The organism is Alteribacillus persepolensis, assembly GCF_900099605.1.
GTDB classification, from domain to species: Bacteria; Bacillota; Bacilli; order Bacillales; family Marinococcaceae; genus Alteribacillus; species Alteribacillus persepolensis.
Window position 1 is genome coordinate 1 of record NZ_FNDK01000020.1, and the last position, 56,263, is coordinate 56,263.

At 42.6% G+C, this 56,263-nt stretch carries 71 protein-coding genes, 2 rRNA genes and 2 other annotated features (1 of these 75 cut by a window edge); all 73 genes read left to right on the forward strand.

Annotation, left to right across the window (positions count from 1 at the left end; genetic code table 11):
- Positions 1-127, forward strand: a 23S ribosomal RNA gene (locus tag BLT18_RS13465); the annotation flags it as partial.
- A gap of 186 nt (positions 128-313) precedes the next feature.
- Positions 314-430 (forward strand): 5S ribosomal RNA (gene rrf, locus BLT18_RS13470).
- 297 nt (positions 431-727) lie between these two features.
- A complete protein-coding gene (locus BLT18_RS13475; protein ID WP_091275089.1) occupies positions 728-1,435 on the forward strand; it encodes an MgtC/SapB family protein in 708 nt (235 codons plus the stop codon).
- 135 nt (positions 1,436-1,570) lie between these two features.
- Complete coding sequence (locus BLT18_RS13480; protein ID WP_091275090.1) at positions 1,571-2,035, forward strand: CtsR family transcriptional regulator; 465 nt, start codon at positions 1,571-1,573, stop codon at positions 2,033-2,035.
- A 31-nt stretch (positions 2,036-2,066) separates the two neighbouring features.
- Positions 2,067-2,612 carry a UvrB/UvrC motif-containing protein gene (locus BLT18_RS13485; RefSeq protein ID WP_091275092.1) on the forward strand — a complete coding sequence of 182 codons (546 nt, stop codon included), beginning with the start codon at positions 2,067-2,069 and terminating at the stop codon, positions 2,610-2,612.
- Positions 2,612-3,685, forward strand: coding sequence for a protein arginine kinase (locus tag BLT18_RS13490; RefSeq protein ID WP_091275093.1), 1,074 nt, complete (start codon positions 2,612-2,614; stop codon positions 3,683-3,685). The genes BLT18_RS13485 and BLT18_RS13490 overlap by 1 nt, the downstream gene beginning before the upstream one ends.
- Positions 3,686-3,709: 24 nt before the next feature.
- On the forward strand, positions 3,710-6,163 hold the full coding sequence (gene clpC / locus BLT18_RS13495; RefSeq protein ID WP_091275095.1) for an ATP-dependent protease ATP-binding subunit ClpC: 2,454 nt from the start codon (positions 3,710-3,712) through the stop codon (positions 6,161-6,163).
- Between the two features lie 168 nt (positions 6,164-6,331).
- Positions 6,332-7,729 carry a DNA repair protein RadA gene (gene radA / locus BLT18_RS13500; RefSeq protein WP_091275096.1) on the forward strand — a complete coding sequence of 466 codons (1,398 nt, stop codon included), beginning with the start codon at positions 6,332-6,334 and terminating at the stop codon, positions 7,727-7,729.
- A 23-nt stretch (positions 7,730-7,752) separates the two neighbouring features.
- Positions 7,753-8,835 (forward strand): DNA integrity scanning diadenylate cyclase DisA, encoded by a 1,083-nt coding sequence (gene disA / locus BLT18_RS13505; RefSeq protein WP_091275099.1) that lies wholly within the window; start codon positions 7,753-7,755, stop codon positions 8,833-8,835.
- Between the two features lie 195 nt (positions 8,836-9,030).
- Complete coding sequence (locus BLT18_RS13510) at positions 9,031-10,122, forward strand: PIN/TRAM domain-containing protein (RefSeq protein ID WP_091275100.1); 1,092 nt, start codon at positions 9,031-9,033, stop codon at positions 10,120-10,122.
- A gap of 348 nt (positions 10,123-10,470) precedes the next feature.
- Positions 10,471-11,160: a 2-C-methyl-D-erythritol 4-phosphate cytidylyltransferase gene (ispD, locus tag BLT18_RS13515; protein WP_091275102.1), complete on the forward strand. Its 690-nt coding sequence runs from the start codon at positions 10,471-10,473 to the stop codon at positions 11,158-11,160.
- A gap of 1 nt (position 11,161) precedes the next feature.
- Entirely contained in the window at positions 11,162-11,638 is a 477-nt protein-coding gene (ispF, locus tag BLT18_RS13520) for a 2-C-methyl-D-erythritol 2,4-cyclodiphosphate synthase (protein WP_091275103.1), read from the forward strand.
- A gap of 104 nt (positions 11,639-11,742) precedes the next feature.
- Complete coding sequence (gene gltX / locus BLT18_RS13525; protein WP_091275106.1) at positions 11,743-13,203, forward strand: glutamate--tRNA ligase; 1,461 nt, start codon at positions 11,743-11,745, stop codon at positions 13,201-13,203.
- A 23-nt stretch (positions 13,204-13,226) separates the two neighbouring features.
- Positions 13,227-13,438 (forward strand) — a binding site (T-box leader).
- A gap of 378 nt (positions 13,439-13,816) precedes the next feature.
- Complete coding sequence (gene epsC, locus BLT18_RS13535) at positions 13,817-14,482, forward strand: serine O-acetyltransferase EpsC (RefSeq protein ID WP_091275111.1); 666 nt, start codon at positions 13,817-13,819, stop codon at positions 14,480-14,482.
- Entirely contained in the window at positions 14,482-15,879 is a 1,398-nt protein-coding gene (gene cysS, locus BLT18_RS13540) for a cysteine--tRNA ligase (RefSeq protein ID WP_175487516.1), read from the forward strand. Before epsC ends, cysS begins: the two co-directional genes overlap by 1 nt.
- 4 nt (positions 15,880-15,883) lie before the next feature.
- The gene (locus tag BLT18_RS13545) at positions 15,884-16,306 is read left to right on the forward strand and encodes a Mini-ribonuclease 3 (protein ID WP_091275114.1); all 423 of its coding nucleotides are present in this window, start codon (positions 15,884-15,886) and stop codon (positions 16,304-16,306) included.
- Complete coding sequence (gene rlmB / locus BLT18_RS13550) at positions 16,303-17,052, forward strand: 23S rRNA (guanosine(2251)-2'-O)-methyltransferase RlmB (protein WP_091275115.1); 750 nt, start codon at positions 16,303-16,305, stop codon at positions 17,050-17,052. The genes BLT18_RS13545 and rlmB overlap by 4 nt, the downstream gene beginning before the upstream one ends.
- Before the next feature lie 2 nt (positions 17,053-17,054).
- Positions 17,055-17,567 (forward strand): NYN domain-containing protein, encoded by a 513-nt coding sequence (locus tag BLT18_RS13555; RefSeq protein ID WP_091275117.1) that lies wholly within the window; start codon positions 17,055-17,057, stop codon positions 17,565-17,567.
- 77 nt (positions 17,568-17,644) lie between these two features.
- The gene (sigH, locus tag BLT18_RS13560) at positions 17,645-18,295 is read left to right on the forward strand and encodes an RNA polymerase sporulation sigma factor SigH (protein WP_091275119.1); all 651 of its coding nucleotides are present in this window, start codon (positions 17,645-17,647) and stop codon (positions 18,293-18,295) included.
- A 174-nt stretch (positions 18,296-18,469) separates the two neighbouring features.
- Positions 18,470-18,619, forward strand: a complete 150-nt coding sequence (gene rpmG / locus BLT18_RS13565) for a 50S ribosomal protein L33 (protein WP_091275121.1) — start codon at positions 18,470-18,472, stop codon at positions 18,617-18,619.
- A 109-nt stretch (positions 18,620-18,728) separates the two neighbouring features.
- A complete protein-coding gene (gene secE, locus BLT18_RS13570; RefSeq protein WP_091275122.1) occupies positions 18,729-18,926 on the forward strand; it encodes a preprotein translocase subunit SecE in 198 nt (65 codons plus the stop codon).
- Between the two features lie 54 nt (positions 18,927-18,980).
- The gene (gene nusG, locus BLT18_RS13575) at positions 18,981-19,514 is read left to right on the forward strand and encodes a transcription termination/antitermination protein NusG (protein WP_091275124.1); all 534 of its coding nucleotides are present in this window, start codon (positions 18,981-18,983) and stop codon (positions 19,512-19,514) included.
- A gap of 153 nt (positions 19,515-19,667) precedes the next feature.
- Positions 19,668-20,093, forward strand: a complete 426-nt coding sequence (gene rplK / locus BLT18_RS13580) for a 50S ribosomal protein L11 (RefSeq protein ID WP_091275126.1) — start codon at positions 19,668-19,670, stop codon at positions 20,091-20,093.
- Between the two features lie 69 nt (positions 20,094-20,162).
- Complete coding sequence (gene rplA, locus BLT18_RS13585) at positions 20,163-20,906, forward strand: 50S ribosomal protein L1 (protein WP_091275128.1); 744 nt, start codon at positions 20,163-20,165, stop codon at positions 20,904-20,906.
- 53 nt (positions 20,907-20,959) lie between these two features.
- Positions 20,960-21,113 (forward strand) — a sequence feature (ribosomal protein L10 leader region).
- An 82-nt stretch (positions 21,114-21,195) separates the two neighbouring features.
- Positions 21,196-21,696, forward strand: coding sequence for a 50S ribosomal protein L10 (gene rplJ, locus BLT18_RS13590; protein ID WP_091275130.1), 501 nt, complete (start codon positions 21,196-21,198; stop codon positions 21,694-21,696).
- A 68-nt stretch (positions 21,697-21,764) separates the two neighbouring features.
- Positions 21,765-22,127, forward strand: a complete 363-nt coding sequence (gene rplL, locus BLT18_RS13595) for a 50S ribosomal protein L7/L12 (protein WP_091275132.1) — start codon at positions 21,765-21,767, stop codon at positions 22,125-22,127.
- A 100-nt stretch (positions 22,128-22,227) separates the two neighbouring features.
- Entirely contained in the window at positions 22,228-22,827 is a 600-nt protein-coding gene (locus BLT18_RS13600) for a class I SAM-dependent methyltransferase (protein WP_091275134.1), read from the forward strand.
- 333 nt (positions 22,828-23,160) lie between these two features.
- Positions 23,161-26,700, forward strand: coding sequence for a DNA-directed RNA polymerase subunit beta (gene rpoB / locus BLT18_RS13605; RefSeq protein ID WP_091275137.1), 3,540 nt, complete (start codon positions 23,161-23,163; stop codon positions 26,698-26,700).
- Positions 26,701-26,835: 135 nt separating this feature from the next.
- Positions 26,836-30,456 carry a DNA-directed RNA polymerase subunit beta' gene (rpoC, locus tag BLT18_RS13610; protein ID WP_091275140.1) on the forward strand — a complete coding sequence of 1,207 codons (3,621 nt, stop codon included), beginning with the start codon at positions 26,836-26,838 and terminating at the stop codon, positions 30,454-30,456.
- A gap of 77 nt (positions 30,457-30,533) precedes the next feature.
- Positions 30,534-30,785, forward strand: coding sequence for a 50S ribosomal protein L7ae-like protein (locus BLT18_RS13615; protein WP_091275142.1), 252 nt, complete (start codon positions 30,534-30,536; stop codon positions 30,783-30,785).
- A 112-nt stretch (positions 30,786-30,897) separates the two neighbouring features.
- A complete protein-coding gene (gene rpsL, locus BLT18_RS13620) occupies positions 30,898-31,311 on the forward strand; it encodes a 30S ribosomal protein S12 (protein WP_091275144.1) in 414 nt (137 codons plus the stop codon).
- A gap of 35 nt (positions 31,312-31,346) precedes the next feature.
- Positions 31,347-31,817, forward strand: a complete 471-nt coding sequence (rpsG, locus tag BLT18_RS13625; RefSeq protein ID WP_091275146.1) for a 30S ribosomal protein S7 — start codon at positions 31,347-31,349, stop codon at positions 31,815-31,817.
- Between the two features lie 63 nt (positions 31,818-31,880).
- On the forward strand, positions 31,881-33,959 hold the full coding sequence (fusA, locus tag BLT18_RS13630) for an elongation factor G (RefSeq protein ID WP_091275148.1): 2,079 nt from the start codon (positions 31,881-31,883) through the stop codon (positions 33,957-33,959).
- 124 nt (positions 33,960-34,083) lie between these two features.
- Positions 34,084-35,274, forward strand: a complete 1,191-nt coding sequence (tuf, locus tag BLT18_RS13635; protein WP_091275151.1) for an elongation factor Tu — start codon at positions 34,084-34,086, stop codon at positions 35,272-35,274.
- Positions 35,275-35,593: 319 nt separating this feature from the next.
- Positions 35,594-35,902: a 30S ribosomal protein S10 gene (rpsJ, locus tag BLT18_RS13640; protein WP_091275152.1), complete on the forward strand. Its 309-nt coding sequence runs from the start codon at positions 35,594-35,596 to the stop codon at positions 35,900-35,902.
- Between the two features lie 45 nt (positions 35,903-35,947).
- Complete coding sequence (gene rplC, locus BLT18_RS13645) at positions 35,948-36,580, forward strand: 50S ribosomal protein L3 (protein WP_091275155.1); 633 nt, start codon at positions 35,948-35,950, stop codon at positions 36,578-36,580.
- A 24-nt stretch (positions 36,581-36,604) separates the two neighbouring features.
- The gene (gene rplD, locus BLT18_RS13650) at positions 36,605-37,228 is read left to right on the forward strand and encodes a 50S ribosomal protein L4 (protein ID WP_091275156.1); all 624 of its coding nucleotides are present in this window, start codon (positions 36,605-36,607) and stop codon (positions 37,226-37,228) included.
- Entirely contained in the window at positions 37,225-37,515 is a 291-nt protein-coding gene (gene rplW / locus BLT18_RS13655; protein WP_091275159.1) for a 50S ribosomal protein L23, read from the forward strand. The genes rplD and rplW overlap by 4 nt, the downstream gene beginning before the upstream one ends.
- A gap of 32 nt (positions 37,516-37,547) precedes the next feature.
- Positions 37,548-38,378, forward strand: a complete 831-nt coding sequence (gene rplB / locus BLT18_RS13660; RefSeq protein ID WP_091275160.1) for a 50S ribosomal protein L2 — start codon at positions 37,548-37,550, stop codon at positions 38,376-38,378.
- A gap of 57 nt (positions 38,379-38,435) precedes the next feature.
- Positions 38,436-38,714 carry a 30S ribosomal protein S19 gene (gene rpsS / locus BLT18_RS13665; RefSeq protein ID WP_091275163.1) on the forward strand — a complete coding sequence of 93 codons (279 nt, stop codon included), beginning with the start codon at positions 38,436-38,438 and terminating at the stop codon, positions 38,712-38,714.
- 20 nt (positions 38,715-38,734) lie between these two features.
- Positions 38,735-39,076 (forward strand): 50S ribosomal protein L22, encoded by a 342-nt coding sequence (gene rplV / locus BLT18_RS13670; RefSeq protein WP_091275165.1) that lies wholly within the window; start codon positions 38,735-38,737, stop codon positions 39,074-39,076.
- Positions 39,077-39,079: 3 nt separating this feature from the next.
- The gene (gene rpsC / locus BLT18_RS13675) at positions 39,080-39,739 is read left to right on the forward strand and encodes a 30S ribosomal protein S3 (protein ID WP_091275168.1); all 660 of its coding nucleotides are present in this window, start codon (positions 39,080-39,082) and stop codon (positions 39,737-39,739) included.
- Between the two features lie 2 nt (positions 39,740-39,741).
- The gene (gene rplP, locus BLT18_RS13680) at positions 39,742-40,176 is read left to right on the forward strand and encodes a 50S ribosomal protein L16 (protein ID WP_091275171.1); all 435 of its coding nucleotides are present in this window, start codon (positions 39,742-39,744) and stop codon (positions 40,174-40,176) included.
- Positions 40,166-40,369, forward strand: coding sequence for a 50S ribosomal protein L29 (rpmC, locus tag BLT18_RS13685; RefSeq protein WP_091275173.1), 204 nt, complete (start codon positions 40,166-40,168; stop codon positions 40,367-40,369). The genes rplP and rpmC overlap by 11 nt, the downstream gene beginning before the upstream one ends.
- Positions 40,370-40,393: 24 nt before the next feature.
- Positions 40,394-40,657 (forward strand): 30S ribosomal protein S17, encoded by a 264-nt coding sequence (gene rpsQ, locus BLT18_RS13690; RefSeq protein WP_091275176.1) that lies wholly within the window; start codon positions 40,394-40,396, stop codon positions 40,655-40,657.
- A gap of 36 nt (positions 40,658-40,693) precedes the next feature.
- Complete coding sequence (gene rplN / locus BLT18_RS13695) at positions 40,694-41,062, forward strand: 50S ribosomal protein L14 (protein WP_091275179.1); 369 nt, start codon at positions 40,694-40,696, stop codon at positions 41,060-41,062.
- Between the two features lie 47 nt (positions 41,063-41,109).
- Entirely contained in the window at positions 41,110-41,436 is a 327-nt protein-coding gene (gene rplX / locus BLT18_RS13700; RefSeq protein WP_091275181.1) for a 50S ribosomal protein L24, read from the forward strand.
- A gap of 31 nt (positions 41,437-41,467) precedes the next feature.
- The gene (rplE, locus tag BLT18_RS13705; protein WP_091275183.1) at positions 41,468-42,007 is read left to right on the forward strand and encodes a 50S ribosomal protein L5; all 540 of its coding nucleotides are present in this window, start codon (positions 41,468-41,470) and stop codon (positions 42,005-42,007) included.
- A gap of 26 nt (positions 42,008-42,033) precedes the next feature.
- Positions 42,034-42,219 (forward strand): 30S ribosomal protein S14, encoded by a 186-nt coding sequence (gene rpsN, locus BLT18_RS13710; protein ID WP_091275188.1) that lies wholly within the window; start codon positions 42,034-42,036, stop codon positions 42,217-42,219.
- 29 nt (positions 42,220-42,248) lie between these two features.
- Positions 42,249-42,647: a 30S ribosomal protein S8 gene (gene rpsH / locus BLT18_RS13715; protein ID WP_091275190.1), complete on the forward strand. Its 399-nt coding sequence runs from the start codon at positions 42,249-42,251 to the stop codon at positions 42,645-42,647.
- A gap of 31 nt (positions 42,648-42,678) precedes the next feature.
- Positions 42,679-43,215: a 50S ribosomal protein L6 gene (gene rplF / locus BLT18_RS13720; protein ID WP_091275192.1), complete on the forward strand. Its 537-nt coding sequence runs from the start codon at positions 42,679-42,681 to the stop codon at positions 43,213-43,215.
- Positions 43,216-43,250: 35 nt separating this feature from the next.
- Positions 43,251-43,613 (forward strand): 50S ribosomal protein L18, encoded by a 363-nt coding sequence (gene rplR, locus BLT18_RS13725; RefSeq protein ID WP_091275194.1) that lies wholly within the window; start codon positions 43,251-43,253, stop codon positions 43,611-43,613.
- A gap of 21 nt (positions 43,614-43,634) precedes the next feature.
- Positions 43,635-44,135: a 30S ribosomal protein S5 gene (rpsE, locus tag BLT18_RS13730; protein ID WP_091275197.1), complete on the forward strand. Its 501-nt coding sequence runs from the start codon at positions 43,635-43,637 to the stop codon at positions 44,133-44,135.
- Positions 44,136-44,148: 13 nt separating this feature from the next.
- Complete coding sequence (gene rpmD / locus BLT18_RS13735) at positions 44,149-44,337, forward strand: 50S ribosomal protein L30 (protein ID WP_091275199.1); 189 nt, start codon at positions 44,149-44,151, stop codon at positions 44,335-44,337.
- A 31-nt stretch (positions 44,338-44,368) separates the two neighbouring features.
- Complete coding sequence (rplO, locus tag BLT18_RS13740; protein WP_091275202.1) at positions 44,369-44,809, forward strand: 50S ribosomal protein L15; 441 nt, start codon at positions 44,369-44,371, stop codon at positions 44,807-44,809.
- Positions 44,809-46,098 (forward strand): preprotein translocase subunit SecY, encoded by a 1,290-nt coding sequence (gene secY / locus BLT18_RS13745; protein ID WP_091275203.1) that lies wholly within the window; start codon positions 44,809-44,811, stop codon positions 46,096-46,098. Before rplO ends, secY begins: the two co-directional genes overlap by 1 nt.
- A gap of 71 nt (positions 46,099-46,169) precedes the next feature.
- Complete coding sequence (locus tag BLT18_RS13750) at positions 46,170-46,823, forward strand: adenylate kinase (protein ID WP_091275206.1); 654 nt, start codon at positions 46,170-46,172, stop codon at positions 46,821-46,823.
- Positions 46,820-47,566 (forward strand): type I methionyl aminopeptidase, encoded by a 747-nt coding sequence (map, locus tag BLT18_RS13755; protein WP_091275208.1) that lies wholly within the window; start codon positions 46,820-46,822, stop codon positions 47,564-47,566. The genes BLT18_RS13750 and map overlap by 4 nt, the downstream gene beginning before the upstream one ends.
- 19 nt (positions 47,567-47,585) lie before the next feature.
- Positions 47,586-47,894 (forward strand): KOW domain-containing RNA-binding protein, encoded by a 309-nt coding sequence (locus BLT18_RS13760; RefSeq protein WP_091275210.1) that lies wholly within the window; start codon positions 47,586-47,588, stop codon positions 47,892-47,894.
- A 4-nt stretch (positions 47,895-47,898) separates the two neighbouring features.
- The gene (infA, locus tag BLT18_RS13765; RefSeq protein WP_026702375.1) at positions 47,899-48,117 is read left to right on the forward strand and encodes a translation initiation factor IF-1; all 219 of its coding nucleotides are present in this window, start codon (positions 47,899-47,901) and stop codon (positions 48,115-48,117) included.
- Positions 48,118-48,198: 81 nt separating this feature from the next.
- On the forward strand, positions 48,199-48,312 hold the full coding sequence (gene rpmJ, locus BLT18_RS13770) for a 50S ribosomal protein L36 (protein WP_026702374.1): 114 nt from the start codon (positions 48,199-48,201) through the stop codon (positions 48,310-48,312).
- Positions 48,313-48,334: 22 nt separating this feature from the next.
- The gene (rpsM, locus tag BLT18_RS13775) at positions 48,335-48,700 is read left to right on the forward strand and encodes a 30S ribosomal protein S13 (protein WP_091275211.1); all 366 of its coding nucleotides are present in this window, start codon (positions 48,335-48,337) and stop codon (positions 48,698-48,700) included.
- A gap of 23 nt (positions 48,701-48,723) precedes the next feature.
- Positions 48,724-49,116, forward strand: a complete 393-nt coding sequence (rpsK, locus tag BLT18_RS13780; RefSeq protein WP_091275214.1) for a 30S ribosomal protein S11 — start codon at positions 48,724-48,726, stop codon at positions 49,114-49,116.
- Positions 49,117-49,303: 187 nt separating this feature from the next.
- Complete coding sequence (locus BLT18_RS13785; protein WP_091275215.1) at positions 49,304-50,248, forward strand: DNA-directed RNA polymerase subunit alpha; 945 nt, start codon at positions 49,304-49,306, stop codon at positions 50,246-50,248.
- Positions 50,249-50,297: 49 nt separating this feature from the next.
- Positions 50,298-50,663, forward strand: coding sequence for a 50S ribosomal protein L17 (rplQ, locus tag BLT18_RS13790; protein WP_091275218.1), 366 nt, complete (start codon positions 50,298-50,300; stop codon positions 50,661-50,663).
- Between the two features lie 385 nt (positions 50,664-51,048).
- Positions 51,049-51,873 (forward strand): energy-coupling factor transporter ATPase, encoded by an 825-nt coding sequence (locus tag BLT18_RS13795; protein WP_091275220.1) that lies wholly within the window; start codon positions 51,049-51,051, stop codon positions 51,871-51,873.
- Entirely contained in the window at positions 51,857-52,729 is an 873-nt protein-coding gene (locus tag BLT18_RS13800) for an energy-coupling factor transporter ATPase (RefSeq protein ID WP_091275223.1), read from the forward strand. The genes BLT18_RS13795 and BLT18_RS13800 overlap by 17 nt, the downstream gene beginning before the upstream one ends.
- Positions 52,722-53,519: an energy-coupling factor transporter transmembrane component T family protein gene (locus BLT18_RS13805; protein ID WP_091275225.1), complete on the forward strand. Its 798-nt coding sequence runs from the start codon at positions 52,722-52,724 to the stop codon at positions 53,517-53,519. Before BLT18_RS13800 ends, BLT18_RS13805 begins: the two co-directional genes overlap by 8 nt.
- 10 nt (positions 53,520-53,529) lie before the next feature.
- Positions 53,530-54,300, forward strand: a complete 771-nt coding sequence (gene truA, locus BLT18_RS13810) for a tRNA pseudouridine(38-40) synthase TruA (RefSeq protein WP_217635748.1) — start codon at positions 53,530-53,532, stop codon at positions 54,298-54,300.
- A gap of 138 nt (positions 54,301-54,438) precedes the next feature.
- Positions 54,439-54,876, forward strand: a complete 438-nt coding sequence (gene rplM / locus BLT18_RS13815; RefSeq protein WP_091275229.1) for a 50S ribosomal protein L13 — start codon at positions 54,439-54,441, stop codon at positions 54,874-54,876.
- A gap of 21 nt (positions 54,877-54,897) precedes the next feature.
- Positions 54,898-55,290: a 30S ribosomal protein S9 gene (gene rpsI, locus BLT18_RS13820; protein ID WP_091275231.1), complete on the forward strand. Its 393-nt coding sequence runs from the start codon at positions 54,898-54,900 to the stop codon at positions 55,288-55,290.
- 384 nt (positions 55,291-55,674) lie between these two features.
- Positions 55,675-56,109 (forward strand): DUF2521 family protein, encoded by a 435-nt coding sequence (locus tag BLT18_RS13825; protein WP_091275235.1) that lies wholly within the window; start codon positions 55,675-55,677, stop codon positions 56,107-56,109.
- Positions 56,110-56,176: 67 nt separating this feature from the next.
- On the forward strand, positions 56,177-56,263 hold the beginning of the coding sequence (cwlD, locus tag BLT18_RS13830) for an N-acetylmuramoyl-L-alanine amidase CwlD (RefSeq protein WP_091275237.1). It continues 630 nt past the right edge of the window; only the first 87 of its 717 coding nucleotides appear in the window; the start codon lies at positions 56,177-56,179; the stop codon falls past the right edge of the window.

Genomic DNA, 56,263 nt, shown 5'->3' on the forward strand with positions numbered 1-56,263 from the left:
CAAGATGAGATTTCCCATAGCGCCAAGCTAGTAAGACCCCTTGCAGATGACAAGGTTGATAGGTCTGAGGTGGAAGCGTGGTGACACGTGGAGCTGACAGATACTAATCGGTCGAGGGCTTATCCAACACAAAGGAAAGCGCCTCGAAGAGGCTCTTCGCATTCGTTATGCAGTTTTGAGGGAGCAATTCCCTATGATACAAAGAACTTCTGCGGTAGGTGGAAGTCCATACATCCTGTGTATGTGAGCAAGGAAGTTCGATTACCATCCGTCACGTCCTGTGACGAACATCGAACGACTCACATCTTGTGAGTCTGGTGGCGATAGCAAAGAGGTTCCACCCGTTCCCATGCCGAACACGGAAGTTAAGCTCTTTTGCGCCGATGATAATGAGGGGGAAACCCTTTGTGAAAGTAGGACGCTGCCAGGCAACCGATAAGCTGTCAGAGAGTCATCTGGCAGCTTTTTTGTATATGAAAAAAAGAAATCGCTCGAGCTTTTCTCGTATATCGACTTTTATGCTGAAATGTTCTGTGTTTCCAATGTTTTTATTGGTGTTTTCATTCATTAAAAGGAGAACTTTTATTCGTCTCGAACGTTTTATTACATGTGCAAAGGTGTTCATTACACACTCTAATATATCTGCTTGGTTGTGACTTGGGCAGGGTATACCATTGAAAACATAACAATATATATTCAGTACTGATAAAGCATTGGAGGGACATTTATGGAAATGTGGTTGAATCATGAAGCTTATACCATTATTATTCGGATACTTGCTGCGGCATTTCTGGCAGGCTTGATTGGTATAGAGCGCGAATATAAAAGGCATCCAGCAGGATTTCGTACACACCTGTTAGTAGGGACTGGAGCTTGTCTTGTTATGGTAATGGCTTTGTTCGGTTTCCAAGAATACATGCATGCAAATGAAGAAATTGTTCGGTATGACCCATCCCGTTTAGCATCCTATGTTGTGAGCGGAGTCGGCTTTTTAGGTGCTGGTACTATTATTGTTCAAGGTGTCTCTATTAAAGGACTGACGACTGCAGCTTCCATATGGGTAGTAGCCGCAATTGGTTTAGCTGCTGGGGCAGGTATGTTTTTTGCTGCAGTATTTACGACAATTGTTGTATTGTTGAGTTTATTTTTCTTGAATAATGTTGATCGATTTTTTCGTTCTACCGCAAGGCCTGAAAAAATGGAAATTATTGTTGAGCAGGAAAAAGCAGTGTTGTCGAAAATTATTGAGGCGTTAGAGGATAATGATATATCGGTCAAAAAAGTGGTAGGAAGCCGGGATGAAGGAAAAGAAAATACGTTTGCGTACCATCTGCATGTTCAGTCTCCAAATGCTTTAAAGCGGGCGCAGCTCCATGAAAAAATACTATTAATGGATGGTGTGAAAGAAATAAAGATGCAAATGGAGGCTGAATGATTTTAATAAAAATGGCTATAATGATTAGTGCCGTCTGCTTGAAATTTGCAGGCGGTTGTATTATATTTATAGTCAAAGATAGTCAAGGTCAAATGGGTTGTAAACACAAAAGACAGCAGGAAGGAGGATGTTGTCTTGCGTAATATTTCAGATGTAATAGAAGAATACTTAAAAAATATTTTAACACAAAGTGAGAAAAATTTAGTGGAAATAAAACGCAGTGAGTTGGCTAAACAGTTTGAATGTGTTCCTTCCCAAATTAATTATGTAATTAGTACACGATTTACGACGGAAAAAGGGTATATGGTAGAAAGTAAAAGAGGAGGCGGAGGATATATCCGTATTTCCAGGGTGCAAATTGGCGATCACGCTGAATTAATTGATCAGTTAATGCCATTAATAAAAGAAGGAATTGATCAAGTTACAGCAGAAAGTATTATTATGCGTTTATTTGAAGAAAAAGTAATCTCTAAGAGAGAAGCTAATATTATGCTCGCATCCGTTAATCGTTCTGTTTTATCCTTGCCTCGCGCTTGGGATAGAGATATCATACGCGCTAACATACTAAAAGCAATGCTGCACAGCTTGCGCTATCAATGAGTATAGTAGCTGCGAAGGGAGGCAATTACAAATGCTGTGTGAAGAGTGCCAGCAGCGGCAAGCAGCGCTGCATTTCACCAAGATTATTAATGGTAAGAAAGAAGAGATGCACTTGTGTGAAGAATGTGCCCGTGATAAAGGAGAACATATACCTGGTTCAAACAGCTACTCCATTCACGATCTACTGTCTGGTTTGTTAAATTTTGAACAGCCTATGGGCAACAGTGATTCTTATCCTTCGAGAGCATCTGTCCCAAAACAGCTTGTCTGCGAGTCTTGTGGGTTATCTTATGAACGATTTGCAAAAACGGGACGCTTTGGGTGTTCTAATTGTTATAAAGCATTTGATCCTAAATTAGATCCTATTTTCAAGAGAGTACACAGTGGAAATGTGCGTCATGCTGGTAAGGTGCCTAAACGAGCAGGAGGACGCTTGCAAATAAAAAATCAAATTGAGAAATTACGAAAAGAGTTACAGCATCATATTGAAAAAGAAGAGTTTGAAGAGGCTGCGAAAGTGCGTGATAAAATTCGTGACTTAAACAAGGACATCCAAGACGGAAAGGGGGATGTTTAATGTCTCTACAAAGATTTATTTCAGAGGCAATCAGTCCATGGATGAAAAGTGGTCCGGGGCCAGAAGGAGATATTGTGTTAAGCACTAGAATCCGGCTGGCGCGGAATTTAGAACATTACCCTTTCCCTATTGTGGCATCGGATGAATCGGCTAATACGATGTTACATTACACATCAAAAGAATTGACGAAAGACAGCTATCCACAAATGGGATCGCTCGAGCTCTTAAAAATGAATGAGTTGTCTCCAAATCAAAAAAGAGTGTTAGTAGAAAAGCATTTAATCAGCCCTCACTTAGCGGAAAAATCTCTGCACGGTGCAGTGTTGTTGAGTGATGATGAATCTGTTAGCATCATGCTCAATGAAGAAGATCATATTCGCCTGCAATGTTTATTCCGGGGATTTCAATTAAACGAAAGTCTCGTGTTGTCAAATGGGTTAGATGATTGGATAGAAGAAAAAGTTACGTATGCTTTTGATGAAAAAAGAGGTTTTTTAACTAGCTGCCCTACGAATGTGGGAACGGGCATGCGAGCTTCCGTTATGATGCATTTGCCTGCACTTGTGATGACACAGCAGCTCAACCGTATTCTCCCAGCAATTAATCAATTAGGACTTGTTGTTAGAGGAATTTACGGGGAAGGCAGCGAAGCTTTAGGTAACCTTTTTCAAATATCTAACCAAATGACACTCGGCAAGTCTGAGGAAGATATTGTAGAGGACCTTCGCGGGGTAGTCATGCAGCTTATTCAGCAGGAACGTTACGCCAGAGATGAAATCATGCGCACATCAAAAATTCAGCTAGAAGACAAAGTATTTCGGTCGTTTGGACTTTTAACAAACAGCCGTATTATGGAATCAAAAGAAGCTGCAGAACGTTTATCCGATGTGCGCTTGGGGATTGATCTTGATTTAATACAAGGAATCTCGGGTAATATTCTTAATGAGTTAATGATTTTGACCCAACCAGGGTTTTTACAGCAATATGCTGGAAAAGGCCTTACGCCGGATGAGCGTGATGTAAGACGTGCTGCCTTAATTCGTGAGAGAATGAAGTTAGAGAGAGAAGGTTAAGTAAATACTTGGAGGTGCGGCTATATGATGTTTGGCAGATTTACAGAACGAGCGCAAAAGGTATTAGCTTTAGCTCAAGAAGAAGCAATTCGACTTGGGCATAATAATATAGGCACAGAACACATTTTGCTCGGTTTAATTCGAGAAGGTGAAGGTATTGCCGCGAAAGCTTTGCAAGCGCTCAATCTTGGTTCTGAACAAATTCAAAAAGAAGTAGAGTCATTAATTGGAACTGGTCAGGAAGGTTCTAAAACCATTCATTACACTCCACGGGCGAAAAAGGTTATTGAGCTCTCGATGGATGAAGCTAGAAAGCTTGGCCATTCTTATGTTGGTACAGAGCATATTTTGTTAGGGTTGATTCGAGAAGGTGAAGGTGTAGCGGCAAGAGTATTAAATAATCTTGGTGTTAGTCTTAATAAAGCAAGACAGCAGGTTTTGCAGCTGCTTGGCAGCAATGAAGCTTCCAACTCTAGTCATCAGCAGTCTTCTGGTGCTGGAGCAGCCAATGCTAATACTCCAACACTTGACAGCTTAGCAAGAGATTTAACAGCTGTTGCAAAAGAAGAAGCATTAGACCCAGTTATTGGGCGCAGCAAAGAAATTGAACGTGTCATTCAAGTGCTGAGCCGTCGTACAAAAAACAACCCTGTGCTCATTGGTGAACCAGGTGTAGGGAAGACAGCAGTTGCTGAAGGGTTGGCTCAGTCTATTATTTCTAATGAAGTGCCGGAAATACTTAGAAATAAACGCGTGATGACATTAGACATGGGGACAGTGGTTGCTGGTACGAAATACCGTGGTGAATTTGAAGATCGATTGAAGAAAGTAATGGAAGAAATTCGCCAAGCTGGAAATGTTATATTGTTTATTGATGAGCTGCATACGCTAATTGGTGCAGGCGGCGCGGAAGGTGCTATTGACGCGTCAAATATTTTAAAACCATCGCTTGCGCGTGGTGAATTACAATGTATTGGTGCGACAACATTGGATGAATACCGTAAATATATTGAAAAAGATGCAGCGTTAGAACGTCGTTTCCAGCCAATTCAAGTTGATGAACCAACGACAGAAGAATCTATTCAGATTCTTAGAGGGCTTCGCGACCGTTATGAAGCACATCATCGCGTAACAATTACTGATGAAGCAATTGCAGAAGCTGTAAAGTTATCCGATCGATATATTTCTGATCGTTTTCTTCCTGATAAAGCCATTGACTTAATTGACGAGGCTGGTTCGAAAGTTCGTTTGCGTTCTTACACCGCTCCACCTAATTTAAAAGAACTGGAACAAAAGTTAGAAGAGACGCGAAAAGAAAAGGATGCATCGGTGCAAAGCCAGGAATTTGAAAAAGCAGCATCCTTACGAGATAGTGAGCAGCGGCTTCGTGAAGAACTAGAAAAAATGAAAGATGAATGGAAAGAAAAGCAAGGGCAAGAAAATACAGAGGTTACTCCGGAAGATATCGCGCAAGTTGTTGCCAGCTGGACGGGAATCCCTGTTTCTAAATTGGCAGAAGAGGAAACCGATCGCCTGTTGAAAATGGAAGAGATTTTACACAACCGTGTCATTGGCCAAGAAGAAGCAGTTAATGCTATTTCAAAATCGATTCGACGCGCCCGGGCTGGATTGAAAGACCCGAAACGTCCAATTGGCTCTTTTATTTTCTTAGGCCCTACAGGTGTCGGGAAAACTGAATTGGCTCGAGCTGTAGCAGAAACATTGTTTGGAGATGAAGATTCGGTTATAAGAATTGACATGTCTGAATACATGGAAAAACATGCAACCAGCCGCCTTGTTGGTTCACCACCCGGATACGTCGGATTTGAAGATGGCGGTCAATTAACAGAAAAAGTGCGGCGTCATCCGTATTCTGTGATTTTGCTGGACGAAGTAGAAAAAGCCCATCCAGAAGTGTTTAATATCTTGTTACAAGTGCTTGAAGATGGCTTTTTGACAGATTCTAAAGGACGCCGCGTTGACTTTCGCAACACTGCCATTATTATGACTTCAAACGTAGGTGCAAGCCTCTTGCGCCGTAATAAAAACGTTGGGTTTACGACGCAGTCTGAAGGCGAGAAGTTCCAAGATATGCGTGACAAGGTGATGGGAGAGCTGAAAAACACATTCCGTCCTGAATTTTTAAACCGTTTGGATGAAATTATTGTCTTCCACAGCCTTGAAAAAGAGCACATTAAGAAAATCGTTGTGCTTATGGCCGAACAACTGCAAAAACGGTTGGAAGAACAAGAAGTTAATTTTGAATTAACTGGTCGAGCACAAGAAAAAATTGCAGATGAAGGATTTGATCCTGAATATGGAGCCCGGCCGCTGCGTCGTGCCCTGCAAAAACAAGTAGAAGACCGTTTGTCGGAAGAACTTCTGCGTGGCAACATCCAAAAAGGTGATACGGCTATTATTGACGTGAAAGACGGCGAATTTGTTGTAGAAACGAAAGCGGGAGCTGAAACAACGTAAAAAGATCAGGGACTGTCCAGACATATTTGGGCAGTCCTTTTTACGCAAATGAAGCTTTGCACGTAAGCAGATGGAGACCATCACTGCGTGCTGCTGTCAGCGATTTCTATAACATTTTCGTGGTAAAATACAAGGGTATATACATAAGGTAAAAGTGAGGGTATATAGATGGCAAAACAAAAATCAAAGTTTGTGTGTCAAGAGTGCGGATATGAATCACGAAAGTGGATGGGGCGTTGTCCGGGGTGTAACCAATGGAATACGATGGTGGAAGAATTAGAGGTTCCTGCGGGCAAGGGGAGTGGACAAAGATCGTTGAACACCCCGCCTGGAAAGAACCGTCAACGTCCACAGCCAATTACGAACGTAACAGGAGAAAAAGAGCCGAGAATTGACACGTCTATTAAAGAGTTGAATCGGGTATTAGGAGGAGGCATTGTTCCAGGATCTTTAGTGCTTGTTGGGGGTGACCCTGGTATTGGGAAATCAACACTGCTTTTGCAAATGACCGCAATACTTGCCAAGAATAATCATGAAGTGTTGTATATATCTGGAGAAGAGTCCATTAAACAGACGAAATTGCGTGCGGACCGATTAGGAGCAAATTCTGATCACTTGTATGTTTTTGCTGAAACAGATATGGCATTAATTGAAAATGCCATTGATACGATTCAGCCAACATTAGTCGTCATCGATTCTATTCAAACAGTTCATCATGCAGATGTAACGTCTGCTCCAGGAAGCGTCGCCCAAGTCCGGGAGTCAACGTCTATGTTTATGCAAATTGCCAAATCACGCGGTATTGCCGTGTTTATTGTCGGCCATGTAACCAAGCAAGGTTCTATTGCAGGCCCAAAAATGTTAGAGCATATGGTTGATTCGGTATTGTATTTTGAAGGAGAGAGGCATCACACATACCGCATGCTGCGAGCGGTCAAAAACCGCTTTGGGTCTACAAATGAGTTAGGTATTTTTGAAATGAAAGAGATGGGATTAAAAGAGGTAAAAAATCCTTCTGAGATTTTCTTAGAAGATAGAACAGAAGAAAGTTCGGGTTCGATTGTAGTTGCTTCTCTAGAGGGGACTCGTCCTGTATTGGTGGAACTGCAAGCATTAATCGCTCCATCCAGTTTTGCCAATCCAAAGCGAACGTCCACAGGGGTTGATCACAACAGAATTGCATTATTAATGGCAGTATTGGAAAAGCGGCTGGGATTACTGCTTCAGAATCAGGATGCATATATTAACGTTGCTGGTGGTGTAAAGCTCGATGAGCCTGCCATTGATTTAGGCATTGCTGTTTGTATTGCTTCTAGTTTTCGCAACCGCACGACAAACCCTCGAGATGTGGTCATTGGAGAAGTTGGGTTAACCGGGGAGATTAGACGGGTAGCTAGAATTGAAGACCGGGTACACGAAGCAGCAAAATTAGGATTTACGCGTGCTGTTGTTCCTGCTAAAAACATAGATGGCTGGACAGCACCTGAAACAATAGATGTCATTGGCGTGAACACGTTGGAGGAAGCACTTGATTATACGTTGGAGGGGAAAGACTTACCTCTGTAATCGGCGCATAGAGGAGGGACGCCATGTCAGAAAAGGAAAGGAACACACGGGACTCATTTATGCGGGAAGTCCTTCATTTTGTTGCTCCTGGTACAGCACTTAGAGAAGGGATTGATAATGTGCTGCGAGCGAATACCGGGGGGTTGATTGTCCTGGGCTATTCCGAAAGGATGAAAGATATTGTCGATGGTGGTTTTTTTATCAATTGCTCCTTCACTCCATCCAACCTTTATGAGCTTGCGAAAATGGATGGAGCGATTATATTAACTGAAGAAGGGGACCGTATTTTGTATGCAAATACACAATTGGTTCCTGATAACACCATTGTTTCCAGTGAAACAGGAATCAGGCATCGCACGGCTGAACGAGTTGCCAAACAAACTGGAAATTTAGTGATTTCGATTTCCCAGCGCCGGCGAATTATTACGTTATATCGAGGTTCTTATCGTTACTCATTAAAAGATATGGAGATGATTTTGACAAAAGCAAATCAAGCGGTGCAAACGTTAGAAAAGTATAAAGCTGTCCTCGATCAAAGCTTGACGAATATCGGTGCGCTGGAATTTGAAGAACTCGTCACCTTTCATGATGTCGCACAAGTAATACACCGTATTGAGCTGGTCAATCGTATTAGAGATGAAATTTTGAATTATGTCCTGGAATTAGGGAGCGAGGGCCGGCTTATCTCCATGCAGCTAAATGAGCTAGTCGGGCAGTTAGATAAAGAAACGCGTTATCTCATCAAGGATTATATAGCAGATGTGAGCACAAATCCTGCTATTATAATAAAAAAACTAAGTAACATGACTAATGAGGAATTAATGGATGATGCACACATTATGAAAGTGCTCGGTTATTCTGCGCGTACCAATAATAATGAACAGCCTGTCTCCCCTCGCGGCTATCGAATTCTTCACAAAATTCAGCGTCTGCCCGCTCTCATCATCGATAATCTCGTGCGCCACTATAAGAGCTTAGAAGGAATAATGAAAGCAACCATCGAAGATTTAGATGAGGTGCCAGGTGTAGGTCGAACGCGAGCAAAAAAAGTGAAGGAAGGACTTCATCGAATCCAGGAACAGTTATTTATTGATCGACATATATAAATGACAGCTGCACTCTTTTATCCTTCGTTGACGTTAAAATTATTTTACGATACAATGAAAAATTATCAAAAAATATGACACCGCTATGAAAGTTTGCTACATTGTTAATATCCCCAGTAATTTTTCACACTTTCAAGATTCATAGGTTTTAAAAAGAACGAAATGTCTATAATAGTGAAAGGAGGTGCATGTTAGGTGTTAAAAACGATTGTACAGTTATTTTTTATACTTGCCGGAGCAACACTTGGATTTGTCTTTATACCGGAATTTATATCATTGTTGGATTACAGCACGATACCTGATTGGCTCAGTAACCCATATATCGGAGGTCTCATCGGAGCTATTATCTTGTTTATTTCTACGTTTTGGCTGGCAGGTTATATTGTGAACGGTATGAAAATGTTAGAGGAAATGATTGTGAAAGCACCAGTGACAGACGTTCTTTTTGGTACACTTGGATTAGTATTTGGATTGATTGTAGCATTTCTTGTCGGCATCCCTTTAAATTCTATCTCTCTCCCTGTTATTAGTTCTGTTCTTCCGATTTTTATTACATTTTTCCTTGGCTACTTTGGTTTTCAGGTTGGATTCAAAAAAAGAGACGAACTAATGAACCTGTTTCCAGCAAGCCGCGCTGCTGTGAAGAAAAAAGAAGAGGTAATACCTTCGAAAAAACAGTCAAAAGTTAAAATACTTGATACCAGTGTTATTATAGACGGGCGTATTGCTGATGTCTGCCAGACAGGTTTCATTGAGGGAACGTTAGTAATTCCAGAATTTGTGTTAGAAGAGCTTCAGCACATTGCTGATTCTTCTGATGTGTTAAAACGCAATAGGGGCCGGCGAGGATTGGATATATTAAATCGAATTCAAAAGGAATTATCTATTGAAGTAGAAATTTACGATGGGGATTTTGAAGATATTCAAGAAGTGGATAGTAAGTTAGTCAAACTGGCGAAAGTCCGTCAAGGGATTGTCGTGACAAATGATTTCAACTTGAATAAAGTATGTGACTTGCAAGGGGTAGACGTGTTAAATATAAATGATTTAGCGAACGCAGTGAAGCCAGTTGTTCTGCCTGGAGAAGAGATGAACGTTCAAGTCATAAAAGATGGTAAGGAGCAAAATCAAGGCGTTGCCTATCTTGATGATGGAACAATGATTGTTGTAGAAGGCGGAAGAGATCATATAGGCGAGTCTATTGAAGTCATTGTAACCAGTGTGCTGCAAACCAGTGCAGGACGGATGATATTTGCCAAACCTAAGTTAATGGAAAAAGCGCTTTAATTATATATTTATACATGCAAAGCCTCTGTCCGGTATTATGCCAAGCGCAGAGGCGTTTCTTTTGCATCATATGGGCGAAAAAAGCTTTTGTTATCGTGTTGGTGGCTGACTGCTTCAAGCTCGTTGGCTGTGGGAGACGCTGACAGTTTATTGGTGCTTGTAGGATTTTTAGCCGTTTTTCCTGGAGGTGCCTCATCGAATTGCCATCAACGAAGAAGAAGACAGAAAAAGGCACATGAACAGCCCCGGCATTTGAGTTGAAACGAAAAAAAAGAAAGAATTGCTCAAGCAGTAAAACCGTTGTAAGATGAAAGGTGTTAAAAACGAGAAGAATGTGGGAGAGGTCGCATGAAATACGCTGTTGTAATCCCTGCAGCCGGACAAGGAAAGCGAATGCAGGCTGGGTTTAACAAACAATTTCTAATGCTGGAAAAAAAGCCTGTTATTATTCATACTGTTTCTGTTTTTGCTCATGACCCTTGGTGTGAACGAATTGTGGTTGTGGCTAATGAAAATGAAATAGAAGACATGAAGCAGTTAATACAGGATTGGAAGATACCAAACGATATTGACGTAGTACCGGGCGGAAGCGAAAGGCAAGACAGTGTCATGGAAGGGTTAAGGCATATAAGTGCAGCAGAGATTGTGCTTATTCACGATGGGGCTCGTCCTTTTATCCGTCCGCTTCATATTCATAAGTTAGTAGAAAAAGCACAGCATCAAGGTGCTGCCGTGCTTGGGGTGAAAATAAAAGATACAATGAAAAGAGTGAAAGATCACCTTGTACTTGAAACCATTGATCGTTCTTATGTGTGGTCTGTGCAGACACCACAAGCATTTCAGTTTCCAGTTATTTATGATGCTTATAAAAAAGCCCAGGAAGAAGGATTTAGAGGTACAGATGATACGAGTCTTGTGGAGCGTACAGGCTTTCCGGTACACATCATAGAAGGTGACTACAATAACATTAAACTAACCACACCAGAAGATATAACGATTGCTCAAGCTATTTTAAAAAAACAAACAGAGGAGGACTAAGATGAGGATAGGACACGGTTTTGACGTTCACCAATTGACAGTTGATCGTCCTCTTATTATTGGCGGTGTACATATTCCACATGAACAAGGACTAAAAGGGCACTCTGATGCTGATGTGCTGCTGCATGCTGTTTCCGATGCACTGCTTGGAGCTGTTGGAGAAGGAGATATTGGCAAGCATTTCCCAGATAATGATCCGGCTTTTAAAGATGCAGATTCTTCAAAGCTTCTAAAACATGTCTTTCAGATAGTAAAAGACAAAGGATACTGTCTCGGTAATGCGGATTGTACTATTTTAGCGGAAAAGCCGAAAATGGCCCCTTATATTGAAGATATGCGTGTTGTCATTGCTGATTTAGCCGAAGCTGACAAGGAACTGGTAAACGTGAAAGCCACCACCACAGAAAAGCTCGGTTTTACAGGAAGACAAGAAGGTATCGCAGCTCATGCGGTTGTGCTTTTGCAACCAAGGTCATAATTTTATTCTTTTGGAAATGGTGGTAAAATAGGACAGGTGTATGACGATGGATAAAACAGTTTGAACTGATTACTATACTATATTGAAATAGGAAGGTGTAGAAGATGACAAAGGAAGTACGAGTACGGTTTGCTCCTAGTCCAACTGGACATCTCCATATTGGAGGTGCCCGTTCGGCTTTGTTTAATTATTTATTTGCACGAAACCAAGGCGGCAAGTTTATTATTAGAATTGAAGACACCGACCAAGCACGTAATGTGGAAGATGCTACGGAAAAATTAATGGACAGCATGAAATGGCTTGGTATTGACTGGGATGAAAGTGTAGATATTGGCGGGCCCTATGCGCCGTATCGAAGCATGGAAAGGTTAGACATTTACCAAAAATACATCCAGCAATTGCTCGATGAGGGAAAAGCTTACTACGATTATATGACCGAGGAAGAGTTAGAAAAGGAACGTGAAGAACAGTTAGCCAGAGGAGAAGCTCCGAAATACAGCGGTCGCGATCGTGACTTAACAGAGGAAGAACGGAAAGCTTATGAAGCAAAAGGGATTAAACCATCGATTCGGTTCCGCGTGCCGGAAAATCAACAAGTGAAGATACAGGATGCCGTTCGTGGCGAGGTGACATTTGATACGAATGATATTGGGGACTTTGTTATCGCACGTAAAGACGGGATTCCTACGTACAACTTTGCGGTTGTCATCGATGACCATACCATGCAGATTTCTCATGTTATCCGGGGTGAAGAGCACTTATCGAATGCACCTCGTCAGGCGCTTGTATATGAAGCACTGGGATTTGAAAAACCAACGTTTGCCCATGCCTCATTAATTCTAAATCCTGACCGGCAGAAGATGAGCAAACGAGATGAATCAATCATTCAATTTGTTGAACAATATAAAGAACTTGGGTACTTACCGGAGGCTATTGTAAATTTCCTTGCGCTTCTTGGCTGGTCACCTGTTGGAGAAGAAGAAATCTTTCCGCTAGCAGAGTTGGAAAACCAGTTCAGCTTAGAACGCGTATCCAAAGCCCCTGCGGTATTTGATACAGATAAACTCGCTTGGATGAACAATCAATACGTAAAAGAAGCAGATGTAGATCGTTTAACGAAACTAGCGCTTCCGCATTTACAAAAACACGATAAGCTTCCGGTTGATATGTCTGATGAGCAATACGAGTGGGCCAAAAAACTTGTTGCGCTGTATCAAGAACAAATGCACTATGCAGCTGAAATCACTGACTTGACGGAGTTGTTCTTCAAAGAAGAAATATCGTATAATGAAGAAGCTAAGGAAGTACTGAGTGGAGAACAGGTTCCACAAGTATTAGAGCAGTTTTCTAAAGAGTTAAATGAATTAGAGGAGTTTACGCCGGAACAGGTGAAAGCAGCGACAAAAGCAACTCAAAAAGCAACTGGACAAAAAGGCAAGAAGTTATTCATGCCAATCCGCGTTGCTGTGACTGGCCAAACTCATGGCCCTGAGCTCCCTCATGCGATATCACTGCTGGGCAAAGATGTTGTTCAAACAAGACTGAATCAGGCAACTCAGCAGTAAGGTAACAGCAAAACATGATAATGGATATCACGATGATGGGAAAAAGTAAGAATGCTGATTCCTGCACAGAGAGAATCACGGCTGCTGAGAGTGATTTCTGGAATTCATTCTGAACATGCATCCCAGAGTCTTCTGTTGAATAAAGTAGGCAGAAGCGGTTTGCAGCCGTTACCTGTAGAAGAGAAAGGTAATTAACCTTTAAACAGAGTGGGACCGCGCGTCAAGCGTCTCTGTGCTAATAGAGCATAGAGGCGCTTTTTTATTTAGGAGCAAACACTTTTGGCATGTTTCATACGCTGTTTGACACAGGGGATAGGAAAGAGATGTTTTGCAGAAGTTGTCGGCTTTCTTTTGCAAATACTGTGTATGAGTACTGAGAACATTGCTCTGCAGTCACGGATGCTCCTTTTATATGAAATACAGAAACAGCGCGCCCGTTTTAGAGAGATTCTTTTAGCTTAGCCTGTTTTTCTTGTTTCATCATAACTGTACTTTGCTAATAAAACAGGAAAAGCGTTCTAAGAAATATTCGTATCGTATGGGTCAGACTGGCCCGGTCAAGTACTAACTGCAACAAACGTACTGGCGGTTTTGAGGGGAGGAGAGAAGCTGTATGTTCAAGACGTTTAAAAATGATATTGATGTTGTTTTTGACCAGGACCCGGCCGCTAGAAGCAGGCTGGAAGTGGTATTAACTTACTCGGGTGTTCACGCAATTTGGGCGCACCGTGTTGCACACTGGCTTTGGAAGAAAAAAATGTATTTTCTGGGAAGGCTTCTTTCGCAGGTTAGCCGTTTTTTTACTGGGATTGAAATTCATCCGGGAGCGGTTATTGGAGAACGTCTGTTTATTGACCATGGCATGGGTGTGGTTATTGGGGAAACATGTGAAATAGGAGACAATGTCACGATTTATCAAGGAGTAACATTAGGCGGTACAGGGAAAGAAAAAGGAAAGCGCCATCCTACCATTGAAGATAACGTACTAATAGCGACAGGAGCAAAAATCCTTGGTTCTATGACAATTGGAAAACATTCACGTATAGGGGCAGGATCAGTGGTGTTAAACGAAGTTCCGCCGAATTCAACTGTTGTTGGTATACCGGCAAAAGTGGTCGTTCAAGACGGGGTGAAAGTGAAAAAAGATGAACTGGCCCACCACATTCTCCCGGACCCAGTTGCTGATAAATTTAATGAATTAGAAACAGAAATAGCAGAGCTCAAAAAAGAACTAGAAGCATATAAAAATAACAAAACGAATGGAAGGACCGATGCATAATGGCCATACAGTTGTATAATACATTGGCTCGCAAAAAAGAAACGTTTGTGCCGTTAAAAGAGGGAAAAGTAAAAATGTATGTATGCGGCCCTACCGTGTATAACTATATACACATCGGTAACGCCCGTCCTGCTATTGTGTTTGATATGGTCAGGAAATACTTGGAATACAGAGGGTATGATGTGGAATTTGTATCCAACTTCACTGATGTGGATGATAAAATTATTAAAGCTGCACAGGAAATGCAAGAGGAAGTTCCTGTGTTAGCAGAGCGTTTCATTGAGGCGTATTTTGAAGACACTGGTGCATTGGGTGTGAAAAAAGCAGATTATCACCCAAGAGTGACAGAAACGATGCCAGAAATTATAGCCTTTATTGAGGCGTTAATTCGTAAAGGATATGCTTATGAAGCGGATGGAGACGTCTATTTTGAAACAAAAGCATTTAAAGAGTATGGAAAGCTGTCGTCTCAATCTGTTCATGATCTGCAATTAGGAGCTCGTATTGAGATTGGGGAAAAAAAGAATGATCCACTGGATTTTGTGTTATGGAAACAAGCAAAAGAAGGGGAAATTTCTTGGGATAGTCCGTGGGGGCAAGGTCGCCCTGGCTGGCACATTGAATGTTCTGCAATGGTGAAAAAGTACCTGGGAGATACTATTGATATCCATGCAGGCGGGCAAGATTTGGCATTTCCTCATCACGAAAATGAAATTGCTCAATCAGAAGCCTTAAACGAAGCTTCGATGGCAAAATATTGGCTTCACAACGGGTATATTCAAATCAATAATGAGAAAATGTCAAAATCACTCGGAAATTTTGTTTTGGTTCATGACATTATTCAACAACATCAGCCGGAAGTGGTACGCTTTTTCATGCTGCAATCTCATTATCGCAGTCCGCTTAATTTCAGTGAAGAGTTATTAGCAAGTGCCAAAAATAGTCTAGAGCGCATTCACACAACGACCAATAATTTGAAGCACCGTTTGCAGGAAAGTGCAGATTTTGGTGAGGTTAATGATTGGGTAGAAAAAATTCAGCAGTATAAAGAAGCGTTTATAGAAGAAATGGATGATGATTTTAACAGCGCCAATGGCATTAGTGTACTTTTTGATTTAGTCAAAAAAGCAAATCATTACTTAGAAGAAAAACATTCTTCCAAACAAGTGTTAGAGGCTTTTCTGGGTACGATACGTGAGATTGGTGATGTGCTTGATATTCCAGTGGAATCCGGAGAAGAAATATTAGATGAAGAAATCGAACGTTTGATTGAGGAAAGAAAACAAGCGAGAAAAGAAAGAAATTTTGCGAGAGCAGATGAGATACGGGATTCGTTAAAAGAACAGGGCATTATTTTAGAAGACACCCCGCAGGGAACAAGATGGAAGCGAGAGTAGAAAGATGCTAGGGAAATTTCAAGACAGTAAAGTAGATGCGAAACAATTAAATGCCCTGGCTTTAGCTTATATGGGAGATACGGTATATGACCTGTATATACGCCATTATTTAATTTCTTCGGGCCGTGTCAGGCCTCATCTTCTGCATCGTACGTCATCATCTTTTGTCTCTGCCGCAGCACAGGCTGCAGCGATGTTTGAGATGTTTGACCAAAGTGTATTATCGGCGGAAGAAGAAGCAGTAGCCAGAAGAGGACGGAATGCTAAATCGGGAACAATACCAAAAAATACGGACCAGCATACGTATCGCTATAGTACAGCGTTTGAAGCAGTACTGGGATATTTATACTTTTTAGGCCGGGAAGACAGAATAGAGCAATTAGTGGCCTTTGCAGTGGAAACCATTGAAAGGAGAGAAACAAAATGAAAGAGGAGTGGATTTCGGGGAAAAACCCGGTGTTAGAAGCCATACGCTCTAATCGGTCTATTCACAAAGTGTGGATAGCAGAAGGCGCCCTTAAAGGACAAACGCAGCAAATTTATCAGGCTGCCAAACAACACAATGTCATCGTACAAAAAGCTCCTCGAAAGAAGTTAGACGACCTTGCTGGTACGAATAATCATCAAGGAGTAGTAGCCTCGGTTGCAGCGTATCAATATGCTGAGCTTGATGATATTTTTGAGAGAGCACAAGCACGTAAAGAAGAACCTTTTATTCTTTTATTAGATGAAATTGCAGACCCGCATAACTTAGGGTCGATTTTACGTACAGCAGATGCAGTTGGTGCCCACGGTGCTGTTATCCCAAAAAGGAGGTCTGTTGGGTTAACACAAGCCGTTGCAAAGTCATCTACTGGTGCTATCGAGCACGTACCGGTTGCACGAGTCACAAATATGGCACGAACCATGGATGAATTAAAAAAACGCGGCGTTTGGCTTGCTGGAACAGATGCTTCTGGAAAAGAAGATTTTAGACAATGGGATGGCAGTATGCCGCTTGGCTTAGTGATAGGAAGCGAAGGTAAGGGAATGAGCCGCTTAGTAAAAGAAAAATGTGACTTTTTGTTACAGATACCAATGGTGGGGCATGTAACATCGTTAAATGCATCTGTTGCAGCCAGTCTCTTGATGTATGAAGTATACCGGAAACGTTATCCGTTGGGAAGCGAGTAATAATGAAAGATATATTGTTAGTAGATGGTTACAATATTATTGGAGACTGGCCGGAGTTGAAACCATTGCGTGAAAAGAACCTCGAAGAAGCGCGTGACCGGTTAATAGAGAAAATGGCAGAATATCAAGCATTCAAGGGCTGGGAAGTTAAAGTTATTTTTGATGCTCACATGGTGTCGGGTGTGGGACGAAAATACAACAACCATCTTGTTGATATTATATATACACGCGAAAACGAAACGGCAGATGAAAGAATAGAAAAGCTCGTTGGTGAGTTGAAAAATATTGAAACAAGGGTGCATGTTGCTACTTCTGATTACGCCGAACAATCACTGACATTTGGAAGTGGTGCGCTTAGAAAATCGGCACGCGAACTAAGAGTAGAAATGGAGGTAGTCGAAAAAAATATTTCAAAGGAAGTAAAAAAACGAACCAGTCATGAGCGCGTGTCAAATTTTCCACTTACAGAGGAAATTGCTGAAATTTTTGACAAATGGCGTCGAAGCGACCGTTGAGCTGTTGACGCTGGATTTAAAGGTGCTATATAATATGTCTATATTCATACAATCAGTCGAGGGGCGGAGGGATTGTATTGGGTTTAGACCTCAAAGAAACAGAACAACAGTACTTTGATAAAACAGACGATGAGTTATTAGTGGAAAAAGTTCGATTAGGGGACAGTGCTGCATTAGAGTTTCTTATTAATAAGTACAAGAACTTTGTCCGAGCAAAGGCCAGGTCTTATTTTCTTATTGGCGGAGACCATGAGGATATTGTACAAGAGGGCATGATTGGCCTGTACAAAGCAATTAGAGATTTCAACGGAGACAAGCTGTCGTCGTTTAGAGCTTTTGCCGAACTGTGTATTACAAGACAAATTATTACAGCCATAAAAACAGCAACCAGGCAGAAACATATGCCGTTAAATTCATATGTTTCCCTGGACAAACCTCTGTATGATGAAGAGTCTGAGAGAACGCTGTTGGATGTGCTGTGCGGATCAAAAGTAAGCAACCCAGAAGAACTTATTATTAATCAAGAAGAGTTTGATGATATAGAATTGAAAATTGGCGAAATACTCAGTGATCTTGAGCAAAAAGTATTAAGATTATACTTGGATGGAAGGTCTTATCAAGAGATATCCAAAGAACTGAACCGCCACGTAAAGTCCATTGATAATGCACTTCAGCGTGTAAAAAGAAAATTGGAAAAGTGTGTGGAAGTAAAGGGCGTCGGTTCGTAATAAAGAAGACCTTTTATTTTGCCACCTATAAGAAAGCGTTTTCAAGCATCCTGTTTTTGGGATGCTTTTCTGTTTGAAAACCCTGTGCCTTAAGGGGTAAATTGACACTAATGTACCAATGTGTTAAGGTGATTAAGCGTATGCAACAACAACCTGTCTTCCAGGAGGTGCTCAATGCGGAGTAAAGTAGCACTAGCTTGTACGGTTTGTTTAGCGAGAAATTATACGACAGAGAAGAATAAACAAAAGCAGACAGACCGCATTGAGGTAAAGAAGTTTTGTAAATACTGTAATGCACATACCCTTCATCGTGAAACAAAGTAAGGGGTTATTTTTTATGATTATAAATAGAAAGCAGTATGTATAGGGGAGAATCGTTTTTCTGCTGAGAGGTACATAATGCAGAAACGACGAACGGTTTGGAGGTGGCTGTATGGCTGACGGCGGTGCTAAAAATCCAGTGAAGTTTCTCCGCGACGTTGGAAGAGAAATGAAGCGTGTCACGTGGCCGAGTCGCAGGGAGTTAACAAAATACACCATTGTTGTTGTTTTAACAATCTTGTTCTTTGTTATATTCTTTGCTGTTGTAGATTTGGGCTTATCGGAATTGGTGCGCGTGCTGCTTGACTAAATGACAATGAAGAACCAAAAAGGAGGAGGGAAGGACGTAACCGTCCGGACAATAATGGAAAAGAACTGGTATGTTGTACACACATATTCCGGATATGAAAATAAGGTGAAAACCAATTTGGAAAAGCGTGTAGAATCAATGGAAATGACGGATAAAATTTTTCGCGTCCTAGTTCCGGTAGAAGAAGAGACTGAGGTAAAAAACGGGAAAAGTAAGGCAGTGACCCGTAAGGTTTTCCCAGGTTACGTCATTGTAGAGATGGTAATGACCGATGATTCCTGGTATGTGGTTCGTAACACCCCCGGAGTTACTGGTTTTGTTGGTTCCGCAGGTGCTGGTTCTAAACCCACTCCGCTTTTGCCTGATGAAGTAGATAACATTTTGCGCCAAATGGGTGAAACAGAACCGAAAGCTGATATAGATTTGGTGCTGAAAGAATCTGTTAAAGTAAAAGAAGGTCCTTTTGCTGACTTTACAGGCACAGTAGAAGACATAAATGCGGAAAAGCAGAAAGTGAAAGTCCATGTTAATATGTTTGGTCGTGAAACGCCTGTGGAGCTGGAATTTCATCAAGTAGAAAAGATATAAAATCTGCTCTTGCAGTTATGCTTCACAAGTGATAAGATTTTAATGTTTGATACTAATAAAATATTGAGGTTGTGACAAACCACATGACCTCGTTTTTGAGTGGGAGGACATATTGTCCGACAAACCACATCACGGACTAAGGAGGTGTGTCGCGTGGCTAAAAAAGTCGAGAAGGTAGTAAAGCTTCAAATCCCTGCCGGCAAAGCTAATCCGGCTCCGCCAGTAGGACCTGCATTGGGTCAAGCAGGCGTAAACATCATGGGATTTTGTAAAGAATTTAACGCTCGTACTTCAGATCAAGCAGGGATGATTATTCCTGTAGAGATTTCTGTATATGAAGACCGTTCGTTTACTTTTATTACGAAGACACCGCCAGCAGCTGTGCTTCTAAAGAAAGCAGCTGGTATCGATAGTGGTTCTGGTGAACCAAACCGTAATAAAGTAGCTACGGTGAAACGTGATCAAGTACGTGAGATTGCTGAAACAAAAATGCCAGACCTTAATGCGGCTGATGTTGATGCGGCAATGCGTATGGTTGAAGGTACAGCCCGCAGCATGGGAATTACTGTTGAAGACTAATGAACGCCTTGCCTAAGGTTGCGACTGCCGTCCCTTTTTGGACGGATATTGTGTTCGCAACCTTTAATAGTGGGAGGTTTAACCGCTAAAACCACAAACGAGGAGGAAATAAAATTGGCTAAAAGAGGTAAAAAATACGAAGACGCTGTCGCGTTAATTGACCGTGAACAGCAATATAATGCCGAAGAGGCCATTGAACTTGTGAAGAAAACTTCTATCGCAAAGTTTGATGAAACAGTAGAAGCAGCTGTGCGCCTTGGTGTAGACCCTCGTAAAAACGACCAGCAAATCCGCGGGGCTGTTGTGCTTCCGCACGGTACTGGTAAAACACAGCGTGTTCTTGTTTTTGCAAAAGGGGAAAAAGCACAAGAAGCAGAAGCTGCAGGAGCAGATTACGTTGGAGAAGAAGATCTTGTCAACAAAGTACAGCAGGGTTGGTTTGACTTTGACGTAGTTGTGGCCACGCCGGATATGATGGCTCAAGTAGGTAAGCTCGGTAAACTCCTAGGGCCAAAAGGCCTTATGCCAAACCCTAAAACAGGCACAGTTACAATGGATGTAACAAAAGCTGTTGAAGAGATTAAAGCGGGTAAAGTAGAGTACCGAGTGGATAAGTCAGGAAACATTCATGCGCCGATTGGTAAAGTTTCTTTTGATACAGACAAGCTGGTAGAAAACTTTAACACATTGATTGATACATTGGTTAAAGCAAAGCCGGCGGCTGCAAAAGGAACATATATGAAGAATGCTTCTGTTGCTTCTACAATGGGTCCAGGGGTGAAAGTTAGCACCTCAACGTTGAATTTGAAATAATGATTTGACGTGAGCTTTTAAAACCGTTATACTAAATGACGGTTCATAGCTTTTAAATAAATAAATGTTTACCGCAGACAGCAGGTGCGCTTGCCGCTTAATTTCCTGCCGAGGTAGTTTTCGCCGCACTTTCGAGATGGGATAAGTGTGGATATATAGAGAACAAAACCTTCATGTCTGTGGACATGAAGGTTTTTTGTGGTTTTTATGGGCGTCGATGATGTCAAAAGATCATAAAAACACCCCTCTGTTTGCGGAACGTCAATAAAGAGAGCAGGAGGTGTGACAGTTGAGCAAAGTTATCGAGCAGAAACAAAGCGTTGTGCAAGAAATTGCAGAAAAACTAGAAAACAGTGTGTCTACTGTTATCGTAGACTACCGTGGTCTAGATGTATCAGAAGCAACAGAATTGCGTAAGCAGCTTCGTGAAGCAGGTGTTGACTTTAAAGTTTACAAAAACACAATGGTTCGCCGTGCGACGGAAAAGACCAACTTGACAGAACTTGATGAGTTTCTTGTAGGGCCTACAGCCGTTGCGACAAGCACAGATGATGTTGTTACTCCAGCAAAAGTAATTAACGAGTTTGCGAAAGAGCACGAACAACTTGAGATTAAGACTGGTGTGATCGAAGGACGCGTTGCTTCTCTTGAAGAAATTAAGGAGCTTGCCAGCCTGCCTTCTCACGATGGCTTGGTTTCCATGCTTCTCAACGTTCTTCAAGCGCCTATCCGCAACTTTGCGTTGGCTTCTAAAGCAGTTGCTGACCAAAAAGAAGAAGAAGGCGCGTAAAGAATGGTGCGCGAATGTAAATGCGAGATTCTGTGATATATAATAAATATTTTTAAGGAGGATCAACAATGAGCAAAGAACAAATCATTGATGCGATCAAAGAAATGTCCGTTCTTGAATTGAACGATCTTGTAAAAGCTATTGAAGAAGAATTTGGTGTTACAGCAGCTGCACCTGTAGCTGTAGCTGGCGGCGGCGCTGCTGAAGCTGAAGAAGAACAAACAGAATTTGATGTTGTTCTTGAAGAAGCTGGCGGCTCTAAGATTAACGTTATCAAAGTTGTCCGTGAAATCACTGGACTCGGCTTGAAAGAAGCGAAAGCTCTTGTAGACGGAGCTCCTGAAACGCTTAAAGAAGGCGCTGAAAAAGAAGAAGCGGAAGAAATCAAGAGCAAGCTTGAAGAAGCTGGCGCTAAAATCGAACTTAAGTAAAGGTAGCATACAGAGCTTTCTCTACGATGTAGAGGAAGCTCTTTTTTACACATTTATATAGTGTGTAACGTGAGCATCAATGTACAAAGGAAGTGAATAGATGGGCAGTCATTACTTTGATCAATCGCCGCACAAGGCAAGTGAAGAAAAGACAATTGAAGCAGTACTTCGCGGAAATAAGTGGATGTTTACTAGTGATCACGCGGTCTTTTCAAAAAAAGAAATCGATTTTGGGAGCAAAACGTTAATAGAGGCTTTTCGTTGGCCGGAAGTCGATGGTGACGTATTAGACGTAGGCTGCGGCTATGGGCCAATTGGCATTACGCTGGCCTCAGAAACGAGTCGGAATGTGTGGTTAGTGGATGTTAACACGCGTGCCCTAGCGCTGGCTGAAAAAAATGTCTCCCGTTATCATTTGAATAATGTGCACGTTCAAGAAAGCGACTTGTTTGAACGTATACAACGAGACGATTTTGCAGCGATTGTAACAAACCCGCCAATTAGAGCTGGAAAAGACGTCGTCTTTGACTTATATGAGAAAGCTCACCAATATTTACGAAGCCGCGGGGAGTTGTGGGTGGTTATCCAAAAAAAGCAAGGAGCGCCCTCAACGAAAGAGAAGCTGCTGTCTCTTTTTAGCGATGTGGAAACAGTAAAGAAAAACAAAGGGTACCATGTTTTTTGCGCAAAAAAAAGTTGACCACATATATGTTTTGTGGTATTGTTATTTAATGCGTATAAGTATCCGATATGGTACAAATACATTCTTTCGTCCGCTCTATATTTTCCATTAAAAATGTATAAAAAGGCAGGAACAGGGAAAAATAGTATAATCAGCCTGACAGTTGGAAAATAGTGGTTCTTTTTTTGAAGAGACCATTTTTTTCTTTGTTCGAAAAAAGGTCAGGCACTAAAAATGGAGTAAACATACAGATATTGATCTCGTATGTTTCTATATTTTGGTAGCCGCCTTGGGTATACTGCCTGTCGAAAAGATAGGTGGACATTATGTGATATTTAAGGGGTGACTCAGTTGACAGGTCAACTTATTCAGTTTGGACGCCACCGCCACAGAAGAAGCTATGCAAGAATTAATGAAGTCTTGGATCTTCCAAACCTTATTGAAATTCAAACAGCTTCCTATCAATGGTTTCTTGATGAGGGTATTCGTGAAATGTTTCAGGATATCTCCCCCATTGAGGATTTCACGGGTAATTTGGTTTTAGAGTTTATCGATTACAGCCTTGGTGAACCCAAGTATTCGATTGACGAATCCAAGGAAAGAGATGTTACCTATTCTGCGCCATTACGTGTCAAAGTGCGTTTGATGAACAAAGAAACTGGTGAAGTGAAAGAGCAGGAGGTTTTCATGGGAGACTTTCCGCTCATGACTGACACTGGTACGTTTATTATTAACGGTGCAGAGCGTGTTATTGTATCTCAGCTTGTACGTTCACCGAGCGTTTATTTTAACGAAAAAACGGACAAGAACGGTAAGAGAGGGTACACTGCTACAGTGATACCAAACCGAGGTGCATGGCTAGAACTCGAAACCGATGCAAAAGATATTGTATATGTGCGTATTGACCGTACCAGAAAACTGCCTGTTACGGTGCTGTTGCGTGCACTTGGATTCGGGTCTGATCAAGAGATCATTGACTTGCTTGGTGAAGATGAGTATTTACGCAACACGTTGGAAAAAGACAACACCGATGGTACAGAAAAAGCGTTATTAGAAATATATGAGCGTCTCCGCCCAGGTGAACCTCCGACTGTAGAAAGTGCAAAAAGCTTGCTGGAAACAAGGTTTTTCGACCCGAAACGTTATGACCTTGCAAATGTTGGGCGCTACAAAGTGAACAAAAAGCTCCATATCAAAAACCGTTTGTTTAACCAACGCCTGGCTGAAACGCTTGCTGACCCAGAAACTGGTGAAGTTTTGGCGGAAGAAGGTGCGGTATTAGACCGCAGAACCCTTGATCGTCTGCTGCCTTATTTAGAAAATAACCTTGGATTTAAACGATACACTGTTTCTGGAGGCGTAGTAGATGATAAAGATCTTGACGTTCAATCCATTAAAATCTACCCGCCAAACGAGCAAGAAGAAGAGCAAGTCATCAACGTTATTAGCAATGGAAACATTGAGCGTAACGTGAAAAATATTACACCAGAAGATATTATTTCTTCTATCAACTACTTCTTTAATCTTTTACATGGAGTCGGGCTAACCGATGATATTGACCATTTAGGAAACCGCCGCTTACGTTCTGTTGGGGAGTTGCTGCAGAACCAATTTAGAATCGGTCTGTCTCGAATGGAGCGGGTGGTTCGTGAGCGTATGTCTATACAAGACCCAAGTGCGATTACACCGCAAGCCCTTATCAATATCCGTCCGGTTATCGCCTCCATTAAAGAGTTTTTTGGAAGCTCACAGCTTTCCCAGTTTATGGACCAAACAAACCCGCTTGCTGAGTTGACACATAAACGGCGTTTGTCTGCTTTAGGGCCCGGCGGCTTAACTAGAGAAAGAGCCGGCTTTGAAGTTCGTGACGTGCACTATTCCCACTATGGCAGAATGTGTCCAATTGAAACGCCGGAAGGACCTAACATTGGCTTGATTAACTCGTTATCTAGCTATGCAAAAGTAAATGAGTTTGGGTTTATTGAAACAGCTTACCGCCGAGTAGACCATGAAACGGGACAAGTCACCAAAGAATGTGACTACTTAACAGCAGATGAAGAAGACAACTATGTTGTAGCCCAAGCGAACGCAAAGCTCAATGAAGACGGTGCATTTGCTGATGACAATATTATTGCTCGTTTTCGAGGGGAAAACACGATTGTTCCAAAAGAGAAAATAGACTATATGGACGTTTCCCCAAAACAAGTTGTGTCTGCGGCAACGGCTTGTATTCCTTTCTTAGAAAATGATGACTCCAACCGCGCATTGATGGGTGCAAACATGCAGCGTCAAGCTGTGCCTTTGCTTGAACCAGAAGCGCCTTTGGTTGGTACAGGAATGGAATATGTATCTGCTAAAGACTCAGGGGCAGCGATTGTAGCAAAAACGAAGGGCATCGTGGAGCGTGTAACAGCTCGCGAAATTTGGCTTCGCCGTTTAGAAGACATTGACGGCAAAGAAGTAGAAACAGACATTGATAAATATAAAATGTCCAAATATATTCGCTCAAACCAAGGAACTAGTTACAACCAGCGCCCAATTGTAAGTGAAGGGGACCGCATAGAAAAAGGGGAAGTTCTTGGTGACGGCCCGTCCATGGATAAAGGTGAAATGGCGTTAGGAAGAAACGTTCTTGTTGGCTTTATGACATGGGATGGATACAACTATGAAGATGCTATTATCTTGAGTGAACGCCTTGTGAAAGATGACGTATATACTTCTGTTCATATTGAAGAATATGAATCGGAGGCTCGGGATACGAAATTAGGACCGGAAGAAATTACGCGCGATATACCAAATGTCAGTGAGGAAGCGCTCAAGAATTTAGATGACCGCGGTATTATTCGTGTCGGGGCCGAAGTAAAAGATGGCGATATTCTTGTTGGTAAAGTGACTCCGAAAGGGATGACAGAACTGACCGCTGAAGAACGTCTGCTCCATGCGATTTTTGGTGAGAAAGCGAGAGAAGTTCGTGATACATCTTTACGAGTTCCACACGGCGCGGACGGCATTGTGTTAGATGTGAAGATTTTCAACCGTGAAGACGGCGACGAACTGCCTCCTGGTGTAAATCAGCTTGTTCGTGTTTATCTCGTTCAAAAGCGAAAAATTCATGAAGGGGATAAAATGGCTGGCCGTCACGGGAATAAAGGTGTTATTTCAAGGATTTTACCAGAAGAAGATATGCCTTACCTTCCTGATGGAACGCCAATTGAAATTATGTTAAACCCACTTGGTGTGCCATCACGTATGAACATCGGTCAGGTATTAGAATTGCACTTAGGTATGGCTGCCCGTGAATTGAACCTTCATATGGCAACACCGGTATTTGACGGAGCCAGAGAAGAAGATGTATGGGAGACGTTAGAAGAGGCAGGAATCGCGCGTGACGGTAAGACCGTGCTGTATGACGGCAGAACCGGAGAACCATTTGACAGCCGTGTTTCTGTCGGAGTGATGTACATGATCAAACTTGCGCATATGGTTGACGATAAGCTGCACGCACGCTCTACAGGTCCATACTCATTGGTCACACAGCAGCCGCTTGGTGGTAAAGCACAGTTTGGTGGTCAGCGCTTTGGCGAGATGGAAGTATGGGCATTAGAAGCATATGGTGCGGCATATACCCTGCAAGAAATTTTGACTGTTAAGTCAGACGATGTAGTCGGCCGTGTGAAAACGTATGAATCAATTGTTAAAGGTGAAAACGTACCAGAACCAGGTGTGCCTGAATCCTTTAAAGTATTGATTAAAGAACTGCAGAGTCTTGGCATGGACGTCAAAATGCTCTCTAGCACAGAAGAAGAGATTGAAATGAAAGAACTAGATGATGAAGAAGATCAGTCTGGTGATAAATTGAACTTAAAAATGGAGTCTAGTGAAAACGCCTGATAAGCACAGCTGCTTTTCATTGAAAGATTGGAAGAGGCACTTTGTCTGAAAAAGCCTCTTCCTACAGCTGTTCTTTTTATGATTGTGTCGTGTTGTGCTTTTAGCTACCCAAAGTTCGAAAGGGAGGTTGACCCCTTGATTGACGTTAATAATTTTGAATACATGAAAATCGGTTTGGCATCGCCCGATAAAATTCGTTCATGGTCCCGCGGCGAAGTGAAAAAACCAGAGACGATTAACTATCGTACGTTAAAGCCAGAAAAAGACGGTCTGTTCTGCGAAAGAATATTTGGTCCGACGAAAGACTGGGAGTGTCATTGCGGGAAATATAAACGAGTTCGCTATAAAGGTGTCGTATGTGACCGGTGTGGAGTAGAAGTGACTCGTGCGAAAGTTCGTCGTGAACGTATGGGTCATATTGAGCTGGCTGCTCCGGTTTCGCATATTTGGTATTTTAAAGGAATTCCAAGTCGTATGGGTCTTGTGCTAGATATGTCCCCTCGCTCGCTAGAAGAAGTTATTTACTTTGCTTCTTATGTAGTAACAGACACAGGGGATACTCCACTAGAGTACAAACAGCTGCTTTCAGAGAAAGAATATCGTTCGTATTATGATAAATACGGGCGCGGGTTTGCAGCGCATATGGGTGCAGAAGCTATTCGCAAGCTTTTGGAAGACATTGACCTTGATAAAGAAGTGAAGCACTTAAAAGACGAGCTGGAAACGGCACAGGGCCAGAGAAGAACTCGTGCTATTAAGAGATTAGAGGTGCTTGAGTCTTTCCGTAATTCAGGGAACCACCCTTCATGGATGATCTTGGATGTTCTTCCGGTCATTCCACCTGAATTGCGCCCTATGGTTCAGCTTGATGGCGGACGTTTTGCAACTTCTGATTTAAATGACCTGTATCGCAGAGTTATTAACCGTAACAACCGTTTGAAGCGCCTGCTCGATCTCGGTGCTCCAAACATTATCGTGCAAAATGAAAAGCGTATGCTTCAAGAAGCTGTTGACGCTTTAATTGATAACGGCCGCCGCGGACGTCCGGTTACCGGACCAGGGAACCGCCCGCTTAAATCTCTTTCTCACATGTTGAAAGGAAAGCAGGGAAGATTCCGTCAGAATCTATTAGGTAAGCGTGTTGACTACTCTGGGCGTTCCGTTATCGTTGTCGGCCCAAGCCTAAAAATGTATCAATGCGGTTTGCCAAAAGAAATGGCACTAGAGCTGTTTAAACCTTTTGTAATGAAAGAGCTGGTAAGCAGAGGTCTTGCTCACAACATTAAAAGTGCCAAAAGAAAGGTAGAGCGCGTTCATCCAGAAGTTTGGGACGTACTAGAAGAAGTGATTAAAGAGCATCCTGTTCTGCTCAACCGCGCTCCAACATTACACCGCCTCGGTATTCAGGCGTTTGAGCCAACACTTGTAGAAGGGCGCGCAGTAAAACTGCACCCACTTGTGTGTACGGCATATAATGCAGACTTTGACGGGGACCAGATGGCTGTCCACGTTCCGTTATCTGCAGAAGCGCAAGCAGAAGCCCGTATTTTAATGCTTGCAGCACAGAACATTTTGAACCCGAAAGACGGCAAACCAGTTGTTACTCCGTCCCAAGATATGGTGTTGGGTAACTACTATTTAACACTTGAAAGAGCTGGTGCTGTTGGAGAAGGTTCTGTGTTTAAAGATCCAAATGAAGCATTGACTGCTTATCAGAATGGATATGTTCATTTACACAGCCGGGTAGCAATCCCAGTTGCTTCTCTAGATAAAACAAACTTTACAGAAGAGCAGAATGACAGATTGCTGCTTACCACTGTTGGAAAGATTATTTTCAACGAGATACTGCCAACATCTTTCCCATATGTAAACGAACCAACAGCCACCAACTTAGAAGAGCAGATTCCTGAGAAGTATATTGTCCCAATGAATGTGGACATCAAAAAAGAATTTGAAAATCGTGAAACGGTGCCACCATTTAAAAAAGGCTTCTTAGGCGACATCATTGCAGAAGTATTTAAGAACTTCCAAATTATCGAGACATCTAAGATGCTTGACCGCATGAAGGATTTAGGTTTTTATTATTCAACAAAAGCAGGGATTACTGTTGGTATCTCTGATATTGTTGTACTCGGTGATAAACAAGTAATTCTTGATGAAGCAGAGGAAAAAGTTGACCGGGTTATGAAACAGTTCCGCCGTGGTCTTATTACGGAGGAAGAGCGTTATGATAAAGTTATCTCCATATGGAGCGAGGCTAAAGATACCATCCAAGACAAATTGATGGGCACATTGGATAAAACAAACCCTATCTTTATGATGAGTGACTCTGGTGCTCGTGGTAATGCGTCGAACTTTACACAGTTGGCAGGTATGCGCGGTCTTATGGCCAACCCATCTGGACGAATTATTGAGTTGCCGATTAAGTCCAGCTTCCGGGAAGGCTTAACGGTACTGGAATACTTTATTTCTACGCACGGTGCCCGTAAAGGTCTTGCTGATACAGCATTGAAGACAGCTGACTCTGGTTATCTGACTAGACGTCTTGTAGATGTGGCCCAGGACGTTATTGTACGTGAGGATGACTGCGGCACAGATCGCGGACTCGATGTTCAAGCACTTCGTGAAGGAACGGAATTAATTGAAAGCTTGCAAGATCGTTTGGTAGGACGTGTGCTCTTTAAAACTGTCCGGCATCCGGAAACGAGTGAAGTGCTTGCGAAAAAAGGTGAATTGATTGACGAAGACAAAGCAAAGGTAATTGAAGAAGCCGGCGTAGAACAAGCTACTATTCGGTCTGTCTTCACATGTGACACCCGTCACGGTGTATGCAAGAAGTGTTATGGTAAAAACCTTGCCACAGGTTCTGACGTGGAAGTTGGAGAGGCTGTTGGAATTATTGCCGCTCAATCAATTGGTGAGCCAGGCACACAGCTTACGATGCGCACATTCCACACAGGCGGTGTTGCAGGAGACGATATTACACAAGGTCTTCCGAGAATCCAAGAGTTATTTGAAGCTCGTAATCCAAAAGGCCAAGCAGTTATATCTGAACTGTCAGGTGAAGTCGTTGACATTAAAGAACACAATGACAAAAAAGAAGTCACCGTACAAGGGGCATTGGAAACACGCAGTTATACGACACAATACGGTGCCCGGATGAAGGTGGAAGTTGGTGAACAGGTTGCAGCAGGACAGGCGTTGACAGAAGGCTCTGTTGATCCAAAAGAACTTCTGAAAGTTACCGGCCTGCAAGCTGTTCAAGAATACTTGCTAAAAGAAGTACAAAAAGTATATAGTATGCAAGGGGTTGAAATTGGCGATAAGCACGTAGAGGTTATGGTTCGCCAAATGCTTCGCAAAATACGTGTTGCAGATTCCGGTGATACAGAGGTGCTGCCGGGAAGCCTTGTAGAAATCCATCATTTCGACTCCGCAAATGAAAAAGTGTTAGAAAAAGGCGGACATCCTGCGGTTGGTCAGCCGGTTATTTTAGGTATTACAAAAGCATCTCTTGAGACGGATTCCTTCCTCTCAGCTGCTTCATTCCAAGAAACAACTAGAGTACTCACGGATGCAGCTATTAAAGGGAAACGTGATGAGCTGGTCGGCTTGAAAGAAAACGTAATTATCGGTAAGCTAGTACCAGCAGGAACCGGAATGCAGCGCTATCGTTCGCTGGAAGTAGACCTGCCTGATGAAGAAACATCTCAAGAAACAGCAGAGACGGGAGAAGCAGCTATTACACAAGAGTGAAATAGTGTTGACATCTCTAGGATACGGTGATATGCTATCAAGGTGTGCCTAACTCCCTGTGCTTTGGAGGATATAGAATGTCTTATGAAAAAGTATCACAGGCAGATGAGGTTTTAATAGGAACGAAGCAAACGTTGAAAGCTCTGGAGTCGAACTCCGTTCAAGAAGTTATTGTTGCTGATGATGCAGAGAACAGGGTGATACAAAGAGTCCTTCTCGCAGCGGAAGCAAAGGGAGTACCGATTCATAAAGTTGATTCCATGCGAAAGCTTGGAAAAGTATGTGGAATTGATGTTGGAGCAGCTGCGGTTGCGTTAAAAAAGCAATGATGTTTTTGCTGATAGGGTTTTTGGCCCTATTGGCAAAAACTTTACTTTTGCTTTGTAGTGAACCACCTGGAACGGTGGTCATAAAAAACAGCTTAAGAAAGGAGGAAAAACGATGCCAACTATTAACCAATTAGTTCGCAAAGGTCGTAAAGCGAAAGTGCAAGGTTCTGACTCTCCTGCTTTGAACAAAGGGTACAACAGTTACCGCAAAATCCCAACTGACCAAAATTCCCCGCAAAAGCGCGGAGTATGTACTCGTGTTGGAACCATGACGCCGAAAAAGCCAAACTCGGCATTGCGTAAATATGCACGTGTTCGTTTGACTAACCAGATTGAAGTTACTGCTTATATTCCTGGTATTGGTCACAACTTGCAGGAACACAGTGTGGTTCTTATTCGCGGCGGCCGTGTAAAGGACCTTCCGGGTGTACGTTACCATATTGTACGTGGGGCGCTTGACACTGCTGGTGTTCAAGACCGTAAACAAAGCCGTTCCAAATACGGTACGAAACGCGGCAAGAAATAATACAACACAGATTAAATCGAAAGGAGGGGTGACCCATGCCTCGTAAAGGACCAGTACCTCGCAGAGATGTATTGCCTGATCCGATTTACAATTCCAAGCTGGTTACACGCCTAATTAACCGCATCATGTTGGACGGTAAAAAAGGTAAAGCGCAGCACATCTTATACAACGCATTTGACATTGTACGGGAAAGATCCGGGCAAGAACCAATGGAAGTTTTTGATCAAGCGATGAAAAACGTTATGCCAGTACTTGAGGTTAAAGCTCGCCGTGTTGGTGGTGCAAACTATCAAGTACCAATCGAAGTAAAACCTGATCGTCGTACGACGCTTGGATTGCGCTGGGTAGTAAGTTATGCTCGCCTTCGCGGTGAGAAAACAATGGAGGAACGCCTGGCAAATGAAATCCTTGATGCTGCTAACAACACTGGATCAGCTGTGAAAAAGCGTGAGGATACGCATCGTATGGCAGAAGCCAACAAAGCATTTGCTCATTATCGCTGGTAAACCAATTTGTAAAACAATACAACTACTCTTAAAGATGGAAGAAGAAAGGAGAAAATGAAGTCCATGGCACGAGAATTCTCCTTAGAAAAGACTCGTAATATCGGTATCATGGCTCACATTGATGCTGGTAAAACAACTGCTACGGAGCGTATCCTATTTTATACAGGGCGTATCCATAAGATTGGTGAAACACACGAAGGTGCTTCCCAAATGGACTGGATGAGCCAAGAACAGGAACGCGGAATCACAATCACATCTGCTGCAACAACAGCACAATGGAAAAACCATCGTATCAATATTATTGACACCCCTGGGCACGTCGATTTTACCGTTGAGGTAGAACGTTCTTTGCGTGTATTAGATGGGGCAGTAGCAGTTCTTGATGCTCAATCAGGGGTTGAGCCGCAGACAGAAACAGTGTGGCGCCAAGCTACCACATATCACGTACCGCGTATTGTTTTTGTTAACAAAATGGACAAAGTAGGGGCAGATTTCATTTATTCCCTAGGTACTTTAAGTGAACGCTTGGGAGCAAACGCTCAAGCGGTACAACTTCCAATTGGTGCTGAAGATAACTTTGAAGGTATTATCGATTTGATCAATATGGAAGCATATTACTATGTAGATGATTTGGGTACTCGTACAGAAGCACGTGAAATTCCAGATGAGTACAAAGCTCAAGCTGATGAATATCGCGAAAAGCTTGTTGAAGCTGTTGCTGAGTTAGACGAAGACTTAATGATGAAGTACCTTGAGGGTGAAGAAATTACAACCGATGAATTAAAAGCAGCGATTCGTAAAGGTACGCTGAATGTTGAATTTTATCCAGTACTTTGCGGCTCTGCATTTAAGAACAAAGGTGTTCAATTAATGATTGACGCTGTTCTTGATTATCTTCCTTCTCCGCTGGATGTACCGCCAATTAAAGGTGTACTTCCAGAAAGTGAGGAAGAAGTAGAACGCAAAGCGGACGACAACGGTCCTTTCTCTGCACTTGCTTTTAAAGTTGCGACAGATCCATACGTAGGTAAGCTTACATTCTTCCGTGTGTATTCTGGTAAACTTGATTCTGGTTCTTATGTTCGCAACTCTACAAAAGAGAAGCGCGAACGTGTTGGCCGGATTTTGCAGATGCATGCGAACTCTCGTGAAGAGATTTCAACTGTATATTCTGGTGATATCGCAGCAGGTGTTGGTTTAAAAGACACCGCCACAGGCGATACTCTATGTGATGACAAAGCAAGAGTCATTCTTGAATCCATGGAATTCCCAGAACCAGTTATTTCTCTATCTGTTGAGCCAAAATCAAAAGCAGACCATGATAAAATGGGTATTGCTTTAGCGAAATTGGCAGAAGAAGACCCTACTTTCCAGACAGAAACAGATGAAGAAACTGGCCAAACCCTTATTAAGGGTATGGGTGAGCTTCACTTGGATATCATCGTTGACCGTCTGAAGCGTGAATTTAAAGTGGAAGCCCAAGTGGGTGCTCCGCAAGTTTCCTATCGTGAAACAATCCGCAAAGCTGGTAAGTGCGAAGGTAAGTTTGTGCGTCAGTCCGGCGGCCGCGGTCAGTATGGTCACGTGTGGGTTGAATTCGAGCCGAATGAAGAAGGTGCAGGCTTCGAATTTGAAAACAAAATTGTCGGCGGGGTTGTACCTCGTGAATACGTACCTTCTGTACAACAAGGTATCGAAGAAGCACTTCAGAACGGTTTGCTGGCAGGATATCCAATGATTGATGTAAAGGCTAGACTGTTCGATGGTTCTTATCACGATGTAGACTCTAACGAAATGGCGTTTAAAGTAGCAGCTTCTATGGCTTTGAAAAAAGCAAAAGACCTTTGTGAGCCTGTTCTTCTAGAGCCGCTCATGAAAGTAGAAGTTGTTGTGCCTGAGGAGTACATGGGTGATGTAATGGGTGACATTACTTCCCGCCGCGGACGCGTGGATGGAATGGAAGCTCGCGGGAATTCTCAAGCTATTAAGGCATATGTTCCGTTAGCTGAGATGTTTGGTTACGCGACAAACCTTCGTTCTAACACACAAGGACGCGGTAACTACACAATGTTCTTTGACCACTATGAAGAAGTGCCAAAGAGCGTATCTGAAGAAATTATTAAGAAAAACAGTGGAGAGTAATTTTCTTCTGTAAAATGATTGTTTGTAAAAATATTTTATTGTAAGCTAAGGAAGGTGAACCTGCTTCTTGGTACACCTTTCTGGCTTCTATATAATTTACCTGTATTAAGGGAGGAAATGAATAATGGCTAAAGAAAAGTTTGATCGTTCCAAAACGCATGCCAACATTGGTACTATCGGCCACGTTGACCATGGTAAAACTACATTGACTGCTGCTATCACCACAGTTCTTCATAAACAATCCGGTACAGGTGAAGCAATGGCATATGATTCCATTGACGGTGCACCGGAAGAGCGTGAACGTGGTATTACAATCTCTACTGCACACGTAGAGTATGAAACTGATACTCGTCACTATGCACACGTTGACTGCCCAGGACACGCTGACTATGTAAAGAACATGATCACTGGTGCAGCACAAATGGACGGAGCGATTCTTGTTGTATCCGCAGCTGACGGCCCAATGCCACAAACTCGTGAGCACATCTTGCTTTCCCGTCAAGTTGGTGTACCGTCCATCGTTGTATTCTTGAACAAAACTGATATGGTTGACGACGAAGAGCTTCTAGAGCTTGTAGAAATGGAAGTTCGCGACCTTCTTTCTGAATATGACTTCCCTGGTGACGAAGTACCTATCGTTAAAGGGTCTGCTTTGAAAGCAATCGAAGGAGACGAGGAGCATGAACAAGCAATTCTCGATCTCATGCAAGAAGTAGATAATTACATCCCAACACCAGACCGTGACAAAGACAAGCCATTCATGATGCCAGTTGAGGACGTGTTCTCCATCACTGGACGCGGTACAGTTGCAACTGGTCGTGTAGAACGCGGAATGCTCAACGTTGGTGATGAAGTAGAAATCATCGGTATCGATGAAGACGCTAAGAAAACAACTGTTACTGGTGTAGAAATGTTCCGTAAGCTTCTTGACTATGCAGAAGCAGGGGACAACATTGGTGCGCTTCTACGTGGTGTTGACCGCGAAGACATCAAGCGTGGCCAAGTTCTTGCTAAGCCAGGAAGCATTACTCCACATACAAAGTTTAAAGCGGAAGTATACGTTCTTTCTAAAGATGAAGGTGGACGTCACACTCCATTCTTCTCTAACTATCGTCCACAATTCTACTTCCGTACAACAGACGTTACTGGCGTAATTCAACTTCCAGACGGTGTAGAAATGGTTATGCCTGGAGACAACGTTGAAATGACAGTTGAATTGATTGCACCAATCGCTATCGAAGACGGTACGAAGTTTTCTATCCGTGAAGGCGGACGTACTGTTGGTGCTGGTGTTGTTTCTACAATCCAAGAATAATCGTATCTTTACAAAAGCATACCGATTATTTACAATGAAGTCCTGTCCAAGTGACAGGGCTTTTTCATTATATGAGGCTCTTGAATAAGAAATGTTTGGTAATCACCAGGAATTTTAAAAACTTCTTGCATTTGCAGGAGATAATCATTATAATAGATAAAGTGTGACCACGGATTGTGCTTTGTAGCAGGATATACGTGGCGACACAGGCGATGATGTGAAAGGTTGCCGATACACCAGGACCCTTTGCCATGGCATGGTGATCGGAAAATTTTCACGGAGTATGTCTGTAAAAATCGGGCGAAAAGGAGGGCTCATAATGGCAAAAGAAAAGATTCGCATTCGTTTAAAAGCTTATGACCACCGTGTACTTGATCAATCTGCAGAAAAGATTGTAGACACAGCAAAACGCTCTGGTGCGGGTGTGTCAGGACCCATTCCGCTTCCAACGGAAAAGTCTGTATACACAGTACTGCGTGCGACTCATAAGTACAAAGATGCTCGTGAGCAGTTCGAAATGCGCACACATAAACGTTTGATTGATATCGTTAGTCCAACCCCACAAACGGTTGATGCTCTTATGCGTTTAGATCTGCCATCTGGCGTTGACATTGAAATTAAACTATAAATGACTATAAAAATACACGTTAAATTATATTAGGAGGTGTGACTGATGACCAAAGGAATCTTGGGCAGAAAAATTGGCATGACCCAGTTGTTCAACGAAAACGGTGAACTTCTTCCGGTCACAGTCATTGAAGCCGAGCCAAATGTAGTGCTTCAAACAAAGACATCTGAATCAGATGGTTATGAAGCAATTCAACTTGGTTTCATTGACAAAAAAGAAAAAAGTGCTAACAAGCCTGAAAAAGGACATGCGGAAAAAGCAAATGCCGCTCCCAAGCGCTACGTCCGTGAAATCTGCGACATTGACAGCGGAGATTACGAAGTTGGTCAGGAAGTCAAAGTAGATACTTTTTCTGATGGAGATATCGTGGATGTCACAGGGACATCAAAGGGGAAAGGTTTCCAAGGTGCCATTAAGCGCCATAACCAAGCCCGCGGACCGATGACACACGGTTCTCGTTACCATCGTCGTCCTGGTACAATGGGACCGATTGACCCAAACCACGTTCTGAAAGGAAAGAAACTTCCAGGACGTATGGGCGGAAAAACGGTAACTGTTCAAAACCTTGAAATCGTAAAAGTGGATACTGAGCGTAATTTGTTGCTCGTTAAAGGTAATGTTCCCGGAGCAAAGAAAAGTTATGTAACGGTTAGATCAGCTGTGAAAGCAGCGCAATAATGATTGAAGAAAGGAGGCTCCATCATGCCTAAAGTAGCATTGTTAAACCAAACTGGTTCAAAGGTCGGCGACATTGAATTGGCCGATTCTGTGTTTGGTATTGAACCAAATGAAAATGTTCTTCATGATGCCGTGGTTATGCAGCAAGCATCAGTGCGTCAAGGCACACACAAAGTGAAGAACCGCTCTGAACGTAGAGGAGGCGGCCGCAAACCATGGCGCCAGAAAGGTACTGGACGTGCACGTCAAGGTTCTATTCGTTCTCCACAATGGGTAGGGGGAGGAATTGTATTCGGACCTACTCCTCGCCAATACAGCTATAAATTGCCAAAGAAAGTGCGTCGTTTGGCAGTGAAATCTGCATTTTCTACAAAGGTGAAAGAAGATGCGATTGTTGTTTTGGATAACCTTGAATTGGATGCACCGAAGACAAAAGAGATGGTAAGCATCTTGTCTAACCTGTCCGTAGATGAAAAAGCACTTGTCGTTACTGCTGATTACAACGAACAAGTAGCTCTTTCAGCACGTAATATTCCTGGAGTGACCTTCGCAACTGTTGATGGCGTGAATGTTTTAGAGCTGTTAAAACATGACAAGTTAGTGATCACGCAAGAGGCAGTGAAGAAGGTAGAGGAGGTGCTCGCATAATGGAAGCACGCGATGTAATTAAGCGCCCCGTCATCACTGAACGTTCTGCTGACTTGATGGAAGAGAAAAAATATACGTTTGAAGTGGACGTTAAAGCGAATAAAACACAAATTAAAAAGGCTGTGGAAGAAATTTTTGATGTGACAGTTGATAAAGTCAACACACTCAACCAAAAAGGTAAATTCCGCCGTTTTGGCCGTTACACTGGGTATAAGCCAAATCGTAAAAAAGCTGTTGTTACGTTAACAGAAGACAGTCAAGAAATTGAGTTTTTTGAAGGCGTGTAAACCAAACCAACGAGTGAAGGAGGGAAACGACTATGCCTATTAAAAAGTATAAAGCAACATCAAATGGGCGCCGTCACATGTCTGTGAACTTGCAAACAGAAGTGACGACTGACCAACCTGAGAAGACATTGCTTGAACCGCTTCATAAAAAAGCGGGTCGTAACAATCAAGGGCGTATCACCGTGCGTCACCAAGGCGGCGGACACAAACGTCACTACCGTGTTATTGACTTTAAACGTGATAAAGACGGTGTACCAGGTCGAGTAGCAACAATTGAATACGACCCAAACCGTTCTGCTAACATCGCACTTGTTCATTATAACGATGGTGAAAAACGTTACATTTTGGCGCCTAAAGGGCTGAAAGTCGGTCAAGAAATTGAATCAGGAGAAGGCGCTGATATTAAAACTGGTAATGCATTACCATTAGCCAACATTCCTGTAGGTACAGTTATTCATAATATTGAGCTTAAACCAGGACGCGGAGCTCAGTTAGTTCGTTCTGCTGGTGCAGAAGCACAAGTATTAGGGAAAGAAGGTAAATACGTACTTGTACGTTTGCGTTCCGGTGAAACACGTTTGATCCTTGCTACGTGCCGCGCTACAGTAGGTCAAGTAGGCAACATCGAACATGAACTAGTGAACGTTGGTAAAGCTGGTCGTTCACGCTGGCTTGGCAAGCGTCCAGTAGTACGTGGTTCTGCCATGAACCCAAGCGATCACCCGCATGGTGGTGGTGAAGGCCGTGCTCCAATTGGAAGAAAATCACCGGTATCACCTTGGGGTATGCCTACTGTTGGTTATAAAACTCGTAAGAAAAACAAAGACAGCGATAAGTATATCGTTCGCCGTCGTAAAAAATAACGGGATTGAACTGCGGTTCTTACGAATCGCAGAGCAATCGCGAAAGGAGGTTTCCTCATGGGTCGCAGCTTAAAAAAAGGACCTTTTGTCGATGACCACTTGATGAAAAAAGTGGAAAGCCTAAATGAAAAAAATGATAAACAAGTTATTAAAACATGGTCACGTCGTTCAACGATTTTCCCTCAATTTGTAGGGCATACAATTGCTGTATACGATGGACGCAAACATGTACCTGTATACGTTTCTGAAGACATGGTTGGCCACAAGCTTGGTGAATTTGCTCCAACAAGAACGTTTAAAGGCCATAAAAATGACGACAAGAAAACCAAACGGTAAACAGAGGGGAGGTTCTCTACATGCAAGCTAAAGCAGTTGCTAAACAAATCCGCATTGCCCCTCGTAAAGCACGGTTAGTCATTGATCTTATACGGGGCAAAGAAGTTGGCGAAGCAATTGGCATTTTGAAAAACACACAAAAAGCTGCTTCACCAATCATTGAAAAAGTAATCAATTCCGCTGTTGCAAATGCGGAGCACAATTATGAGATGGAGCCTGAGGATCTCTATATCAGCGAAGCTTATGTTGATGAAGGGATTACCTTGAAGCGTTTCCGTCCTCGTGCAATGGGTCGAGCAACACGTATTAACAAGCGCACAAGCCACATTACTGTCGTGGTAAAAGAAAAGAAGGAGGGATAATGCGTGGGTCAAAAAGTTAATCCAGTAGGACTTAGAATCGGTGTCATCCGTGATTGGGATTCTAAGTGGTATGCTGAAAAGAATTATGCAGATTTGCTACATGAAGATGTGAAAATCCGTGAATATCTTGAAAACCGACTGAAAGATGCTTCTGTGTCTACTGTAGAGATTGAACGTGCGGCTAAACGCGTAAATATCACTATTCACACAGCGAAACCTGGAATGGTTATCGGTAAAGGCGGTTCTGAAGTTGAAGCTTTACGCAAAGCCCTTAATGACCTAACAGGAAAAAGAGTTCACATCAACATTGCGGAAGTAAAGCAAGCAGATTTGGATGCAAGGTTGGTTGCTGAAAATATTGCTCGTCAACTTGAAAACCGCATTTCATTCCGTCGTGCTATGAAACAGTCTATTCAACGGACAATGAGAGCAGGAGCTCGTGGAATTAGAACGGAAGTATCTGGACGTTTGGGCGGAGCTGATATCGCTCGAAATGAAAGCTACAGCGAAGGAACTGTTCCACTCCACACTTTGCGTGCTGACATTGATTACGGCACTGCAGAAGCAGACACTACTTACGGTAAGCTTGGTGTGAAGATTTGGATTTATCGTGGAGAAGTCCTTCCGACGAAAGGTGCAAACAACGAGGAAGGAGGAAAATAATTATGTTAATGCCAAAACGCGTGAAATATCGTCGTGAACATCGTGGCAAAATGAAAGGCCGTGCAAAAGGCGGAACCAACGTATCTTTTGGTGAATACGGTCTGCAGGCATTGGAACCAACGTGGATTACCAATCGTCAAATTGAATCCGCACGTATTGCGATGACTCGTTATATGAAACGTGGCGGTAAAGTATGGATTAAAATCTTTCCTGATAAACCTTACACGGCAAAGCCACTTGAAGTTCGGATGGGTTCCGGTAAAGGTGCTCCTGAAGGCTGGGTAGCTGTTGTGAAGCCAGGGAAAATCATGTTTGAAGTTGCAGGTGTTTCTGAAGAAGTAGCTCGTGAAGCACTTAGACTTGCGTCGCACAAACTGCCTGTGAAAACGAAGTTTGTTAAACGCGAAGAAGTGGGTGGTGAGGCAAATGAAAGCTAAGGAATTAAGAGATCTAACAACGGCGGAAGTAGAAGAAAAAACAAAGTCTCTCAAAGAAGAGCTGTTTAATCTGCGCTTCCAGCTTGCAACCGGTCAATTAGACAACCCTGCCCGCATTCGTAACGTCCGCAAGGATATTGCTCGCGCGAAAACTGTTTTGCGTGAACGTGAACTAGGCATGAATAAAGGATAAACATGAGAGGAGGTTTGGCTGACAATGGCTGAACGCAACCAGCGTAAAGTTTACAACGGCCGTGTTGTTTCCGACAAAATGGATAAAACAATTTCGGTTCTTGTAGAAACGTATAAGATGGATTCCCTCTATGGAAAACGCGTTAAGTATTCGAAGAAGTTTAAAGCTCATGATGAAAACAATGAAGCGAAAAAAGGCGACATTGTAAAAATCATGGAAACTAAGCCGCTTTCTAAGGATAAGCGTTTCCGATTAGTAGAGATTGTAGAAGAAGCAGTAATTATTTAATTTAACGTGCTTTGATGAAGGGAGGTTCGAGAAACGATGATCCAACAAGAAAGTCGATTAAAAGTTGCCGACAACTCTGGTGCTCGTGAAGTACAATGTATTAAAGTTCTTGGTGGTTCCGGCCGCAAGTCTGCAAACATTGGCGATATGATTGTTTGCTCTGTAAAACAAGCAACACCAGGGGGCGTTGTTAAGAAAGGCGAGATTGTAAGAGCAGTAATTGTACGTTCTAAAAGTGGGGCGCGCCGTCCTGATGGCTCTTACATCCGTTTTGATGAAAACGCAGCTGTCGTTGTACGTGACGACAAAAGTCCGCGAGGTACTCGTATTTTTGGACCTGTTGCTAGAGAATTGCGCGAAGAGCAATATATGAAGATTGTTTCCCTAGCTCCAGAGGTTCTTTAATGGAATCGAATATAATACGGTCATGCCTGACTTAAGGAGGTGCGATTATGACTCAACCTAAACTCCACGTGAAAAAGGGCGATAAAGTAAAAGTGATTTCTGGAAAAGACAAAGGACAAGAAGGAGTAATTCTTCAAGCTTTTCCAAGTCAGCAGCGTGTTTTAGTAGAGGGCGTTAACATGGTGAAAAAACACGCGAAGCCGTCCCAAGAGAACCCACAAGGCGGCATTCTAAATCAAGAGGCTCCTGTTCACGTTTCAAATGTTATGCCTCTAGACCCTAAATCCGGTGAACCTACCCGAGTAGGTTTTAAAGTTGAAGACGGAAAGAAAGTGCGCATCGCTAAAAAATCTGGCGAGCCCCTTGATAAGTAAATCACTCAGTTGATGAAAGGAGGTCAACCTAATGAACGCTCTTAAAGAGAAATTTAAAAACGATATTGTGCCACATATGCATAATAAGTACGGTTACTCTTCGGTGATGGGAGTACCGAAAATCGAAAAAGTTGTTATTAACATGGGTGTGGGTGATGCCGTTCAAAACCCTAAAGCACTCGACAAAGCTGTTGAAGAGCTTACACAAATCAGTGGTCAAAAGCCACTAATTACAAAAGCAAAAAAATCAATTGCTGGTTTTAAATTGCGTGAAGGAATGCCAATCGGAGCGAAGGTAACTCTTCGTGGAGAGCGCATGTATGACTTTCTTGAGAAGTTGATTCATGTTTCCCTTCCGCGTGTTCGTGACTTCCGTGGCGTTTCTACTAAGGCATTTGACGGACGTGGAAACTACACTTTAGGTATAAAAGAGCAATTGATTTTCCCTGAAATTGAGTATGACAAGGTCGACAAAGTTCGTGGAATGGACATTGTCATTGTTACTACTGCAGAAACCGATGAAGAAGCCCGTGAGCTGCTCACTCAAATCGGTATGCCGTTTCAAAAATAATATAATTGAAGGAGGGAATACAGGCCTTGGCAAAAAAATCAATGATCGCCAAACAGCAGCGTCCACAAAAGTTCAAAGTACGTGAATACACTCGTTGCGAACGTTGCGGACGTCCTCATTCCGTCATTCGCAAATTTAAGTTGTGCAGAATTTGTTTCCGTGAACTTGCATATAAAGGTCAAATTCCAGGCGTGAAAAAAGCCAGCTGGTAAGCCCGACATAGGGAAGGAGGTAAAACGATATGGTCATGACAGATCCAATTGCAGATATGCTGACACGTATTCGCAATGCGAACACTGTACGTCACGAAAAATTGGAACTTCCAGCTTCTAACTTGAAAAGAGAAGTTGCTGAGATCCTAAAAAACGAAGGCTTTGTACGTGACGTAGAAAATATCGAAGACAATAAACAAGGTATCCTTCGTATCTTCTTGAAGTACGGAGCGAATAATGAGCGAGTAATTACTGGTTTGAAGCGAATCAGTAAGCCAGGTTTGCGTGTATACGCTAAAGCGGATGAACTACCTCGCGTACTTGGTGGACTCGGTATTGCAGTAATTTCTACATCAAAAGGTGTAATGACTGATAAAGAAGCACGTAAGCAGCAAGTTGGCGGCGAAGTGCTTGCATACGTTTGGTAATAAATTTCTTTGAGAACGGAGGTGTAAAGTTATGTCTCGTATTGGTGTAAAGCCTATTGAAATTCCTGAAGGAGTTACTGTAACAATGGACGGTAACACTGTTACAGTGAAAGGTCCAAAAGGGGAACTCACTAGAGAGCTTCATCCGGATATTAAAGTAAATATTGGTGAAAGTGAAATCACTTTTGAAAGACCTTCTAACCACAAAGAACACCGCTCCTTGCACGGCACTACCCGCAGCGTTGTGAACAATATGGTAGAAGGTGTAACAAAAGGGTATGAAAAAGGGCTTGAACTTGTTGGTGTCGGATACCGTGCATCCAAGTCCGGAAACAAACTTGTGCTCAACGTCGGCTATTCTCATCCTGTAGAGTACGAACCAGAGAACGGTGTAGAAATTGATGTTCCTTCCAACACAAAAGTTGTTGTAAAAGGCATTGATAAAGAGCTTGTTGGTGCAACAGCTTCCAATATTCGTGCTGTACGTACTCCTGAACCGTATAAAGGAAAAGGGATCCGTTACGAAAACGAATATGTACGCCGTAAGGAAGGTAAGACTGGGAAATAATAGCAGGTAACGGTTAAGGAAAGGAGGAACGATTCATGGCCGCTAATAATACGAAGTACGCAAAGCGTAAAAAACGTCATGCAAGTATTCGTCAGAAAGTGAAAGGAACTTCTGAACGCCCGCGTTTGAATGTGTTCCGCTCTTCAAAGCATATTTATGCGCAATTAATTGACGATACAAAAGGCGAGACAATTGTGTCTGCTTCAACTGTAGAAAAAGATGTGGACGTTTCACATGGTGGAAATCAGGAAGCAGCTACAAAAGTTGGCGAACTAGTTGCGAAACGAGCGTCTGAAAAAGGGTATGAGTCTGTTGTGTTTGATCGCGGAGGCTTTGTTTATCATGGCAGAGTGAAAGCACTCGCAGATGCAGCTCGTGAAAATGGATTAAAATTTTAAAGGTAGTAAGGAGGGAAAAGAATGCAACAAATCGATGCTAGCAAACTTGATGTAGAAGAAAGAGTTGTAGCCATTAACCGTGTGGCAAAAGTAGTAAAGGGTGGACGTCGCTTCCGCTTTGCAGCTCTTGTTGTTGTTGGTGATCGTAATGGTCACGTAGGTTTTGGCATGGGTAAAGCACTAGAGGTGCCAGAAGCTATTCGTAAAGCTGTTGAGAACGGTAAAAAGAACATGGTTGAAGTGCCGAGAGTAGGAACAACTATTCCTCATGAGATTGTAGGTCGCTATGGTGCAGGTAATGTGTTACTGAAACCTGCAGCAGAAGGTACCGGGGTTATTGCAGGTGGACCTGTACGTGCGGTACTTGAGCTGGCTGGTATCAGCGATATCCTCTCCAAGTCTCTTGGTTCCAACAACCCAATTAATATGGTTCGCGCTACCATTCAAGGTCTCACTGAGCTGAAAACAGCTGAAGAAGTTGCCAGACTACGTGGTAAAAGCGTTGAAGAATTGTTAGGATAAGGAGGGATACGATATGGCAAAAAAAGTTGAAATCACCCTCAGTCGCAGTCTCATTGGTCGTCCGAAAGATCAACGTGTAACTGTAAAGACACTTGGTCTAAACAAAGTTAATCACAGTGTAGTGAAAGAAGACAACCCCGCTGTTCGCGGAATGATTAATAAAGTGTCTCACCTGTTAACTGTAAAAGAAATTGATGCATAAGTAACGATTCCTACGATAAGGAGGTGTCAGCATGAAACTTCACGAGTTAAAACCTGCAGAAGGTTCCAAAAAAGAGCGCAATCGTGTAGGTCGTGGTGCTGCTACTGGTAATGGAAAAACAGCTGGACGTGGAACAAAAGGTCAAAAAGCTCGTTCCGGCGGTGGAGTACGTCCAGGTTTTGAAGGTGGCCAAAACCCTATCTACAAGCGTCTGCCTAAACGTGGTTTCACAAATCCAACCCGTAAAGAGTTTGCGATTGTTAATGTTGAAACGCTCAACCGTTTTGATGCAGGGACAGAAGTTACTCCAGAACTTCTATTGAAAGAAGGTGTCATCAGTAAATCAAAAGATGGCATAAAAGTTCTGGGTAATGGGAACTTGGAAAAAGAGCTTCACGTGAAAGCTGATAAGTTCTCTGCTTCTGCGGTAAAAGCGATTGAAGCGGCCGGCGGAAAAACCGAGGTGATCTAATGTTCCGCGCGATTTCAAATATCTTTCGCGTGAGTGATTTGAGAAGGAAGATTTTCTTCACTCTCGCTATGTTAGTTGTTTTTCGAATCGGCAGCTTCATTCCGGTTCCCGGATCGAACAATGACGTATTGAATTTCGCTGATCAAGCGAATGCTTTTGGCTTTTTAAACACGTTTGGCGGCGGCGCTCTCTCGCAATTTTCCATATTTGCTATGGGCGTCATGCCATACATTACTGCTTCCATTGTTGTACAGCTTTTAAGAATGGACGTTGTACCGAAATTCACAGAATGGGCTAAACAAGGGGAAGCAGGACGCCGGAAGCTAGCACAATTTACTCGGTATTTCACTGTAGTCCTTGCTTTTATTCAAGGCTTAGGGATGTCTATCGGATTTAACAACCTCTTTCCAGGTTTGATTCCTGATCCAAGCATCCCAAAATACATTTTTATTGCATTGGTAATGACCGCTGGTACTGCATTTTTAATGTGGCTTGGTGAACAAATTACTGCAAATGGAGTAGGTAACGGGATATCTATTCTTATCTTTGCAGGTATTGCAGCGGGCATACCGAACGGAATTAACCAGATTTATGCTACTCAGATACAAGATGCTGATCAATTGTTTATGGGCATTGTCACGGTATTAATATTGGCAATTGCCGTGTTAGCTATTATTGTCGGGGTCATCTATGTACAGCAAGCACTGAGAAAGGTTCCGATTCAATATGCAAAACGATTGGTTGGGCGCAGTCCAGCAGGTGGACAGTCCACGCATCTGCCATTAAAAGTAAACTCTGCTGGGGTAATTCCGGTCATTTTTGCGTTATCTCTGTTTATATTCCCTCCAACTATTGCAGGGTTTATAGGAGAAGATAATCCTGCAGCACGCTGGGTCATTCAAAACTTTGATTACACGCAGCCTGTTGGAATGATTATCTACGCAGGATTGATTATTGGGTTTACGTATTTTTACACATTTGTGCAAGTGAACCCGGAGCAAATGGCAGAAAATCTGAAAAAACAGGGCGGGTATATTCCCGGAATACGACCTGGTAAGACAACGGAAACTTATATTCGTAGAATTTTGTACCGCTTAACGTTTGTTGGTGCATTATTCCTTGCTGTTGTCTCAATCATCCCTGTTTTTTTCACAATACAAATGGGACTTCCTCAAACCATTCAGATTGGCGGTACTGGCTTACTGATTGTCGTCGGTGTTGCACTTGATACCATGAAGCAGATTGAAAGCCAGTTAATTCAACGTAGTTACAAAGGTTTCATCAAATAGATAGATTGAGGGGGAGGGGTGAGTACGTTCGCCTTGCCCCTGGCTGAAATCGGAGCGATGGAGGAGATATCATGAATTTGATATTAATGGGGCTTCCTGGTGCTGGTAAAGGCACACAAGCCGAAAGAATTGTAGAGAAGTATGAGATTCCGCATATTTCTACTGGTGACATGTTCCGCGCTGCCATCAAAGAAGAAACACCTCTAGGAAAAGAAGCAAAATCCTACATGGATGCTGGTGAACTGGTTCCAGATGAGGTCACAATAGGTATTGTCAAGGAAAGACTTGGCAAGGATGATTGTGAAAAAGGCTTTCTTTTAGATGGGTTTCCGCGTACGGTTGCACAGGCAGAAGCACTTGAAGACATTCTTTCTTCTTTTAATAAAAGTTTGGATTACGTTTTAAACATTGATGTTCCTAGAGAGGATCTTGAAGAACGGCTCACGGGCCGTCGTGTTTCTCCAACATCAGGTAGAACGTACCACGTGAAATACAATCCCCCAAAAGTTGAAGGAATCTGCGACGAAGATGGTAGTGAACTAGTACAACGTGACGATGACAAGCCTGAAACAGTAAGAAAACGATTAGATGTTAACATTGAGCAGCAGCAGCCTTTAATTGATTTCTATCAAGAAAAAGGTTACCTTCGGAACATTGACGGAGGACAAGATATTAACAAAGTTTTTCAAGACATTGATGAACTGCTGAAAGGACTTCATGCATGATTATTTGTAAAACGGACCGTGAACTCGATATAATGCGGGAAGCAGGTAAAATTGTTGCGCTAACGCATCAAGAACTGCAAAAGCACATCGAGCCAGGTATCAGTACGAAAGAGCTGGATACAATTGCGGATAACTTTATCCGTCAGCACGGGGCTATACCATCATTTAAAGGCTATGGTGGATTTACTGGCAGTGTTTGTGCTTCAGTGAATGAAGAGTTGGTACATGGCATTCCGGGCGACCGGGTTTTAAAAGAGGGCGACATTATATCACTTGATGTCGGGGCCAAGTACAATGGTTATCACGGTGATTCTGCCTGGACCTATCCTGTTGGAAATATTTCCGAAGAAGATGAGCGTTTGCTAGAGGTAACGGAACAATCCCTTTATGCTGGATTAAAGGAAGCTAAGCCGAAAGAACGTTTATCAAACATCTCGCATGCTATACAATCATATGTAGAACCAAAAGGGTTCTCGATTGTAAGAGAGTATGTGGGACACGGTGTAGGACAGGAGCTGCATGAGGATCCGCAAATTCCACATTTTGGCCCTCCAGGCAAGGGTCCGCGTTTAAAACCGGGTATGGTCTTAGCTGTTGAGCCAATGGTTAATGCTGGAGAGAGGTATGTGCATACACTCTCAGATAATTGGACAGTGGTCACAACGGATGGCAAAAACTGTGCTCACTTTGAGCATACGATTGCTATAACTAGTACGGGCTATGAGATTTTAACGAAAGCCTGAAGCATAAGGTGATGACTGGATGAAAGAGTCTGAATCGCAGCCTGAAGTCGGCCAGATTGTCTTAACGAAGAAAGGCAGAGACGCTGGCAGCTTTGCGGTTGTTATTGGCATAATCGATGAACGGTTTATATTAATTGCGGATGGGAACAAACGAAAGTTTGACCGAGCAAAGAAGAAAAATATAAACCATGTTATAATGTATCCGCATCTCTCCAAAGAGGTTAAGCGAAGCATGGAAGAAACCGGACGTGTTACCAATGCAAAATTACGGTATGCTCTGCAAGATTTTTATAGAGAGCAGCCGGAAATACTGAAGGAAGGAGAGTAAATTCATGGCCAAAGATGATGTTATCGAAATGGAAGGCACAGTTATTGAGCCGCTTCCAAACGCCATGTTTCGAGTGGAGCTTGAAAACGGGCATAAAATTCTGGCTCACGTATCAGGTAAGATTCGTATGCACTTCATTCGAATTCTTCCTGGAGACAAGGTAACTGTGGAAATTTCCCCATACGATTTGTCCCGCGGACGGATAACGTATCGCTATAAATAATGCTTTATTCGAAACATTAAAGTGAGTCCGAACTACGTTTACTCTCGCATGTACTCCGCGCAGTTAAGGAGGTAAATGGACATGAAGGTAAGACCATCTGTCAAACCTATCTGTGAAAAATGCAAAGTCATTCGCCGTAAAGGTACGGTAATGGTTATTTGTTCAAACCCAAAGCATAAGCAAAAACAAGGATAATAAAAAAGGAGGTGTCGCTCACATGGCACGTATTGCAGGTATTGATATTCCTCGTGATAAACGAATTTCTATTGCCCTTACGTATGTGTATGGTATCGGGAAATCCCTTGCTCTTGACATCGTAAAAGAAGCTGGGGTAAGCGAAGAAACTCGCGTTCGTGATTTAACGGAAGAAGAATTAGCACAAATTCGTACTGTGGTAGAGAATTACACGGTAGAAGGTGACCTTCGTCGTGAAAAATCTTTAAACATCAAACGTTTGATTGAAATTGGAAGCTACCGAGGTATTCGTCACCGTCGTGGACTGCCAGCACGAGGACAACACACGAAAAACAATTCTCGTACAAGAAAAGGACCTCGTCGTACAGTAGCAAACAAGAAAAAATAATTGAGCAAAGGAGGTAAGTTACCATGGCAAAAGCAAAGACAAACACACGCAAACGTCGTCAACGCAAGAATATAGAGTCTGGTATTGCGCATATCCGCTCTACATTTAACAACACAATCGTAACAATTACCGATACACAAGGAAATGCGCTTTCTTGGGCAAGTGCTGGTGCACTTGGTTTTAAAGGCTCTCGTAAGTCTACTCCATTTGCAGCACAAATGGCAGCTGAAACAGCAACAAAAGCAGCAATGGAACACGGCTTGAAAACAGTTGAAGTTGCTGTGAAAGGTCCAGGTGCAGGTCGTGAAGCAGCTATTCGTTCGTTACAAGCTACAGGGCTTGACGTTAGTGTTATCCGCGATGTAACTCCGGTACCTCACAATGGCTGCCGCCCGCCGAAACGTCGCAGAGTTTAACCCGCAGAAGTATAGTTTTTCCTGAAGTGTCAATAATGGGTAAGGCTAAGCATAGGACGGATCCCCTTACGCATTGTTGACGAGTAAGGCTGTTATCGTGATCGGGACTGCCTAATGCAAAATTCCGGATAGACGGGGAAAACCTTCTGCCGGAGTTTGGACGTTTTGAAGGAGGGTATTGTAAAGAATGATCGAAATCGAAAAGCCTAATATCGAAACGATTGAAGTAAGCGAGGATGCCAAGTATGGCAAATTTGTTGTAGAACCGCTAGAACGCGGCTACGGCACAACACTAGGAAATTCCTTGCGTCGTATCCTTTTATCCTCCCTTCCAGGAGCTGCTGTCACGACGGTTCAAATCGACGGAGTGCTTCATGAATTTTCAACCATTGAAGGGGTTGTCGAGGATGTCACTACGATCGTTTTGAATTTAAAAAAGCTTGCCCTGAAAATTTACTCCGATGAAGAAAAAGTGCTTGAAATTGATGCACAAGGCAAAGGCGTTGTTACGGCAAGAGACATCACGCACGATAGCGACGTGGAAATTCTTAATCCGGATTTACACATTGCCACGCTAACAGATGGTGCTAATTTTCATATGCGCTTGACAGCACAACGCGGCCGCGGTTATGTTCCTGCAGAGGGTAATAATAGTGAGGATCTCCCTATCGGTGTTCTTCCTATTGATTCAATTTATACCCCTGTTGCTCGTGTGAATTATCAAGTAGAAAATACTCGGGTTGGTCAAATTACGAACTACGATAAGTTAACACTTGATGTATGGACTGATGGCAGCATTCGTCCCGAAGAAGCCGTGTCGCTGGGTGCTAAAATTATGAACGAACACTTAAATATATTCATTGGTCTTACCGATCAAGCACAAAATGCTGAAATTATGGTCGAAAAAGAAGAAGACCAAAAAGAAAAAGTGCTTGAAATGACGATTGAAGAACTCGATTTATCTGTTCGGTCATATAACTGCTTGAAGCGTGCCGGCATTAATACAGTGCAGGAACTAACGCAAAAATCGGAAGAAGATATGATGAAAGTGCGAAACCTTGGACGCAAGTCTCTTGAAGAAGTTCAAGAGAAGCTGAGCGAACTAGGTCTTGGCTTGCGTAAGGAAGAGTAAGGCAACAAAGAAAGTAATAACGGTTTTGGTAAAAGGAGGGGAAACAGATATGTCTGCATATGCAAAGCTTGGACGTGATAGTTCTGCACGCAAAGCACTTTTTCGTGACCTTGCGACAGATCTCATTATCAATGAACGTATTGAAACTACGCATGCAAAAGCAAAAGAACTACGCCCAATCGTAGAGAAAATGGTGACACTTGGTAAGCGCGGCGATTTACATGCTCGTCGTCAAGCTGCTCAATTTGTGCGTAAAGAGATTGCTGATGAGGAAACAGGTAAAGATGCCGTTCAAAAACTATTTGACGACATCGCTCCTCGTTACGAAGAACGCCAAGGAGGTTACACTCGTGTGTTAAAAGTGGGACCTCGCCGCGGTGATTCTGCTGAATTGGCGATCATTGAGTTTGTTTAAGGCTTCCCTCTGCTTGATTAGATGTGTTTGATATCTAGTAATGGGGCCGTGATTTGACAACACGTGAAGTGTTTGTCTATACAAAACCACCTATACAAAATATCCGTAAGGGCAAGACTGGACCTATCTATATAGGTTACGACGTCTATGCCCTTTTTTTATACACGTTTGTTTTAGACTATAAGGAACATGTTTATTGTTATAACATCAAATAATGTCAAAAGAGGCAGGTAAATATATAACAGCACCGACACAAACCAGCATTTCTTTTTCAATTTGTTATAGTGGTTTGGTGCAAAAGGCAATTGAGGTATTTTCGTCAACCTATTATAATTGTGGTGTTAACATTTTATAAGGAAATGCAGGGAAGATAGAGGTGGCATACATGCTTGCGGCGCAGTTTAACGAGGTTTGGTTTCAATATGAGCCAAGTGGCCCTTGGATTTTAAAAAATATTCGCTCGTCTGTAGAAAAAGGAGAATGGATTACCATTCTAGGTCCAAATGGTTCTGGAAAATCGACGCTTTCTCGTTTGTGCAATGGATTATTTATCCCGACAAAAGGTGATGTGCTCATTGAAGAGTTATCGACAAAAGAGCAACAAAATATAGCAGAAGTTAGAAAGCGTGCAGGCATGGTTTTTCAAAACCCTGATCACCAATTTGTTGCTCCTACCGTTCGAGATGATATAGCGTTTGGGATGGAAAATATCGGCGTGCCTCGAGAAGAAATGGTGGCAAGAATTGAAGCAGTGGCAAGACAAGTTGGAATACAAACATTGCTTGATGTGGAGCCGCATCGTTTGTCAGGCGGCCAAAAACAGCGAGTAGCTATTGCTGGCATTCTTGCTCTTCAACCTAACATGATGATTCTCGATGAAGTGACATCCATGCTTGACCCGAAAGGAAAAAGGGAAGTCATGGCGACGATAGAGCAGCTTCACAGAAAGAATGGTGTAACAGTTATATCGGTGACACATCATTTACAAGAAGCATTGTTGTCTGATCGTATATGGTATATGGAGGCAGGAGAGATAGCCTTAGACATTCCGACATCAGAAATAATGAACTACGTGGACTGGTTCAGTGACAAAGGTATTCCACTTCCGTATGCAATATCTTTATGGCAAGAATTACGTGATAATGATGATGTAATACCTACTTTGAATTGTTTTATTAGGGAGAATATGACGTATGAAGATCACGTTTGATAACGTCCATCACATTTACATGGAGAAAACACCATTTGAAACAACGGCTTTAAAAGATATTACGGTAACGCTTCCCGAAGGAACGTGTTCAGCTGTAATAGGCAGAACCGGTTCTGGAAAGTCAACGCTCGTGCAGCATATCAATGGTCTGTTAAAACCGACAAGTGGAAAGGTAATGGTTGGAGATCAAATTATTCATGCCAAAACAAAGCGTAAACAGTTGAAGCTGCTGCGCAGACAGGTCGGTATGGTGTTTCAATATCCTGAACATCAATTGTTTGAGGACACCGTAGAAAAAGATTTATTATTCGGTCCTAAAAATATTGGTTTAAATACAACAAAAATAAAGAAAAAACTTCCTGAGCTTCTTGAGTTAGTTGGTTTAGAGCCGTCATTATTAGAGCGTTCGCCATTTGATCTGAGTGGAGGGCAAATGCGAAGAGTAGCTATTGCCAGTGTCTTGGCGATGGAGCCAAATGTTCTTATATTAGATGAACCAACAGCAGGCCTTGATCCGAAAGGCCAGGAAGATATTTTAACGCTGCTGAAGGATTGGCAAGAAAAATACCAGATAACCATGATAATTATTACACATCAAATGGAAGAAGCTTCACGGCTGGCTGAAAAGCTGATTGTCATGGATAACGGCCAGATAGCGATGGAGGGCCGGCCAGAGGATATTTATGCCCAAAATCAAATGCTGCAACAGTTAGATCTTGATGTTCCAGAAAGAGTGAAAGTATTAAAATATCTAGAAGAATCATTAGGCATTCGCTTTTCAAAATGGTCTCTTACACCTAAAGAAGCTGCGAGTGAATTGAACATGTGGATGAAAAAGGAGAAGAACCATGTTTGAGCATGTTGTTATTGGCCAGTATCTTCCTGGACGTTCATATTTACATAAAATGGATGCCCGCTCTAAACTAGCATCGGTTTTCTTGCTGATTATTATTGTTTTTATGACAAACACATGGGCTGGCTATGGGCTGCTGTGGGCAGGAGCAGTATTGGTTTATTTGTTGTCAGGAGTATCGTTTAGGTATATTCGAAAAGGCATGTTTCCCATTTTTCTTTTAATTATTTTTACGTTTATTCTTCATGCGCTTTTTACACAAGAAGGTGATGTGCTCGTCTCTGTTGGTGTGTTCACTCTTTATGAAGGTGGAGTTGAACAAGGCTTATTTATCGCGTTTCGTTTGTTACTGCTTGTCTTTTTTACGTCTTTATTAACCTTAACAACAAGCCCTATTGATTTAACAGACGCATTAGAGCAGATCTTTACGCCATTGAAACGCTTTGGTGTACCCGCACATGAAATTGCCTTAATGATGTCGATTGCCATTCGTTTTATTCCTACATTGCTGCAAGAGACAGAGAAAATTATTAAAGCGCAATCAGCAAGAGGAGCAGATTTTAGCAAAGGAACGTGGAAAGAACGTTCGCAAGCCTTTGTTGCATTGCTGGTGCCATTATTTGTCCGTGCGTTTAAACGGGCAGAAGATCTCGCATTTGCTATGGAAGCACGCGGCTATAATGGCGGCGAGGGTCGTACAAAGTTGAGGAAGTTGACTTGGACATTGCGGGATAGTGCAGCTTGTGCAGCCGTTGTAATATTTGGCATATGTCTGTTTTTCTTCAGGAGCTAAGAGGTGATATATCGTGCAGCGAGTAAAAGCAATTGTCAGTTATGACGGTACCTTGTTTTCAGGATGGCAAAAACAACCGAATAAACGAACGGTACAAACGGAGCTTGAGAAGGCTTTACGCTCCATTCATAAAGGAGAAGATGTCCGTGTGACAGCTTCCGGAAGAACAGACGCTTCTGTGCATGCAATTGCCCAAACCGTTCACTTTGACACACCACTTGCTATACCAGAAGACAAGTGGCCAAAGGCAATCAACAGCAAGCTTCCAGACGATGTTCAAGTGAAAAGGGCTGTATATGCACATGCTGACTTTCATGCTCGTTTTGATGCAGTTGAAAAGGAATACCACTACCGTGTGCTGACTAGCCGGACGAAAGATATTTTTCGCAGAAATTATGTGTTTTTTTATCCTTATCCAATTGATGTGAAAAAAATGAAGGAAGCAGCAGCATATTTAAAAGGCACGCATAATTTTTCTTCTTTCTGTGCATCAGGTACAGACGTTGTTGATATGGTGCGTACAATTTATAGAGCTGAAATCATGGAAAAAAACGATGAACTGCACTTTATTTTTCGTGGGAACGGCTTTTTATATAATATGGTTCGTATTATGGTCGGTACGTTGTTAGAAGTAGGGAAAGGCAGACGGGAAGCAGAGGACATGTCTGCTATTATTGCTGCCAAAAAGCGAAGTGCTGCTGGGAAAACTGCACCTGGGCACGGTTTGTATTTGTGGGAAGTATGTTATGAAGAGGACAAAAAACAACGACACCAGGTGTAGCAAGTCATTGACATTTACCTTGCAATGTTATATGATGTTATTTGGCATTTCACGTCCCACAGCCCCGGGAGCGGAAATGATGAACGTAATGACATGTGATATATAAATGAAACGAGGAAAGATTTAGGAGGGACAATGATGCGTACGACATACATGGCTAAGCCAAGCGAAATAGAACGTAAATGGTACGTTATTGACGCAGAAGGCCAAACACTGGGTCGTTTGTCCAGTGAAGTAGCAGCTATCCTTCGCGGCAAAAACAAGCCTCAATATACACCGCATATTGATACAGGAGATCACGTAATTATCGTTAATGCTGAAAAAGTTCAGCTGACAGGTAACAAATTGCGTGACAAAATGTATTACAGTCACAGCCAATATCCTGGCGGATTGAAAGAAACTCGCGCTTCTGAAATGCGCGCAAAGAAACCGGAAAGAATGCTTGAACTTTCAGTAAAAGGCATGCTTCCTAAAGGTCCTCTTGGACGTAAACAAGCGAAAAAGCTTCACGTATATGCTGGACCAGAGCACAATCATCAAGCACAACAGCCAGAGAAGTACGAGCTTCGCGGCTAATTTAAAAGGGAGGGTATTATTTTGGCACAAGTACAATACTACGGTACTGGACGTCGTAAGAACTCTGTTGCCCGTGTATATGTTGTCCCTGGCGACGGCAGTATCACGATCAACAACCGTGACATTGACGAATACTTTGATCTGGAAACGCTCAAACTCGTTGTAAAACAGCCACTTTCTGAAACTGGTACAGAAGGTCAATATGATCTGAAAATCAACGTAAACGGTGGCGGGTTCACAGGCCAAGCGGGTGCTATCCGTCATGGAGTAGCTCGTGCACTTCTTGAAGTGGATCCTGACTTCCGTAAATCACTAAAAGATGCTGGTTACCTAACTCGTGACGCTCGTATGAAAGAGCGTAAGAAGTATGGTCTCAAAGCAGCTCGTCGTGCACCGCAATTTTCAAAGCGTTAATATCGATGGGATATATACCCCTTTGTTTCTTTATCCAAAGAAGCAAAGGGGTTTTTTATTTCACTTTAGGATAAATCGTAATTTTATTATAGGATGAAAGCATAAGAAAAATCGCGGATTCCGCCATAAGGATTCGGCCGACAGCTGAATTTTTTTATGCATAAATAGGAAAGGAGCATGTATCAGCATAAGGAATCGCATATGGAAAGAATCCATATATGTGAAGCGGTGCTGCCAACTGCCCCTTAGCTGTTCAGGGCGCTTGCGCTTTTCTAATTATAATATGCAGATATGGGTTGTATCATGCTCTGCCTGTAATGGTAAACACCAACTCGTATGTCTGCACCCCTTGCGAGCATACTAACGCGTGAGGGGGGAAACTTGATGGGGATAGTCGTTTCACTAGAGCCGCATCGTGTGAAGAAGGAGTGGCAAGAAGAGAAAAAACTGCTCCAATATCTTCGGGTAGAGGAAATACAAGTGACAGCAGAAAAAATGTTTGTACCAGTATTCAGCCAGTTTCACTTTCCGTATTCTTTTCTAGAAGAGGCCTGTTTGGACATGGCGCTGGAAGCCTTTTTATCAGGCGGAAAATTTAGCAGGTATGTAGAAAACGGCGAGTTGGAATTTCGTTTTAAAATGCAAGCTGTGTTAGCTATTAATAAAATTACAACGGAACTGCATGATTTTATGAGCGGCTGGGTAGAAGAACCAGCAGCTAAACGTTCTGATTTAAAAGACATTGTTGAAGTTTTTATTACGTATTGGTGGAAAAGAGGTCTCCAAGCTGGTACGCAAAGAAGCTTGCTTCGTTTGTAACGAAGAATATTTCGCCCGCTCTTTCATATAAATGAAACAAGCTAACGAATGAAAAGGAGCGGGCGGGATGAAAAAATGGCTTGGTATTGCCATTCTATGCATAGTATTAGGAGTGACTCTTGTATTTATACAACAGCGCTTTACTGCCATGGAT

Bases quoted from the DNA above. Each gene is read 5' to 3' on its own strand.
- BLT18_RS13475 (WP_091275089.1), top strand. From the start codon at position 728: ATGGAAATGTGGTTGAATCATGAAGCTTATACCATTATTATTCGGATA.
- BLT18_RS13485 (WP_091275092.1), top strand. From the start codon at position 2,067: ATGCTGTGTGAAGAGTGCCAGCAGCGGCAAGCAGCGCTGCATTTCACC.
- BLT18_RS13490 (WP_091275093.1), top strand. From the start codon at position 2,612: ATGTCTCTACAAAGATTTATTTCAGAGGCAATCAGTCCATGGATGAAA.
- clpC (WP_091275095.1), top strand. From the start codon at position 3,710: ATGATGTTTGGCAGATTTACAGAACGAGCGCAAAAGGTATTAGCTTTA.
- radA (WP_091275096.1), top strand. From the start codon at position 6,332: ATGGCAAAACAAAAATCAAAGTTTGTGTGTCAAGAGTGCGGATATGAA.
- disA (WP_091275099.1), top strand. From the start codon at position 7,753: ATGTCAGAAAAGGAAAGGAACACACGGGACTCATTTATGCGGGAAGTC.
- ispD (WP_091275102.1), top strand. From the start codon at position 10,471: ATGAAATACGCTGTTGTAATCCCTGCAGCCGGACAAGGAAAGCGAATG.
- ispF (WP_091275103.1), top strand. From the start codon at position 11,162: ATGAGGATAGGACACGGTTTTGACGTTCACCAATTGACAGTTGATCGT.
- gltX (WP_091275106.1), top strand. From the start codon at position 11,743: ATGACAAAGGAAGTACGAGTACGGTTTGCTCCTAGTCCAACTGGACAT.
- epsC (WP_091275111.1), top strand. From the start codon at position 13,817: ATGTTCAAGACGTTTAAAAATGATATTGATGTTGTTTTTGACCAGGAC.
- cysS (WP_175487516.1), top strand. From the start codon at position 14,482: ATGGCCATACAGTTGTATAATACATTGGCTCGCAAAAAAGAAACGTTT.
- BLT18_RS13545 (WP_091275114.1), top strand. From the start codon at position 15,884: ATGCTAGGGAAATTTCAAGACAGTAAAGTAGATGCGAAACAATTAAAT.
- rlmB (WP_091275115.1), top strand. From the start codon at position 16,303: ATGAAAGAGGAGTGGATTTCGGGGAAAAACCCGGTGTTAGAAGCCATA.
- BLT18_RS13555 (WP_091275117.1), top strand. From the start codon at position 17,055: ATGAAAGATATATTGTTAGTAGATGGTTACAATATTATTGGAGACTGG.
- rpmG (WP_091275121.1), top strand. From the start codon at position 18,470: ATGCGGAGTAAAGTAGCACTAGCTTGTACGGTTTGTTTAGCGAGAAAT.
- secE (WP_091275122.1), top strand. From the start codon at position 18,729: ATGGCTGACGGCGGTGCTAAAAATCCAGTGAAGTTTCTCCGCGACGTT.
- nusG (WP_091275124.1), top strand. From the start codon at position 18,981: ATGGAAAAGAACTGGTATGTTGTACACACATATTCCGGATATGAAAAT.
- rplL (WP_091275132.1), top strand. From the start codon at position 21,765: ATGAGCAAAGAACAAATCATTGATGCGATCAAAGAAATGTCCGTTCTT.
- BLT18_RS13600 (WP_091275134.1), top strand. From the start codon at position 22,228: ATGGGCAGTCATTACTTTGATCAATCGCCGCACAAGGCAAGTGAAGAA.
- BLT18_RS13615 (WP_091275142.1), top strand. From the start codon at position 30,534: ATGTCTTATGAAAAAGTATCACAGGCAGATGAGGTTTTAATAGGAACG.
- rpsL (WP_091275144.1), top strand. From the start codon at position 30,898: ATGCCAACTATTAACCAATTAGTTCGCAAAGGTCGTAAAGCGAAAGTG.
- rpsG (WP_091275146.1), top strand. From the start codon at position 31,347: ATGCCTCGTAAAGGACCAGTACCTCGCAGAGATGTATTGCCTGATCCG.
- fusA (WP_091275148.1), top strand. From the start codon at position 31,881: ATGGCACGAGAATTCTCCTTAGAAAAGACTCGTAATATCGGTATCATG.
- tuf (WP_091275151.1), top strand. From the start codon at position 34,084: ATGGCTAAAGAAAAGTTTGATCGTTCCAAAACGCATGCCAACATTGGT.
- rpsJ (WP_091275152.1), top strand. From the start codon at position 35,594: ATGGCAAAAGAAAAGATTCGCATTCGTTTAAAAGCTTATGACCACCGT.
- rplC (WP_091275155.1), top strand. From the start codon at position 35,948: ATGACCAAAGGAATCTTGGGCAGAAAAATTGGCATGACCCAGTTGTTC.
- rplD (WP_091275156.1), top strand. From the start codon at position 36,605: ATGCCTAAAGTAGCATTGTTAAACCAAACTGGTTCAAAGGTCGGCGAC.
- rplB (WP_091275160.1), top strand. From the start codon at position 37,548: ATGCCTATTAAAAAGTATAAAGCAACATCAAATGGGCGCCGTCACATG.
- rpsS (WP_091275163.1), top strand. From the start codon at position 38,436: ATGGGTCGCAGCTTAAAAAAAGGACCTTTTGTCGATGACCACTTGATG.
- rplV (WP_091275165.1), top strand. From the start codon at position 38,735: ATGCAAGCTAAAGCAGTTGCTAAACAAATCCGCATTGCCCCTCGTAAA.
- rplP (WP_091275171.1), top strand. From the start codon at position 39,742: ATGTTAATGCCAAAACGCGTGAAATATCGTCGTGAACATCGTGGCAAA.
- rpmC (WP_091275173.1), top strand. From the start codon at position 40,166: ATGAAAGCTAAGGAATTAAGAGATCTAACAACGGCGGAAGTAGAAGAA.
- rpsQ (WP_091275176.1), top strand. From the start codon at position 40,394: ATGGCTGAACGCAACCAGCGTAAAGTTTACAACGGCCGTGTTGTTTCC.
- rplN (WP_091275179.1), top strand. From the start codon at position 40,694: ATGATCCAACAAGAAAGTCGATTAAAAGTTGCCGACAACTCTGGTGCT.
- rplX (WP_091275181.1), top strand. From the start codon at position 41,110: ATGACTCAACCTAAACTCCACGTGAAAAAGGGCGATAAAGTAAAAGTG.
- rplE (WP_091275183.1), top strand. From the start codon at position 41,468: ATGAACGCTCTTAAAGAGAAATTTAAAAACGATATTGTGCCACATATG.
- rpsH (WP_091275190.1), top strand. From the start codon at position 42,249: ATGGTCATGACAGATCCAATTGCAGATATGCTGACACGTATTCGCAAT.
- rplF (WP_091275192.1), top strand. From the start codon at position 42,679: ATGTCTCGTATTGGTGTAAAGCCTATTGAAATTCCTGAAGGAGTTACT.
- rplR (WP_091275194.1), top strand. From the start codon at position 43,251: ATGGCCGCTAATAATACGAAGTACGCAAAGCGTAAAAAACGTCATGCA.
- rpsE (WP_091275197.1), top strand. From the start codon at position 43,635: ATGCAACAAATCGATGCTAGCAAACTTGATGTAGAAGAAAGAGTTGTA.
- rpmD (WP_091275199.1), top strand. From the start codon at position 44,149: ATGGCAAAAAAAGTTGAAATCACCCTCAGTCGCAGTCTCATTGGTCGT.
- rplO (WP_091275202.1), top strand. From the start codon at position 44,369: ATGAAACTTCACGAGTTAAAACCTGCAGAAGGTTCCAAAAAAGAGCGC.
- secY (WP_091275203.1), top strand. From the start codon at position 44,809: ATGTTCCGCGCGATTTCAAATATCTTTCGCGTGAGTGATTTGAGAAGG.
- BLT18_RS13750 (WP_091275206.1), top strand. From the start codon at position 46,170: ATGAATTTGATATTAATGGGGCTTCCTGGTGCTGGTAAAGGCACACAA.
- map (WP_091275208.1), top strand. From the start codon at position 46,820: ATGATTATTTGTAAAACGGACCGTGAACTCGATATAATGCGGGAAGCA.
- BLT18_RS13760 (WP_091275210.1), top strand. From the start codon at position 47,586: ATGAAAGAGTCTGAATCGCAGCCTGAAGTCGGCCAGATTGTCTTAACG.
- infA (WP_026702375.1), top strand. From the start codon at position 47,899: ATGGCCAAAGATGATGTTATCGAAATGGAAGGCACAGTTATTGAGCCG.
- rpmJ (WP_026702374.1), top strand. From the start codon at position 48,199: ATGAAGGTAAGACCATCTGTCAAACCTATCTGTGAAAAATGCAAAGTC.
- rpsM (WP_091275211.1), top strand. From the start codon at position 48,335: ATGGCACGTATTGCAGGTATTGATATTCCTCGTGATAAACGAATTTCT.
- rpsK (WP_091275214.1), top strand. From the start codon at position 48,724: ATGGCAAAAGCAAAGACAAACACACGCAAACGTCGTCAACGCAAGAAT.
- BLT18_RS13785 (WP_091275215.1), top strand. From the start codon at position 49,304: ATGATCGAAATCGAAAAGCCTAATATCGAAACGATTGAAGTAAGCGAG.
- rplQ (WP_091275218.1), top strand. From the start codon at position 50,298: ATGTCTGCATATGCAAAGCTTGGACGTGATAGTTCTGCACGCAAAGCA.
- BLT18_RS13795 (WP_091275220.1), top strand. From the start codon at position 51,049: ATGCTTGCGGCGCAGTTTAACGAGGTTTGGTTTCAATATGAGCCAAGT.
- BLT18_RS13800 (WP_091275223.1), top strand. From the start codon at position 51,857: ATGAAGATCACGTTTGATAACGTCCATCACATTTACATGGAGAAAACA.
- BLT18_RS13805 (WP_091275225.1), top strand. From the start codon at position 52,722: ATGTTTGAGCATGTTGTTATTGGCCAGTATCTTCCTGGACGTTCATAT.
- rplM (WP_091275229.1), top strand. From the start codon at position 54,439: ATGCGTACGACATACATGGCTAAGCCAAGCGAAATAGAACGTAAATGG.
- BLT18_RS13825 (WP_091275235.1), top strand. From the start codon at position 55,675: ATGGGGATAGTCGTTTCACTAGAGCCGCATCGTGTGAAGAAGGAGTGG.